The sequence below is a fragment of the Pseudomonas sp. Pseusp3 genome (assembly GCF_047304225.1).
GTDB classification, from domain to species: domain Bacteria; phylum Pseudomonadota; class Gammaproteobacteria; order Pseudomonadales; family Pseudomonadaceae; genus Aquipseudomonas; species Aquipseudomonas fluorescens_CD.
On sequence record NZ_JBGLYV010000039.1, the window covers coordinates 1 to 57,172 of the forward strand.

General features: G+C 60.7%; 46 protein-coding genes. 20 read left to right on the forward strand and 26 right to left on the reverse strand.

Translation table 11 applies throughout. The features are described from left to right. Positions 1 to 108 precede the first annotated feature (108 nt). From ACCD00_RS15185 to ACCD00_RS15255, 15 genes are all read right to left on the reverse strand, one after another. On the reverse strand, positions 109 to 438 hold the full coding sequence (locus ACCD00_RS15185) for a hypothetical protein (RefSeq protein WP_413425703.1): 330 nt from the start codon (positions 436 to 438) through the stop codon (positions 109 to 111). Beyond that, positions 435 to 1,349 carry an alpha/beta hydrolase gene (locus ACCD00_RS15190; RefSeq protein WP_413425705.1) on the reverse strand — a complete coding sequence of 305 codons (915 nt, stop codon included), beginning with the start codon at positions 1,347 to 1,349 and terminating at the stop codon, positions 435 to 437. Before ACCD00_RS15190 ends, ACCD00_RS15185 begins: the two co-directional genes overlap by 4 nt. Positions 1,350 to 1,495: 146 nt before the next feature. Beyond that, positions 1,496 to 2,773 carry a flavohemoglobin expression-modulating QEGLA motif protein gene (locus tag ACCD00_RS15195; RefSeq protein ID WP_008019601.1) on the reverse strand — a complete coding sequence of 426 codons (1,278 nt, stop codon included), beginning with the start codon at positions 2,771 to 2,773 and terminating at the stop codon, positions 1,496 to 1,498. Positions 2,774 to 2,805: 32 nt separating this feature from the next. After that, a complete protein-coding gene (locus tag ACCD00_RS15200; RefSeq protein WP_413425708.1) occupies positions 2,806 to 3,360 on the reverse strand; it encodes a hypothetical protein in 555 nt (184 codons plus the stop codon). A 141-nt stretch (positions 3,361 to 3,501) separates the two neighbouring features. Next, positions 3,502 to 4,206, reverse strand: a complete 705-nt coding sequence (locus tag ACCD00_RS15205) for a TetR/AcrR family transcriptional regulator (protein ID WP_413425779.1) — start codon at positions 4,204 to 4,206, stop codon at positions 3,502 to 3,504. A gap of 111 nt (positions 4,207 to 4,317) precedes the next feature. Continuing rightward, entirely contained in the window at positions 4,318 to 5,820 is a 1,503-nt protein-coding gene (gene lysS / locus ACCD00_RS15210; RefSeq protein WP_008019605.1) for a lysine--tRNA ligase, read from the reverse strand. A gap of 111 nt (positions 5,821 to 5,931) precedes the next feature. Then, positions 5,932 to 7,027, reverse strand: a protein-coding gene (gene prfB, locus ACCD00_RS15215; protein WP_143512432.1) for a peptide chain release factor 2 whose coding sequence is annotated in 2 segments (ribosomal slippage) — positions 5,932 to 6,954 and positions 6,956 to 7,027 — 1,095 coding nt in all. Because the reading frame shifts where the segments join, the coding sequence is not laid out codon by codon here. A 207-nt stretch (positions 7,028 to 7,234) separates the two neighbouring features. Then, positions 7,235 to 8,236, reverse strand: coding sequence for a diguanylate cyclase domain-containing protein (locus ACCD00_RS15220; RefSeq protein WP_413425710.1), 1,002 nt, complete (start codon positions 8,234 to 8,236; stop codon positions 7,235 to 7,237). A 48-nt stretch (positions 8,237 to 8,284) separates the two neighbouring features. Further along, the gene (locus ACCD00_RS15225; protein WP_413425712.1) at positions 8,285 to 9,295 is read right to left on the reverse strand and encodes a chemotaxis response regulator protein-glutamate methylesterase; all 1,011 of its coding nucleotides are present in this window, start codon (positions 9,293 to 9,295) and stop codon (positions 8,285 to 8,287) included. After that, entirely contained in the window at positions 9,292 to 11,562 is a 2,271-nt protein-coding gene (locus ACCD00_RS15230; protein ID WP_413425714.1) for a hybrid sensor histidine kinase/response regulator, read from the reverse strand. Before ACCD00_RS15230 ends, ACCD00_RS15225 begins: the two co-directional genes overlap by 4 nt. Beyond that, the gene (locus ACCD00_RS15235) at positions 11,559 to 12,239 is read right to left on the reverse strand and encodes a chemotaxis protein CheW (protein WP_413425716.1); all 681 of its coding nucleotides are present in this window, start codon (positions 12,237 to 12,239) and stop codon (positions 11,559 to 11,561) included. Before ACCD00_RS15235 ends, ACCD00_RS15230 begins: the two co-directional genes overlap by 4 nt. Next, the gene (locus ACCD00_RS15240) at positions 12,236 to 13,507 is read right to left on the reverse strand and encodes a CheR family methyltransferase (protein ID WP_413425718.1); all 1,272 of its coding nucleotides are present in this window, start codon (positions 13,505 to 13,507) and stop codon (positions 12,236 to 12,238) included. Before ACCD00_RS15240 ends, ACCD00_RS15235 begins: the two co-directional genes overlap by 4 nt. Then, positions 13,504 to 14,040 (reverse strand): chemotaxis protein CheW, encoded by a 537-nt coding sequence (locus tag ACCD00_RS15245; RefSeq protein WP_413425720.1) that lies wholly within the window; start codon positions 14,038 to 14,040, stop codon positions 13,504 to 13,506. Before ACCD00_RS15245 ends, ACCD00_RS15240 begins: the two co-directional genes overlap by 4 nt. Beyond that, positions 14,040 to 15,662: a methyl-accepting chemotaxis protein gene (locus ACCD00_RS15250; protein WP_413425722.1), complete on the reverse strand. Its 1,623-nt coding sequence runs from the start codon at positions 15,660 to 15,662 to the stop codon at positions 14,040 to 14,042. Before ACCD00_RS15250 ends, ACCD00_RS15245 begins: the two co-directional genes overlap by 1 nt. A gap of 235 nt (positions 15,663 to 15,897) precedes the next feature. Continuing rightward, positions 15,898 to 16,590 (reverse strand): tellurite resistance TerB family protein, encoded by a 693-nt coding sequence (locus tag ACCD00_RS15255; RefSeq protein WP_413425724.1) that lies wholly within the window; start codon positions 16,588 to 16,590, stop codon positions 15,898 to 15,900. Positions 16,591 to 16,796: 206 nt separating this feature from the next. On the opposite strand from ACCD00_RS15255, the gene ACCD00_RS15260 reads away from it, so the two are divergent. From ACCD00_RS15260 to ACCD00_RS15295, 8 genes are all read left to right on the forward strand, one after another. Next, positions 16,797 to 17,711 (forward strand): LysR family transcriptional regulator, encoded by a 915-nt coding sequence (locus tag ACCD00_RS15260; RefSeq protein ID WP_007975056.1) that lies wholly within the window; start codon positions 16,797 to 16,799, stop codon positions 17,709 to 17,711. Between the two features lie 147 nt (positions 17,712 to 17,858). Then, on the forward strand, positions 17,859 to 19,316 hold the full coding sequence (locus tag ACCD00_RS15265; protein ID WP_413425726.1) for a gamma-aminobutyraldehyde dehydrogenase: 1,458 nt from the start codon (positions 17,859 to 17,861) through the stop codon (positions 19,314 to 19,316). Positions 19,317 to 19,399: 83 nt separating this feature from the next. After that, entirely contained in the window at positions 19,400 to 20,551 is a 1,152-nt protein-coding gene (gene ydcS / locus ACCD00_RS15270; protein WP_085715741.1) for a putative ABC transporter substrate-binding protein YdcS, read from the forward strand. A gap of 209 nt (positions 20,552 to 20,760) precedes the next feature. Beyond that, on the forward strand, positions 20,761 to 21,798 hold the full coding sequence (locus tag ACCD00_RS15275) for an ABC transporter ATP-binding protein (RefSeq protein WP_413425728.1): 1,038 nt from the start codon (positions 20,761 to 20,763) through the stop codon (positions 21,796 to 21,798). 1 nt (position 21,799) lies between these two features. Then, the gene (locus ACCD00_RS15280) at positions 21,800 to 22,747 is read left to right on the forward strand and encodes an ABC transporter permease (RefSeq protein WP_413425730.1); all 948 of its coding nucleotides are present in this window, start codon (positions 21,800 to 21,802) and stop codon (positions 22,745 to 22,747) included. After that, positions 22,737 to 23,546: an ABC transporter permease gene (locus tag ACCD00_RS15285; RefSeq protein ID WP_057398636.1), complete on the forward strand. Its 810-nt coding sequence runs from the start codon at positions 22,737 to 22,739 to the stop codon at positions 23,544 to 23,546. Before ACCD00_RS15280 ends, ACCD00_RS15285 begins: the two co-directional genes overlap by 11 nt. A 165-nt stretch (positions 23,547 to 23,711) precedes the next feature. Further along, positions 23,712 to 25,136 (forward strand): gamma-aminobutyraldehyde dehydrogenase, encoded by a 1,425-nt coding sequence (locus tag ACCD00_RS15290; RefSeq protein ID WP_413425733.1) that lies wholly within the window; start codon positions 23,712 to 23,714, stop codon positions 25,134 to 25,136. A gap of 260 nt (positions 25,137 to 25,396) precedes the next feature. Next, positions 25,397 to 26,881, forward strand: a complete 1,485-nt coding sequence (locus ACCD00_RS15295) for an APC family permease (protein WP_413425735.1) — start codon at positions 25,397 to 25,399, stop codon at positions 26,879 to 26,881. 230 nt (positions 26,882 to 27,111) lie between these two features. Here the strand turns inward: ACCD00_RS15295 and ACCD00_RS15300 are convergent, their stop codons facing one another. Beyond that, on the reverse strand, positions 27,112 to 27,297 hold the full coding sequence (locus tag ACCD00_RS15300; RefSeq protein ID WP_413425737.1) for a hypothetical protein: 186 nt from the start codon (positions 27,295 to 27,297) through the stop codon (positions 27,112 to 27,114). Positions 27,298 to 27,718: 421 nt separating this feature from the next. Between ACCD00_RS15300 and ACCD00_RS15305 the strand changes: the two genes are divergently transcribed. From ACCD00_RS15305 to ACCD00_RS15335, 7 genes are all read left to right on the forward strand, one after another. Further along, a complete protein-coding gene (locus ACCD00_RS15305; protein ID WP_413425739.1) occupies positions 27,719 to 29,347 on the forward strand; it encodes a glucan biosynthesis protein D in 1,629 nt (542 codons plus the stop codon). Between the two features lie 277 nt (positions 29,348 to 29,624). Then, the gene (locus tag ACCD00_RS15310; RefSeq protein ID WP_413425741.1) at positions 29,625 to 30,539 is read left to right on the forward strand and encodes a glutamate/aspartate ABC transporter substrate-binding protein; all 915 of its coding nucleotides are present in this window, start codon (positions 29,625 to 29,627) and stop codon (positions 30,537 to 30,539) included. A gap of 193 nt (positions 30,540 to 30,732) precedes the next feature. After that, on the forward strand, positions 30,733 to 31,479 hold the full coding sequence (locus ACCD00_RS15315) for an amino acid ABC transporter permease (RefSeq protein WP_111281261.1): 747 nt from the start codon (positions 30,733 to 30,735) through the stop codon (positions 31,477 to 31,479). Next, entirely contained in the window at positions 31,479 to 32,150 is a 672-nt protein-coding gene (locus ACCD00_RS15320; protein ID WP_413425743.1) for an amino acid ABC transporter permease, read from the forward strand. Before ACCD00_RS15315 ends, ACCD00_RS15320 begins: the two co-directional genes overlap by 1 nt. Then, on the forward strand, positions 32,147 to 32,881 hold the full coding sequence (locus ACCD00_RS15325) for an amino acid ABC transporter ATP-binding protein (RefSeq protein WP_413425745.1): 735 nt from the start codon (positions 32,147 to 32,149) through the stop codon (positions 32,879 to 32,881). The genes ACCD00_RS15320 and ACCD00_RS15325 overlap by 4 nt, the downstream gene beginning before the upstream one ends. 157 nt (positions 32,882 to 33,038) lie before the next feature. Then, positions 33,039 to 34,940, forward strand: coding sequence for a sensor histidine kinase (locus tag ACCD00_RS15330; protein ID WP_413425748.1), 1,902 nt, complete (start codon positions 33,039 to 33,041; stop codon positions 34,938 to 34,940). Next, positions 34,937 to 36,265, forward strand: a complete 1,329-nt coding sequence (locus ACCD00_RS15335) for a sigma-54-dependent transcriptional regulator (protein WP_413425750.1) — start codon at positions 34,937 to 34,939, stop codon at positions 36,263 to 36,265. The genes ACCD00_RS15330 and ACCD00_RS15335 overlap by 4 nt, the downstream gene beginning before the upstream one ends. 209 nt (positions 36,266 to 36,474) lie before the next feature. Here the strand turns inward: ACCD00_RS15335 and ACCD00_RS15340 are convergent, their stop codons facing one another. Then, positions 36,475 to 37,509 (reverse strand): alpha/beta fold hydrolase, encoded by a 1,035-nt coding sequence (locus ACCD00_RS15340; RefSeq protein WP_413425752.1) that lies wholly within the window; start codon positions 37,507 to 37,509, stop codon positions 36,475 to 36,477. A gap of 220 nt (positions 37,510 to 37,729) precedes the next feature. Here ACCD00_RS15340 and ACCD00_RS15345 point away from each other — a divergent pair, with 220 nt between their 5' ends. Beyond that, a complete protein-coding gene (locus tag ACCD00_RS15345; RefSeq protein WP_413425754.1) occupies positions 37,730 to 42,958 on the forward strand; it encodes a dermonecrotic toxin domain-containing protein in 5,229 nt (1,742 codons plus the stop codon). Between the two features lie 117 nt (positions 42,959 to 43,075). After that, complete coding sequence (gene metR / locus ACCD00_RS15350; RefSeq protein WP_008021042.1) at positions 43,076 to 43,993, forward strand: transcriptional regulator MetR; 918 nt, start codon at positions 43,076 to 43,078, stop codon at positions 43,991 to 43,993. Between the two features lie 128 nt (positions 43,994 to 44,121). Here metR and ACCD00_RS15355 read toward each other — a convergent pair whose 3' ends face one another. From ACCD00_RS15355 to ACCD00_RS15375, 5 genes are all read right to left on the reverse strand, one after another. Further along, positions 44,122 to 44,619: a GNAT family N-acetyltransferase gene (locus tag ACCD00_RS15355; protein WP_413425756.1), complete on the reverse strand. Its 498-nt coding sequence runs from the start codon at positions 44,617 to 44,619 to the stop codon at positions 44,122 to 44,124. Between the two features lie 2 nt (positions 44,620 to 44,621). Then, a complete protein-coding gene (locus tag ACCD00_RS15360; protein WP_413425758.1) occupies positions 44,622 to 45,260 on the reverse strand; it encodes a LysE family translocator in 639 nt (212 codons plus the stop codon). A gap of 23 nt (positions 45,261 to 45,283) precedes the next feature. Then, entirely contained in the window at positions 45,284 to 45,718 is a 435-nt protein-coding gene (locus ACCD00_RS15365) for an NUDIX hydrolase (RefSeq protein ID WP_413425760.1), read from the reverse strand. 154 nt (positions 45,719 to 45,872) lie between these two features. Continuing rightward, complete coding sequence (locus ACCD00_RS15370) at positions 45,873 to 47,198, reverse strand: APC family permease (RefSeq protein WP_413425762.1); 1,326 nt, start codon at positions 47,196 to 47,198, stop codon at positions 45,873 to 45,875. A gap of 226 nt (positions 47,199 to 47,424) precedes the next feature. Next, positions 47,425 to 48,246 carry a carbon-nitrogen hydrolase family protein gene (locus tag ACCD00_RS15375; RefSeq protein WP_413425764.1) on the reverse strand — a complete coding sequence of 274 codons (822 nt, stop codon included), beginning with the start codon at positions 48,244 to 48,246 and terminating at the stop codon, positions 47,425 to 47,427. A 124-nt stretch (positions 48,247 to 48,370) separates the two neighbouring features. Here ACCD00_RS15375 and ACCD00_RS15380 point away from each other — a divergent pair, with 124 nt between their 5' ends. Continuing rightward, entirely contained in the window at positions 48,371 to 49,171 is an 801-nt protein-coding gene (locus ACCD00_RS15380) for a response regulator transcription factor (protein ID WP_413425766.1), read from the forward strand. Between the two features lie 165 nt (positions 49,172 to 49,336). Beyond that, positions 49,337 to 50,956, forward strand: coding sequence for an FMN-binding glutamate synthase family protein (locus ACCD00_RS15385; RefSeq protein WP_111281241.1), 1,620 nt, complete (start codon positions 49,337 to 49,339; stop codon positions 50,954 to 50,956). 27 nt (positions 50,957 to 50,983) lie between these two features. Here the strand turns inward: ACCD00_RS15385 and ACCD00_RS15390 are convergent, their stop codons facing one another. From ACCD00_RS15390 to ACCD00_RS15400, 3 genes are read right to left on the reverse strand one after another with little or no spacing between them, the layout of a single operon-like run. Further along, entirely contained in the window at positions 50,984 to 52,492 is a 1,509-nt protein-coding gene (locus ACCD00_RS15390) for a glucosyltransferase domain-containing protein (RefSeq protein WP_413425768.1), read from the reverse strand. A 1-nt stretch (position 52,493) separates the two neighbouring features. Continuing rightward, positions 52,494 to 53,435 carry a glycosyltransferase family 2 protein gene (locus tag ACCD00_RS15395; RefSeq protein ID WP_413425770.1) on the reverse strand — a complete coding sequence of 314 codons (942 nt, stop codon included), beginning with the start codon at positions 53,433 to 53,435 and terminating at the stop codon, positions 52,494 to 52,496. Continuing rightward, positions 53,432 to 53,806 (reverse strand): GtrA family protein, encoded by a 375-nt coding sequence (locus tag ACCD00_RS15400; protein ID WP_413425773.1) that lies wholly within the window; start codon positions 53,804 to 53,806, stop codon positions 53,432 to 53,434. Before ACCD00_RS15400 ends, ACCD00_RS15395 begins: the two co-directional genes overlap by 4 nt. A gap of 245 nt (positions 53,807 to 54,051) precedes the next feature. Between ACCD00_RS15400 and ACCD00_RS15405 the strand changes: the two genes are divergently transcribed. Then, positions 54,052 to 55,176: an OpgC family protein gene (locus ACCD00_RS15405; RefSeq protein ID WP_413425775.1), complete on the forward strand. Its 1,125-nt coding sequence runs from the start codon at positions 54,052 to 54,054 to the stop codon at positions 55,174 to 55,176. A gap of 213 nt (positions 55,177 to 55,389) precedes the next feature. On the opposite strand, the gene ACCD00_RS15410 is transcribed toward ACCD00_RS15405, so the two are convergent. Beyond that, positions 55,390 to 56,808 (reverse strand): amino acid permease, encoded by a 1,419-nt coding sequence (locus ACCD00_RS15410; protein WP_413425777.1) that lies wholly within the window; start codon positions 56,806 to 56,808, stop codon positions 55,390 to 55,392. Positions 56,809 to 57,172 lie beyond the last annotated feature (364 nt).

Consider the following 57,172-nt stretch of genomic DNA (forward strand, 5'->3'; position numbering starts at 1 on the left):
GGCTTGCTCGCGAATAAGGTTTAACATTCAACAATAATGTTGACTGATACACCGTTTTCGCGAGCAAGCCCGCTCCCACATTTGATTTGTGTCGCAAGCAAATATTGCTTACTGCTCCAGCTTCCGCGGCGTTTCCTGCCCCATGCAACGCACGGCTTTTTTCTTGCTGTCGACCAGCACACCGGTCAGGCCTTTTTGTTCCATGTCGAACAGCACCAGCACGCCATCGATGCACTGTGCCACCTGGGCCGCCGGTTCCAGGGAGACCTTGTAGTCTTCGCCCGGAATGGTCTTGAGCATGGTGAACTCGTTGAGCAGCAACGCATCCTCAGGCTTGGCGAAGTGCAGGTAGCCGTACCACCACAGGGCACCGACCGTGCCGAGGATGCTGCAGATACCGGTGATGATCAGCGGGATGGCGTTACGTTCTTCACTCATTGCGGACTCTCTGGTGGTTCATCTTCAGAATTCGGGGGTGCCGGGTAATTGGGGATTTCACCCAGGCGGCGCAGGCCGTTGAAATGCTGCGGGTCATCGAGATAGCGCAGCATGACTTTACGCCAGACCGGATTGGCGAACGTCTGCACGTGACCGCCACGGGTCAGCTGCAGCACTCGCGGCGGCGGCGCAGCTTGATACAGTCGGATGCCGTTGGAAAGAGGCACGATCGGATCGTCGATGCTGTGGTAGAGCAGTTTCGGCACATCCTTGAGTTGCGCCATGGAGTTGATCGCGCTGTCGCCGTCCGGCACCAGCCATGACAACGGCACCTGAAACGGCCAGGTCAACCATGAGTTGCTCAGGGCAAACCGGCCCACGCTGCGGTAACTGGCGGGTGCGCCATCGAGGACGATGGCCTTGAGTTGCTTCTGGCGTTGCGGGTGCCGGACCAGGTAATGCACGGCCATCGAGCCACCGAGACTCTGGCCGAGCAGGATCAGCGGCTTGCCTTGAACCTCGGGTGCCTTGTCCAGCCAGGCGAACGCTGCATCGATGTCCTGATAGATTGCCGGCAGGCTCGGCTTGCCTTCGGACAAGCCATAACCGCGATAGTCCACGAGCAACACCTGGTAACCATTTTTCGGCAACCAAAAGCTCCCGCCGAGGTGCATGGGCAGGTTTCCGCCGTTGCCGTGCAGGTGCAGCACCGTGCCCTTGACCTCGACCCCTTGCTTCACCGGCAGCCACCACGCATTCAGCTTGAGGCCATCGGCGGTGTTCAAGGTGACGGTGCGGTATTCGAGCCCGGCCTTTTCCGGGGTGAACAACTGCCCGGGCTCGGGGTAGAACAACAGTGAGCTACAGCCATTCAATGCCAGGAGAAGGCAGACGATGCCGAGGATTCTCATCCGTTGAAACCTCGCTTTGACGATTGAAATACATGCCCCTGTGGGAGCGGGCTTGCTCGCGAAAGCGGTTTGACATTCAACATTTCAGTTGGCTGAAACACTGCCTTCGCGAGCAAGCCCGCTCCCACATTTGGATCTCACCTGCCTTAAAGGATATTGGAGTAATCCGCCTCGATGCGGTCCAGGCTCAGGTGGTTGAGGAAGTTGGAGAAACACATCCACGCCGACAACGCGTTCATGTCACGGAACTGTTCCGGCAAATACTTCGGTGGTACCACCAGGCCTTCATCCACCAACTGGCGCAAGGTGCGCATGTCTTCCAGGGTGGTCTTGCCGCAGAACAGCAGCGGTATCTGCTCCAGCTTGCCTTTACGCACCGCCAGTTGAATGTAGTTGTAAATCATGATGAAGCCCTTGAGGTAGGACAAGTCTTTGGTAAATGGCAGACCTGTCGGCACCGAGCCGCGGAACACGCGGCTGGCGTTGCTGTAGCTCTCGGGCATCTCGAAGCCTTGTTCGCGGAAGAACTCGAACACCTGCAGGAAATCCGCGCCCTCCTCCACCATGTGAATGGCCCGCGTGCGGTTGGTCAGCTTGCGCAGGCGGCTCGGGTAGGAAGCAAAGGTGATGATTTCCATCAGGATCGCCAGGCCTTCCTGGGTCACCGTCGACGAGGGTGGCCCCTTGGACAGAAAGGTGCAGATCGGCTGATTCAGACCATTGAGCGTCGTGCCTACATGCACCAGCCCTTCGTGGACTTCCAGGGCCCGCACGTCACGCTCGTTGAACATCGCGTCGGTGCGGATCTTGATGTAGTCGGCACCGGCCGCCGCATCGGCGACAATCCCGTCGGACTCGAACACCCGAATGGTTTCCTCGGCTTCGCCAAACACCTTGTTCAAGCGATGCTGCAACATGTCGACCGCATCCTTGGCAGTCAGCGTTTTCGGTTCATCTTTCAGATCGCCACGGCCGTCGATGTTGTTCAGGTATTCAGACAGCATCATGCCGAGGTCCGACAGGGTCGGGTCGCCAGCATGGAATGCGTCGGACGCGGCGCCGTACAGCTCCTGGGAAATCAGGCCGAAATCCTCGGTGCCACGTGCTTCGAGCATGCGCACCACCATGCGGTATTCCTTGCACATGCGTCGCATGATCTGCCCGACCGGGTTGAACTGGCCAAGCTGGCGGGTGATGTCGCGCTCGATGTTCTGGAACTCCAGCTTCACTTTGCTGGAATCGAACGCCAATGGCCGGTTGAGGTAGTAGTCGCGGTCCACTGCCGGCATTTCCTTGCCCTTGGCCTTGAGGAAACCCTTGCGAATGTTGTCGTCCCATTTGACCGCATCGAGAACACGGATCGGTGTCTGCGCCAGCACGATGCGATCGGACAAAATGCGTATCGACTGTTGGTAATCGTCCACCCGAAACTCCTGTAGAAACCTGTTGTTGCCGGTTATTTGGCTTTGGCCTGACGCTGGTAGCGCACCGCTTCGACGAACACATCGGAATTGGCCGGGTCGTCGAGGTAGGCGGCGACTTGATCCATGTTGCTGTCGACCAATACGCCATCGCCGTCGCTGGTCTGGAAGCTCTCACCGCTCAGGGCTTTTTGCTGCATGGCCTGGTTGATCTGGTCGAGGTCGAGGTTGTAGACCACCAGCTCATGCTTGTCGGTCAGCTCAAAACCGCCAATGGTGAAATGCCCGCCGAACTGTGCCGGTACCTTCGCCGACAGATACCAGCGGTTGCCATGGCGCGACACCGTGAAGGAATAAGCCTCCCGCTCCCCGGGCCTGGCCCGGTAATAGCTGACGGCCTGATAGCGGTTGTCGCCGACGCGGGTCAGTTCGAGGTTGAGCGGCTCGCCCCAGCCATTGGTGCTGGTCCATTTGCCGAGCAATCCCTTGGGCGCGGGTTCGCTTGTGGGCAGCGGCTCCTTGAAGGTTACCAGACAGCCACTGAGCAGCAGGAACGACAAGGCGATCACAACGACACGCCAGGCTTTCATTCAACACTCCCTTGATCACACGGCTTCACCCTGTGGGAGCGGGCTTGCTCGCGAAGGCGGTTCAATATTCAGCATTTAAGTCGACTGATACACCGCTTTCGCGAGCAAGCCCGCTCCCACAGGGGAAAGCACCAGCCGGGACTACTCCGACGCCAGCACCAGGTGCATGTAGCGCGTCAGGATGCCGAGCATTTCCTCCTCGGCGGCAGGCTCGCCTGCATTGAGCAGCCCCTGATACTCCATCCGGCCGATAATCGCCGTCAACACCTTGGCATCCTGATGCGGTTCGCGCGAGCCCAGCACCTGGAAAAGCTGGCAGGAGCCCTGCAACAGGATTTGCTGATGCGAGCGCACCAGTTCGGCCAGGCGCGGGTTCAGCAACGCTTCCTGGCGGAACGCCTGCTCGGCCATCAAATGTTCACGGCGATTGACCAGTTGCCGGTGAACGTAATCGGTCATCAGCCGTGCAATGTCGTCCGCCAGTTTCGAGCGCGCCTGCGGGCTGCCATCGCCACTGGCGATCATGTCGCGCAACAGCCCCTCGTTGTTCACCCACAGCTTGCCCATGTACGCCGCACTGCGCTCCACGTATTGGGCGAAGGTATCGGTGAGCAAGTCATCGATATCCTTGAAATAGTAGGTGGTCGCGGACAACGGCACTTGCGCCTCGGCGGCCACCGCACGGTGCCGGACGGCACGCACGCCATCGCGCACGACAATGCGCATCGCGGCGTCGAGAATGTCCTGTCGCCGCTGTTCACTGCCCTGTCGGCTGGCCTTGCGACCCTGGTACTGAACGCTTTCAGCGACCGCAGTGGCGATACCCGCTGCACCTTCTTGAGCCATTGCACGAATCACGACAGGTATTTCCTCTCAGATGAAAGTAACAAGTTGATACGTTTGTACCAGACAGGCAATAAAAAACCGCCTGAAAAGGCGGTTTTTTAATTGAAACACTTACGCTTGCGGCCGCATGTGCGGGAACAGGATCACGTCGCGGATCGACGGGGAGTTGGTCAGCAGCATCACCAGGCGGTCGATACCGATGCCTTCACCCGCCGTTGGCGGCATGCCGTACTCCAGCGCACGAACGAAGTCGGCGTCGTAGTGCATGGCTTCGTCATCGCCGGCGTCCTTGTCGGCCACCTGGGCCATGAAGCGCTCGGCCTGGTCTTCCGCGTCGTTCAACTCGGAATAGGCGTTGGCGATTTCACGACCGCCGATGAACAGCTCGAAACGGTCGGTGACGTTCGGGTTCTCGTCGTTACGACGGGCCAGCGGCGACACTTCGAACGGGTACTGGGTAATGAAGTGCGGCTGTTCCAGCTTGTGCTCGACCAGCTCTTCGAAAATCATCACCTGCAGCTTGCCCAGGCCTTCGAAGCCCAGCACCTTGGCGCCGGCCTTCTTCGCGATAGCCCGCGCCTTGTCGATGTCGTTCAGGTCGTCAGCGGTCAGCTCGGGGTTGTACTTGAGGATCGAGTCGAACACCGACAGACGCACGAACGGCTCACCGAAGTGGAACACCTTGTCGCCATACGGCACGTCGGTGCTGCCCAGAACCAGCTGAGCCAGTTCGCGGAACAGTTCTTCGGTCAGGTCCATGTTGTCTTCGTAGTCGGCGTAAGCCTGGTAGAACTCCAACATGGTGAATTCAGGGTTGTGACGAGTCGATACACCTTCGTTACGGAAGTTGCGGTTGATCTCGAACACTTTCTCAAACCCGCCGACAACAAGGCGCTTGAGGTACAGCTCCGGCGCAATGCGCAAGAACATGCCCATGTCCAGCGCATTGTGGTGGGTTTCAAACGGCTTGGCTGCCGCGCCGCCAGGAATGGTCTGCAGCATCGGCGTTTCCACTTCCAGGAAGTCACGCTTCATCAGGAAGCTGCGGATGTGGGCGATGACTTGCGAACGCACGCGGAAAGTCTGGCGCACGTCTTCGTTGACGATCAGGTCAACGTAGCGCTGACGATAGCGCTGTTCGGTGTCGGTCAGGCCGTGGTGCTTGTCCGGCAGCGGGCGCAGGGATTTGGTCAGCAGGCGCACGCTGGTCATTTCAACGTACAGGTCGCCTTTGCCGGAACGGGCCAGGGTGCCCTCGGCGGCGATGATGTCGCCCATGTCCCAGGTTTTCACCGCGGCCAGGGTTTCTTCGGACAGGGTCTTGCGGTTGACGTAGACCTGGATTCGCCCGGTCATGTCCTGGATCACCATGAACGAGCCACGGTTGAGCATGATACGACCGGCAACCTTGACCGGGATCGCAGCCTCTGCCAGCTCTTCCTTGGTCTTGTCCGCGTACTGTTTCTGCAGTTGCTCGCAGTAGTTTTCGCGGCGGAAGTCGTTCGGGAAGGCATTGCCCTTGGCGCGCTCGGCAGCAAGCTTTTCCTTGCGCAGGGCGATCAGGGAGTTTTCTTCCTGTTGCAGGGCTTGCGGATCGAGTTCTAGGTCGCTCATGTCTTTAGATATTCCATCTGGTTCGTTGTCCCCGGCCTGCGGCCGGGGATCGCCAGCAAGCTGGCTCCTACAAGGGATCGGGGGGTGTCAGCCGATCCCGTATTGCATTGCTTACAGCCCGGACTTCAGGCTCGCTTCCAGGTATTCGTCGATATCACCGTCGAGTACCTTGTCGCAGTCACTGCGCTCGATGTTAGTGCGCAGATCCTTGATGCGCGAGGCATCGAGTACATAAGAACGGATCTGATGACCCCAGCCGATATCGGACTTGGTGTCTTCCAGCGCCTGGGACGCCGCGTTGCGCTTCTGCATTTCCTGCTCGTACAACTTGGCCCGCAGCATTTTCATGGCGGTGTCCTTGTTGGCGTGCTGGGAACGTTCGTTCTGGCAGCTGACCACGGTGTTGGTCGGTACGTGGGTGATACGTACGGCCGAGTCGGTGGTGTTTACGTGCTGACCACCGGCACCGGAGGAGCGATAGGTGTCGATCCGCAAGTCTGCCGGGTTGATTTCGATTTCCACCTTGTCATCGATCTCTGGCGAGACGAACACCGCGGAGAACGAGGTGTGGCGACGGTTGCCGGAGTCGAACGGGCTCTTGCGCACCAGACGGTGTACGCCGATCTCGGTCCGCAACCAGCCAAACGCGTATTCGCCCTTGATGTGCACGGTCGCGCCCTTGATCCCGGCGACTTCACCGGCGGACAGTTCCATGATGGTCGCGTCGAAACCGCGTTTGTCGGCCCAGCGCAGGTACATGCGCAGCAGGATGTTGGCCCAGTCCTGGGCTTCGGTGCCGCCGGAACCGGCCTGGATGTCCAGATAGGCGTTGTTCGGGTCCATTTCGTGGCTGAACATGCGGCGGAATTCCAGCTTGGCCAGACTTTCCTCGAGACGGGCCAGCTCGGCGACGACATCGCCCACTGCGCCTTCGTCGTTTTCTTCGACGGCCATGTCCAGCAGGTCGCGGCAATCGGCCAGACCGGTGTTCAGCTCGTCCAGGGTATCGACGATCTGTGCCAGCGCAGAGCGCTCGCGGCCCAACTCCTGGGCATATTCAGGTTTGTTCCAGACGCTCGGATCTTCAAGCTCGCGATTGACTTCGGTCAGACGCTCGTGCTTTTGATCGTAGTCAAAGATACCCCCGAATAGTTTCGGAGCGCTCGGACAGGTCCTTGATGGTGTTCAGGATCGGGTTGATTTCCATGACGGGCAGCACTCGTAGGCGAACTTTTGAAAGCCGACGAGTATAACGGCAAACGGCCGCCAACGGCAGTCCGCCTGGCCGAAAAGCCAAGCCCTTGTAGGAGCGAGCTCGCTCGCGAAAAACGCTCAGGCACCGCGTTTATTCAGATAGCCATCGTCATCGTTAACGACCATCGCGAGCGAGCTCGCTCCTACAAAGGAAGGTTGTTCAGCCGATACCTACCTGGTTGCGCCCATTGTTCTTCGCCAGATACAGCCCCTTGTCCGCCGCCAGGATCAGGTCACGGCAATTGCTGCCGGTTTTCGGGGTGATGGTCGCCAGACCGATGCTGATGGTCAGGCTCGACCCTTCGCTCGGAGAGCTGTGGGGGATCTTCAAGGCCTCCACGGTCATGCGTAGTTTTTCCGCCACCAGGCGCGCACCGCCCTGGGAGGTATTGGGCAGCACCAGGGCGAATTCTTCACCACCATAGCGGGCCGGCAGGTCGGACGGCCGGGCACTGGCGTCGCGGATCGCCGTGGCGACCTTGCGCAAGGCCTCGTCGCCTTCCAGGTGGCCGAAAGTGTCGTTGTAGGTCTTGAAGTAATCCACATCGATCATCAGCAACGACAACTGGCTCTGCTCACGCAGCGAACGGCGCCATTCCAGCTCCATGTATTCATCGAAGTGCCGACGGTTCGACAACCCGGTCAGGCCATCGGAGTTCATCAGGCGTTGCAGCACCAGGTTGGTGTCGAGCAACTGCTGCTGACTGACCCGCAACGCCCGGTACGCCGCGTCCCGCTGCAGCAAGGTCATGTAGGACCGCGAGTGATAGCGGATGCGCGCGACCAGTTCGATGGTATCCGGTAGCTTGACCAGATAATCATTGGCCCCGGCCGCGAAAGCCGCGCTCTTGATCAGCGGGTCTTCCTTGGTCGACAGGACGATGATCGGAATGTCCTTGGTCGCCGGGTGATTGCGGTATTCGCGCACCAGGCTCAGACCGTCAAGGCCGGGCATGACCAGATCCTGCAGGATCACTGTCGGTTTGATGCGGACTGCATGGGCGATGGCCTGGTGTGGATCGGCGCAAAAGTGGAAGTCGATGTTTTCCTCGTTCGACAACCCGCGCCGTACTGCCTCGCCGATCATCGCCTGATCGTCCACCAACAACACCATGGCAGCATTTTCGTCAGTCTTGAAGTCGTCGAGCTGTAATTCATTCATGTGCGTTCACCTGAGAACTGCCTGTGCCAGGATTGCTGCTAATGATAGTCATTTTGGAAAGATCTCCAGCAATCGTGGCGCTATCTTTTCCAGCGGGCGAATCTCTACGGCAGCATCGATAGCCGCGGCCGCCTTAGGCATGCCGTATACCGCGCTGCTGCTTTGGTCTTGTGCGATGGTCAGGTAGCCCTGTTGGCGCATGAGTTTAAGCCCCTGGGCGCCATCACGCCCCATACCGGTGAGCAAAACCCCCACGGCGTCACCGTTCCAGTGACTGGCCACGCTCTCGAAGAACACATCGATGGAGGGCCGGTAGATTTCGTTGACCGGCTCGGCGGTGTAGGCCAGCGTGCCGTTTTTCAGCAAGCGAATATGGTGATTGGTGCCGGCCAGCAATACCGTGCCGCTTTGCGGCGGCTCGCCTTCCTCGGCCAGGCGCACGTCGAGGCCGCTGGCGCTGCCGAGCCACTCGGCCATACCAGCGGCAAACACCTGGTCAACGTGTTGCACCAGCACGATGGCCGCAGAGAAATCACGCGGCAGTCCCTTGAGCAAGACTTCCAGCGCTGCCGGTCCGCCCGCGGAGGAGCCGATGGCAATCAGGCGCTTGCGCGAGGCCGAACCGCGTGGCGGGCCAGGCATTGATCGCGGCTGATTACTTTTGTCACCGATCAGCCAGCCGATGTTCGCGATCTTGCGCAGCAACGGTTCTGCCGCCTCCCGGGCATTGCCGGCACCGAGGGCCGGGGTGTCGACCACATCCAGCGCGCCGTGGCCCATGGCTTCAAACACCCGGTGCACGTTCTGTTGCCGATCCACAGTGACAATGACGATGGCGCAGGGCGTTTCGGCCATGATCCGCCGGGTGGCTTCCACCCCGTCCATCACCGGCATGATCAGGTCCATGAGGATCAGGTCCGGCGTCTGTTCGGCACACTTTTGCACCGCCTCCTTGCCATTGCCCGCGACCCAGACCACTTCGTGCGCCGGCTCGAATGCCAGGGCGCGGCGCAGGGCCTCCACCGCCATGGCCATGTCGTTGACGATTGCGATCCTCATGCACGCGCTCCTCCGATGAGCTCGACCACTGCATCGAGCAAGGCGTCGTCATGAAAACTGGCCTTGGCTAGATAATAGTCGGCCCCGGCATCCAGTCCACGGCGCCGGTCCTCTTCACGATCCTTGTAGGACACCACCATCACCGGCAGCGACTGCAGGCGATTGTCCCGACGCAGCAGCGTGACCAGTTCGATGCCGTCCATGCGCGGCATGTCTATGTCGGTGATCAGCAGATCGAAATCCTCCGAACGCAACGCGTTCCAGCCATCCATGCCGTCCACCGCAACCGCCACGTCGTATCCGCGATTGAGCAACAGCTTGCGCTGCAACTCTCGCACGGTCAGGGAATCATCCACCACCAGAATTCGTTTGCGGGCCGCCTCGACCACCTGATTGCCGTGACGGGCAATGCGCTCCAGACGCCCGGTATTGAGCAGTTTTTCCACCGAACGCAACATGTCTTCGACATCGACGATCAGCACCACCGAACCGTCGTCGAGCAAGGCCCCGGCGGAAATGTCCTGCACCTTGCCCAGACGCTCGTCCAGCGGTAGCACCACCAACGTCCGCTCACCGATAAACCGTTCCACCGCCACGCCGTAGATCGCATCGCGCTCGCGAATCACCACGACTTTCAGGGTTTGCCCGCTGTTCTGGCTGGCCGGGCGTTGCAGCAATTGGCTGGCCGCCACCAGGCCGACATGCCGGCCTTCGTGCCAGAAGTGTTGACGACCTTCGACCTGCACGATATCCGCCGGCTCCAGATCGCACATGCGCTCGATGTGCGCCAGCGGGAAGGCATAGGCTTCGTCGCCGACTTCCACGACCAGGCTGCGCACCACCGACAGGGTCAGTGGCACTTCAAGGTGGAAACGACTGCCCTCGCCCGCCTTTTGCTCCAGCACCACCGCGCCGCGCAACTGCCGCACCATATGCTGCACCGCATCCAGGCCGACGCCGCGACCGGACACCTCGGTGACCGTGTCGCGCAGACTGAAACCGGGCAGGAACAGGAACGTCAGCAACTCCTCTTCGCTCAACTGCGCGGCGGTTTGCGCGGGCGATAAATTTCGCTCAACGATGCTGCGACGAACCTTCTCCAGGTCCACGCCGTTGCCGTCATCGCTCAATTCCAGCACCAGCAGACCGGCCTGATGCGAAGCTCGCAGGCGAATCAGACCTTCAGCCGGCTTACCTGCCAGCAGGCGTTGCTCCGGGGTTTCGATGCCATGGTCTACCGCATTGCGCAACAGGTGAGTCAGTGGCGCTTCAAGCTTTTCCAGTACGTCGCGATCAACCTGAGTCTTCTCGCCTTCAATCACCAACTGCACCTGTTTGCCCAGGTCGCGCCCCAGATCGCGGACCATCCGCACCTGTCCGGTCAGCACGTCGGCAAACGGCCGCATGCGACAGGCCAGCGCCGTGTCGTACAACACCTGCGCCCGCTGGCTGGCATGCCAGGCGAACTCATCGAGTTCGGCGTTCTTTTCCATGAGCAACTGCTGGGATTGCGCGAGCAAACGACGCGCGTCCTCAAGGGTTTCCTGCACTTCCAGGCTCAAGGCGTGATCCTTGAGGTGAACATTGAGACTCTCCAACGCTCGCAGGCTGTTGCTCTGCATGCGCTTGAGTCGCTGCATGGTCGCCAGGTGCGGTTTGAGCCGCTGGGTTTCCACCAGGGATTTGCTCGACAGATCGAGCAGGCTGTTCAGGCGCTCGGCGGTGACACGCAACACTCGCTCGCCATTTTCGGTGGTGCGTGCGCTGCGCGAGGCTGGTGGCGGTTCGGCGGCAGGCGCCACCGGCTCAACCTCGGGCACAGATACTTCGAGCTGAAGTTCGGACATCACCGGCGCAGCAGGCGCACCCGGCGCACCCGCAGAGTTCGGCAACAGCGTCATCAACGCCACATAGGCCTCGATGTCCGCAACCTCCGGGTTGCTGCCCGGCGTGGCGATGCGCATCAGCAAATCGGTGCCATGCAGCAACGCATCGATGTGCTCGGGGCGCAGCGACAGGCGCCCTTCCTGGGCACTGACCAGGCAATCTTCCATCACGTGGGCAACGCTGACCCCGGCATCGACGCCGACGATCCGCGCCGCGCCCTTGAGCGAGTGCGCGGCACGCATGCACGACTCAAGCTGATCGGCCTGGGTCGGGTCACGCTCAAGCGCCAGCAGGCCGGCACTCAAGACCTGGGTCTGGGCTTCGGCCTCCAGGCTGAACAGCTCCAGCAAAGAGGTGTCGCGCATTTGCTCGGGGGTCATGTGAGGCTCCGGGTCACGGCGGACAGCAGCTGTTCTTCATCCAGCCAGCGCAGGCTGCGACCTTTGAATGGCAGCACGCCACGGGTGTATTTGGCGCTGGCCTGAGCACCCGAGCGCGATGCGGTATCGAGGATGCGCTCGTCGATGGCGTGAATCCCGTCGACTTCGTCTACCGGCACCACCACCGGCCCACCATGGGCCGCGATGATCAGCATGCGCGGCATGACCCGCGTACCGGGTGCCACGTTGCTGGTGCCGTCGAGGCCAAGCAGCTCCACCAGTGACAGACAGGCGACCAGCGCGCCGCGCACATTCGCCACGCCGAGCAAGGCGCGGGAACGCTGGTGCGGCAAGGAGTGAATCGCTTGCAGCGGCGCCACCTCGACCAGACTACGCGTAGCCAGGCCCAGCCACTCTTCCCCCAGACGGAACATCAACAGCGAACGGGTTTTTACCTCGTTCTCGACCGCGACGGACACTGGCCCGCGATCTTCCTGCTGCAATGCATAGCGATCGAGCAAGCGTGTGGCGGCCGCCGAATACACCGCACAATTGCGGCAATGAACATGTTCGGCCAGCAACGGGCAGGACTTGTCGCCGTGGATACCGATACGGTTCCAGCAGTCGTCGATGGCCTGGGCATCCCGGGTGACGCTAAAGGTGTCGGAGGCGATCATCGTTTACGCTCACTGTCGGCGGCGCGCGCGCTGCGCACGGCTCGCGCCTGCAATCGTCTGGCCCCCGCCGCGTCGCCCTGGGCCTGCAGCAACGCGGCCAGGTGCATCAACGCGTCGGGATATTGCGGTTCGAGGTACAACGCCTTGCGATAAAAGCCCTGGGCTTCCAGGACGTTCCCGGCGACATCGCTGAGCAGCCCCAGCCAATAGAACACCTGGGCTACCGGTTCATGACTGCGCAAATAGCTTTCACACGCAGCCCTCGCCTCGGCGCTTTTGCCTTCGTTGGCCAGCGCGGCGATGTTCGCCAGCAGCACGGCCGTATCGGTACCAGACGCTTTCGGCGCAGCAGCCAGCGGCACGACACTGGCGAATGGACGACTGCGCACTGGCGCAGGCGGTGGAGTACGCAGCGGTTGCGGCACGGGCAATGGTGCCGGAACGTATGCCGGAAAGGGTTCAGGGTCCGAAGTCCCCTGTCGACTGAACGCAAAGGACTGCGCGATACCGATCGAGCGCATCCCCAGACGCCCCAGCAGACCGCCCTCGGCCGGGCCGATAAACAGCACGCCGTCAACGTGGGTCAGGCTCTTGAGCACTTCGAAGACTTGCTTCTGGGTCGCCTGGTCGAAATAGATCAGCAGGTTGCGACAAAACACGAAGTCGAATGGCGGCTCACCGGCCAGCAACGCCGGATCCAGCAGATTGCCGACCTGCAAGCGCACCTGCTCCTGCACACGCGGGTTCAGACGATAGCCATCGCCCTCGGCCATGAAGTGGCGGTCACGAAACGCAATGTCGTCACCGCGAAAGGAATTCTTGCCGTACAAGGCTCGTCTGGCTTTTTCCACCGACAACGGGCTGACGTCCATGCCGTCGACCTTGAACTGGTGTGGCTGGAGCCCGGCATCGAGCAACGCCATGGCGATCGAGTACGGTTCTTCGCCTGTGGAGCACGGCAAACTGAGAATCCGCAGTGCGCGCAGGTTGTTGATCTCGACCAGGCGCTTGCTCGCCAGTTTCGCCAACGTGGCGAATGATTCCGGATACCGGAAGAACCAGGTTTCCGGAACGATCACCGCTTCGATCAATGCCTGCTGCTCGTCCCGCGAGCCCTGCAAGGTTCGCCAATACTCATCGGCCGAGGGTGCTTGCGAAGCGATGCTGCGCTGGCGCACCGCTCGCTCGATGATCGCCGGCCCCACCGAGGTCACGTCGAGCCCGATACGTTCCTTGAGGAAGTCGAAAAAACGCTGATCGCTGTTCATGGCCGTTCCTCCAGCAGCGCCGGATCCATTGGCGGCGAGGGAAACAACAATGCGCGCACTTGATCCTCCAGCAGATCGCTGACCCGTACCCATTGCAGCAAGCCCTGCTCGTCCTTGCGGACCGGCCCGAGGTAAGGCGTCTGGCGATTGTCCAGGCCGTAGGGCTGAAAATCCGCCGGATCGCAGCGCAAGGTGTCGGTCGCCTGCTCCAGAATCAGCCCGAGCAGCTGTGTCTCGCAGGTTTCATCCGGGCGATAGTTGACCAGCACCAATCGAGTGCTGGTACGGGCCTGTGCAGGCGTACCAAACGCCAGTGCGCTCAAGTCGATCACCGGCACCACGGCACCCCGATAGGCGAACACCCCGGCGACCCAGGCGGGGGCATGGGGAATGGGCTTCAATGGCAGGCGCGGCAGCACCTCGGCCACTTCGATAGCCTTCAAGGCATAGCGTTCGCTGCCGATGCGAAACACCAGAAACAATGCATGCGGCGCCTGCTTCACGACAGAGCGTTTGGCCGTGATTTCGCTCATCAGACTTTGAATCGCGAAACGCCGCTGCGCAGCCCTACGGCGACCTGGCTCAGCTCATCGATGGCGAAACTGGCCTGGCGCAGAGACTCGACCGTCTGGCTGCTGGCATCGCCCAACTGCACCAGTGCATGGTTGATCTGCTCGGCACCGGTAGCCTGGGCCTGCATGCCTTCGTTGACCATCAGCACCCGCGGCGCCAACGCCTGAACCTGATGGATGATCTGCGACAACTGCTCGCCGACCTGCTGTACCTCGGACATCCCGCGACGCACCTCTTCGGAGAACTTGTCCATGCCCATGACCCCGGCCGATACCGCCGACTGGATCTCGCGCACCATTTGCTCGATGTCGTAGGTGGCCACCGCCGTCTGGTCCGCCAGGCGCCGCACTTCGGTGGCGACCACGGCAAAACCGCGTCCGTATTCCCCGGCCTTCTCGGCCTCGATGGCAGCGTTGAGCGACAACAGGTTGGTCTGGTCAGCGACCTTGACGATGGTCACGACCACCTGATTGATGTTGCCGGCCTTCTCGTTGAGGATCGCCAGCTTGGCGTTGACCAGATCGGCCGCGCCCATCACCGAGTGCATGGTTTCCTCCATGCGCGCCAGGCCCTGTTGCCCGGAGCCGGCGGCCACGGAAGCCTGATCGGCGGCGGTGGAGACCTCGGTCATGGTGCGTACCAGGTCCCGGGAAGTGGCGGCGATCTCACGGGAGGTCGCGCCGATTTCCGTGGTGGTGGCGGCGGTTTCCGTGGCGGTGGCCTGTTGCTGCTTGGATGTCGCGGCGATCTCGGTCACCGACGTGGTCACCTGCACCGACGAGCGCTGGGCCTGAGACACCAGAGAAGTGAGCTCGGTCATCATGTCGTTGAAACCGGTCTCCACCGCGCCGAATTCGTCCTTGCGCTCCAGGTTCAGGCGGCTGCTGAGGTCACCGGTGCGCATGATCTCGAGGATTTTCACGATGCGGTTCATCGGCGCCATGATGGCGCGCATCAACAACAGGCCGCAGAGGGCGGCGGCCAGTACCGCAATCGCCAGGGAAATGCCCATGATGACTTTGGCGGTGAGCACCGCATCATCAATGGCCGCGATTTCTGTGTCCGCCACAGTCTTGTTATGACGCAGGATGTCATTGACCTTCATTCGACCCGCTGTCCAGGTCGGGGTCAGTTCACCTTTGAACATGTTAACGGCCTCGGCGTTCTGGTTGCGTTTATACAACTCGATCACCTCGGCCAGAATCCGGTGGTAGTCCTCATGAAGTTTTTCGAAGGCTGCGTAATCGACCCTGTCTTCTTCGTCGGTAATCGTTGTACGGTAGAGGTCCATCTGCTCTTTCAACCGCTCAGCGAAGCCCTTGAAGTTCGCGGCATCCTCGGCAGAGAAGCCCTGCCCTTCCTCCAGGCCGAGCATGGCCTGAATGCGTACATAACTGTCGGACCACGCGCCACGAATCATCGAACTGTAATACAACCCTGGCAGAGCGTCCTCACGCACGCTGGCCTCGCTGTTTTCGATCTTCAACAGTCGGGAATACGAGACGACCACCATCAGCAACATGATGGTGATAATGACCGCAAAACTCGCCAAAATGCGTTGGCGCAACGTCCAGTTCTTCACAGTCAATCCTCGGGTCCGATTCGAAATGCGGGGAGTATAGCCGAGGGCGGTGTTTCAGTTATAAGACGGATGCGTACCACTTCTCATCCCATTGAAAAGTCTGGTCTGCGTCGTACGCAATTCTTGAGTCCGGCGAAGAACCCTGTAGGAGCCGGCTTGCCAGCGAAAGCGTAGTGTCAGACAGCCATTCACTGACTGAATGACCACCATCGCGGGCAAGCCCGCTCCTACAGGTTTACAGGGAAGCCTGGCGAACCTGCTTCTCAAGCTCGACCTTCAACCCCGGTTCCAGATTGAGCTGCCGCGCCAGCTCGTCGAGGTAGGCCTTCTCCATGAAGTTTTCCTCGTCCACCATCATCACACTGGCGATGTACATCTCGGCGGCGATTTCCGGGGAGCGGGCGGCGCGGGCGACATCGCTCGGGTCCAGCGGCTTGTTGAGCTCGGCGTGCAGCCAGTGTTGCAGTTCCTGATCGCTGTCGAGCCGGGTGAATTCACCTTCTATCAAGGCACGCTCGCGCTCATCGACATGCCCATCAGCCTTGGCCGCCGCCACCAACGCCTTGAGAATCGCCTGACTGTGCAACTCGACTTGCGCGGCGGGTACCCGGTCCAGGGTTTGCGGCTCCGCACCGGCTGCACCGCCCTGCTGCGACTGCCAGTTGCCGTAGGCTTTATAGGCCAGCACGCCCAATGCGGCGAGACCGCCGTAGACCGCGACCTTGCCCCCGACCTTACGGGCCTTTTTACTGCCCAGCAGCAAGCCCATGGCGCCTGCCGCCAATGCCCCGCCGCTCGCGCCGGAGAGCAGACTGCCAAGGGCGCCTGTGCCAGCGTTCGCGCCCTTTTGCTGCGAGCCACCGGCCTTGTTCTGCAACAGGTCCTGGCCGGACTTGAGTAGTTGATCGAGCAATCCACGGGTGTTCATTCACCGCCTCCACAAGACGTTTAACCTGAAACCAAGGCCACCAGCCTAGATGGAAAGCCCCCGATGGCTGCTCGCAAGAGTGCTTCGAGATGTTGCTCAAGACTTTCTGCTTGCCGCTTGACGCTTGCCTCCCATAAAGCGGCCTTTCAAAAAAAACGATATACACTCTCGCAAATCGATAAAAACAGCCCACCGGGTGCTTTCCCATGATGACCTTGCGCCAGATCCGTCATTTCATTGCCGTGGCCGAGACCGGCTCGATCTCGGCCGCCGCGCAAACCGCGTTCATTTCCCAGTCGACCCTGACCCTGGCCATCCAGCAACTGGAAGAAGAAATCGGCGTCAGCCTGTTCAGCCGCCACGCCAAGGGCATGACCCTGACCCACCAAGGGCATCAATTCCTGCGTCAGGCGCACTTGATCCTGGCCACCGTGGACAACGCCAAACGCAGCCTGCAACAAAGTACCGACCAGGTCGCCGGGCAGTTGATCGTCGGCGTGACCAGCCTGGTGGCCGGTTATTACCTGGCGGATTTGCTCACGCGCTTCCAGCGCGCCTACCCCAACGTGGAAATCCGCGTGATGGAAGATGAGCGCCCGTACATCGAGCATTTGCTGGTCAGCGGCGAGATCGATGTCGGCGTGCTGATCCTCTCGAACCTCGAAGACCGCCACGCCCTGCAGACTGAAGTGCTGACCCATTCGCCGCACCGGCTCTGGCTGCCGGCCCAACACCCGTTGCTGGAACACGACAGCATCAACCTCGCCGACGTCGCCCGCGAGCCATTGATTCAACTGAACGTCGATGAAATGGACCGCAACGCCCAGCGCATGTGGTCCGCCGCTTCGCTGCAACCGCGCATCACCCTGCGCACGGCCTCGACCGAGGCAGTGCGAAGCCTGGTGGCCGCCGGATTGGGGGTGTCGATCCAGCCCGACATGACTTATCGCCCATGGTCACTGGAGGGCGACATCATCGAAGCCCGGCCGATTGCCGACCTGAGCCAGACCCTCGATGTCGGCCTGGCGTGGCGTCGCGGCACGGCGCGGCCGGCGCTGGTGGACCCGTTCCTCACGGTCGCCCGCGAACAACCCCACGGCGGGCGCAAGCCATCTATTTAATCGAACGCCACGTTCAGTATTTAGTATTTGTTGTCCTCGGGGCCGCGCACTAGTCTTGTTACATCTAATAAAGACAGCCGGCCCCCGGTCACAGGGAGCGCTGCCATGTCTACACAACAAGCCACACAAGCAAAGAGAACCCGAAAAATGGCTGGTGCGCAGACCCCGTTGTTCACCGCATTGTTGATCGATGGTGAATTAGTCGCCGGTCAAGGCTGCGTCGAGCCGATTCTCAACCCGGCCACCGGGGAAGTCCTGACCCGGATCGCCGAAGCCAGCACCGAGCAGGTCGAAGCCGCGATCCTCGCAGCCAATCGTGCCTTTGCCAGCTGGTCACGCACCACACCGCAGCAGCGTTCGAACCTGTTGCTGGACATCGCCAACACCATCGAAAAAAACGCCGACCTGCTGGCCCGCCTCGAATCCATGAACTGCGGCAAGCCGTTGCACCTGGCCCGTCAGGATGACCTGAATGCCACGATCGACGTGTTCCGCTTCTTCGCCGGTGCCGTGCGCTGCCAGACCGGCCAGCTCAGCGGCGAATACCTGCCGGGCTACACCAGCATGGTGCGCCGCGATCCTATCGGGGTGGTGGCGTCGATTGCGCCGTGGAACTACCCGATCATGATGGCCGCGTGGAAAATCGCCCCGGCCCTCGCCGCCGGCAACACGCTGGTGTTCAAGCCGTCGGAACACACCCCGCTGTCGATTCTGGCCCTGGCGCCGGCGCTGGCCGAGATCCTGCCACGGGGTGTGATCAACATCATTTGCGGTGGTGGTGAAGGCGTCGGCAGCCATTTGGTCAGCCATCCGAAGGTCCGCATGGTGTCGCTGACCGGCGATATCGTCACCGGGCAAAAAATCCTCCAGGCCGCCTCGAAAACGCTCAAACGTACCCACCTCGAACTCGGCGGCAAGGCCCCGGTGATCGTGTGCAACGATGCCGACATTCAGGCTGTGGTCGAGGGCGTGCGCACTTACGGCTATTACAACGCCGGCCAGGACTGCACCGCCGCTTGCCGCATCTACGCCCAGGCCGGGATTCACGACCGTTTGGTGGCCGAACTCGGCGCGGCCGTCGGCAGCCTGCGCTTCGCCGGTAAACGCGACGCCGACAACGAAATCGGCCCGCTGATCAGCACCCGCCAGCGTGACCGCGTGGCCAGTTTTGTCGAGCGCGCCCTCGGCCAGCCGCACATCGAACGGGTCACCGGTGCAGCCGTGCATTCCGGCGCCGGGTTCTATTACCAGCCGACCCTGCTGGCCGGTTGCAAGCAAAGTGACGAGATCGTCCAGCGCGAAGTGTTCGGTCCGGTGGTCACCGTGACCCGTTTCGATGAACTGGAACAAGCGGTGGACTGGGCCAACGATTCGGAATACGGCCTGGCCTCGTCGGTCTGGACCCAGAACCTCGACAAGGCCATGCAGGTCGCGGCGCGCCTGCAGTACGGCTGCACCTGGATCAACAGCCATTTCATGCTGGTCAGCGAAATGCCCCATGGTGGCCTGAAGCGTTCGGGCTACGGCAAGGACCTGTCCAGTGATTCGCTTCAGGACTACAGCGTGGTGCGGCACATCATGGCCCGCCACGGCGAGCATCTCTGACTAAGCTAATAACAAGGCACCAAGACCTGCATCACCACGTTCAAGACACTGCCCCGACCATAATTAAAGAAGAGGGAATTCCCATGTTCGTGCACAAGACCGCACTGCTCAGTGCAATCACCACCGCGCTGCTGGCCAGCGCCAGCGTCCAGGCCGCCGAGCCGCTCAAAGCTGTCGGGGCGGGCGAAGGCCAACTGGATATTGTGGCCTGGCCTGGTTATATCGAACGTGGCGAGAGCGACAAGGCCTACGACTGGGTGACCGGTTTCGAGAAGGAAACCGGCTGCAAGGTCAACGTCAAGACCGCGGCCACTTCCGATGAAATGGTCAGCCTGATGGCCAAGGGTGGTTACGATCTGGTGACGGCATCGGGCGACGCCTCCCTGCGCCTGATCGTCGGCAAGCGTGTGCAGCCGATCAACACCGCGTTGATCCCGAACTGGAAAAACCTCGATCCACGCCTCAAGGACGGACCGTGGTACGTGGTCAACAAGCAGACCTACGGCACCCCATATCAGTGGGGCCCGAACGTGTTGATGTACAACACCAATGTATTCAAGACCGCGCCCACCACCTGGGGCGTGCTGTTCAATGCGGAAAACCTGCCGGACGGCAAGCCGAACAAGGGTCGCGTGCAGGCCTATGACGGCCCGATCTACATCGCCGACGCGGCGCTGTACCTGAAGTCCGCCAAGCCGGAACTGGGCATCAAGAACCCCTACGAACTGACCGAAGCCCAGTACAAGGCCGTGCTCGATCTGCTGCGCGCCCAGCAGCCGTTGATTCACCGCTACTGGCACGACACCACGGTACAGATGAGCGACTTCAAGAACGAAGGCGTGGTCGCCTCAGGCGCGTGGCCGTATCAGGTCAACGGCCTGATGAACGAGAAACAGCCAATCGCTTCGACCATCCCGAAAGAAGGCGCCACCGGGTGGGCCGACACCACCATGATGCACGCCGAGGCCAAGCACCCGAACTGCGCCTACAAGTGGATGGACTGGTCGCTGCAACCGAAAGTCCAGGGTGATGTTGCGGCGTGGTTCGGCTCGTTGCCGGCAGTCCCGGCAGCATGCACCGGTAGCGAATTGCTCGGCGCCGAGGGCTGCAAGACCAACGGTTTCGACAATTTCGACAAGATCGCCTTCTGGAAAACCCCGCAGGCCGAAGGCGGCAAGTTCGTGCCGTACAGCCGCTGGACCCAGGACTACATCGCGATCATGGGCGGCAGATAGTTTGTGAACTGACACCGTCCCTGTGGGAGCGGGCTTGCTCGCGAAGAGGCCATCAGATCCAGCATTGATGTTGCCTGACACACCGCATTCGCGAGCAAGCCCGCTCCCACAGGGGCTCTCCACAGCCAGCACAGCGTATTCGATTCAGATTTTTCAGAAGTCCAGGCAGGGCCGCTGCGACGGCCTTCGCCTTTTTGGAGCACCGCGCCATGACACTTGCAGTCCAGTTCACCAACGTTTCCCGTCAGTTCGGCGAAGTGAAAGCCGTCGACCGGGTTTCCATCGACATCCAGGACGGCGAGTTCTTCTCCATGCTGGGGCCTTCCGGTTCGGGCAAAACCACCTGCTTGCGCCTGATCGCCGGTTTTGAACAACCGAGCGCAGGTTCCATCCGTATTCATGGCGCCGAAGCCGCCGGGCTGCCGCCCTACCAGCGTGACGTGAACACCGTGTTCCAGGATTACGCGCTGTTCCCGCACATGAACGTTCGCGACAACGTCGCCTATGGACTGAAAGTCAAAGGCGTCGGCAAAGTCGAACGCCAGAAGCGCGCCGAAGAAGCCCTCGACATGGTCGCCCTCGGCGGCTACGGCGACCGCAAGCCGGTGCAACTGTCCGGCGGCCAGCGCCAGCGTGTGGCCCTGGCCCGCGCCCTGGTGAACCGCCCACGGGTACTGCTGCTCGACGAACCCCTCGGTGCACTCGACCTGAAGTTGCGCGAGCAAATGCAGGGCGAACTGAAAAAGCTGCAACGCCAGCTCGGCATCACCTTCATCTTCGTAACCCACGACCAGACCGAAGCGCTGTCGATGTCCGACCGCGTGGCAGTGTTCAACAAGGGACGCATCGAACAGGTCGATAGCCCGCGCAACCTGTACATGAAACCGGCCACCACCTTCGTGGCGGAATTCGTCGGCACCTCCAACGTGATTCGTGGCGACCTGGCCAGGCAGTTGAGCGGCAACCCGCAGCCGTTCTCGATTCGTCCGGAACACGTGCGATTCGCCGACGGCCCGCTGGCCAACCACGAGATTGAAGTCAGCGGTTTGCTACATGACATCCAGTACCAAGGCAGTGCAACTCGCTATGAGCTGAAACTGGAAAACGGCCAGACCCTGAACATCAGCAAGGCCAACAACCAATGGCTGGACACCAGTACACAGCACCAGACCGGGCAACGCATCAGCGCACGCTGGGCGCGCGAGGCAATGATTCCATTGCACGATACCGTTGCAGGCGGGGTGTGAGATGAACACCGTGGCTATCCCTCAATCTCCGGCCAGCGGCTCGCTGCTGCGCAGGTTTTCCAACCTGCTGTATCGCCGGCCGAATTTTTACCTGTCGCTACTGCTGGTACCGCCGCTGCTGTGGTTCGGCGCGATCTACCTGGGTTCATTGCTGGTTCTGCTGTGGCAAGGTTTCTACACCTTCGATGACTTCACCATGGCGGTCACCCCTGACCTGACCCTGGCGAACTTCACCGCGCTGTTCCAGCCGTCGAACTTCGACATCATCCTGCGCACCCTGGGCATGGCGATTGTCGTGTCCATCGCCAGCGCCATCGTAGCGTTCCCGATTGCCTACTACATGGCGCGCTACACCACGGGCAAGACCAAGGCGTTTTTCTACATCGCGGTGATGATGCCGATGTGGGCCAGCTACATCGTCAAGGCCTACGCCTGGACGCTGCTGCTGGCCAAGGGCGGCGTGGCGCAGTGGTTCGTGCAGCATCTGGGGCTGGAACCACTCCTGCAATTGGTGATGGGCATTCCGGGCTTTGGCGGCAGCACCTTGTCGACCTCGCACCTGGGCCGCTTCATGGTGTTCGTCTACATCTGGCTGCCGTTCATGATCCTGCCGATCCAGGCCTCGCTAGAGCGCCTGCCGCCATCGCTGCTGCAAGCCTCCGCCGACCTCGGTGCCAAGCCGCGCCAGACCTTCATGCAAGTGATTCTGCCGCTGTCGGTGCCGGGCATTGCCGCCGGTTCCATCTTCACCTTCTCGCTGACCCTGGGTGACTTCATCGTGCCGCAACTGGTCGGCCCGCCCGGCTACTTCGTCGGCAGCATGGTGTACGCCCAACAAGGTGCCATCGGCAACATGCCAATGGCCGCCGCCTTCACCCTGGTGCCGATCGTACTGATCGCCATCTACCTGTCCATCGTCAAACGACTGGGGGCCTTCGATGCACTCTGAGAAAGCTTCCATAGGCCTGCGCATCGCAGCCTGGGGCGGGTTGCTGTTCCTGCACTTCCCGATCCTGATCATCTTTCTGTACGCCTTCAACACCGAAGACGCGGCGTTCAGCTTTCCGCCCAAGGGCTTCACCCTGAAGTGGTTCAGCGTGGCGTTCTCGCGGCCGGACGTGCTGGAAGCGATCAAGCTGTCGTTGCAGATCGCCTCGATTGCCACCCTGATCGCCATGGTCCTCGGCACGCTGGCCTCGGCCGCGCTGTACCGCCGGGACTTCTTCGGCAAGCAGGGCATCTCGCTGATGCTGATCCTGCCAATCGCCTTGCCGGGGATCATCACCGGGATCGCGCTGCTGGCAACGTTCAAGACACTGGGAATCGAACCGGGGATGTTCACCATCATCGTCGGTCACGCGACCTTCTGTGTAGTGATCGTCTACAACAACGTCATCGCCCGCTTGCGCCGTACTTCACACAGCCTGATCGAAGCCTCGATGGACCTCGGCGCCGACGGCTGGCAGACGTTCCGCTACATCATCCTGCCGAACCTCGGCTCGGCGTTGCTGGCCGGCGGCATGTTGGCGTTTGCCCTGTCGTTCGACGAAATCATCGTCACCACCTTCACTGCCGGCCATGAACGCACCCTGCCGCTGTGGCTGCTCAACCAGCTCAGCCGCCCACGGGACGTGCCGGTGACCAACGTCGTGGCGATGCTGGTGATGCTGGTGACCATGCTGCCGATCCTCGGCGCCTATTACCTGACCCGTGGCGGTGAAAGCGTTGCGGGGAGTGGCGGTAAGTAACTGACAACCAACATCTCCTGTAGGAGCGAGCTTGCTCGCGAAAAACGTTAACGATGACAGGGGTTGCCTGGATGCACGCGGTGCCCTTGCATCCTTCGCGAGCAAGCTCGCTCCTACAGGTTCGGGTTCCGACAGAACAATAAAAGCACCAAAGAGGACATGAACATGCAAACCAAACTCTTGATCAACGGCCAATTGCTCGACGGCGAAGGCCCCGCCCAACCTGTGTTCAACCCGGCGCTGGGCAGTGTGCTGGTGGAAATCAACGAAGCCAGCGAAGCCCAGGTCGATACCGCCGTGCGCGCCGCCGACGCCGCGTTCGACAGCTGGTCACAGACCACGCCGAAAGAGCGTTCGCTGCTGCTGCTCAAACTCGCCGATGCCATCGAGGCCCATGGCGAGGAGCTGGCCAAACTGGAATCGGACAACTGCGGTAAGCCTTACAGCGCTGCGCTGAACGACGAAATCCCGGCAATTGCCGACGTGTTCCGCTTCTTCGCCGGCGCCAGCCGCTGCATGAGCGGTTCGGCCGGTGGCGAGTACTTGCCGGGGCACACCTCAATGATCCGCCGCGATCCGGTGGGCGTGATCGCCTCCATCGCGCCGTGGAACTACCCATTGATGATGGTCGCCTGGAAAATCGCCCCGGCCCTGGCCGCCGGTAATACCGTGGTGCTCAAACCATCGGAACAGACTCCGCTGACCGCCCTGCGCCTGGCCGAACTGGCGTCGGATATCTTCCCGGCCGGCGTACTCAACCTGGTGTTCGGCCGTGGTCCTACCGTCGGCAGCCCGCTGGTCACTCACCCGAAAGTGCGCATGGTCTCGCTGACCGGTTCGATTGCCACCGGTTCGAACATCATTTCCAGCACCGCCGACACCGTCAAACGCATGCACATGGAGCTGGGCGGCAAAGCCCCGGTGATCATCTTCGACGACGCCGACATCGATGCCGCTGTCGAGGGCATCCGCACCTTCGGTTTCTACAACGCCGGCCAAGACTGCACCGCTGCCTGCCGTATCTATGCCCAGGCAGGCATCTACGAGAAGTTCGTCGAGAAACTCGGCGCCGCCGTCAGCAGCATCAAGTACGGCATGCAGGATGATCCGTCGACCGAACTCGGCCCGCTGATCACCGCGCAACATCGTGACCGTGTCGCCGGTTTCGTCGAACGCGCCGTGGCCCAGCCGCACATCCGCCTGATCACCGGGGGTAAGGCGGTGGAAGGCAATGGCTTCTTCTTCGAACCAACGGTGCTGGCCGATGCGCAGCAGGATGACGAAATCGTCCGTCGCGAAGTGTTCGGGCCGGTGGTATCGGTGACCAAATTCACCGATGAAGCACAAGTGCTGGGCTGGGCCAACGATTCGGACTACGGCCTGGCCTCTTCCATATGGACCGCCGATGTCGGCCGCGCCCATCGTCTGTCAGCCCGTTTGCATTACGGCTGCACCTGGGTCAACACGCACTTCATGCTGGTCAGCGAAATGCCTCACGGCGGTCAGAAGCTGTCTGGTTATGGCAAGGACATGTCCATGTACGGACTGGAGGACTACAGCGTCGTACGGCATGTGATGTTCAAGCACTAGCAGGAGCAAGCTTGCTCGCGATGGACGTCAACGTTGACGCGGGAAACCTGACGCCCCGCGGTGTCCTCAGGTTTTTCGCGAGCAATCTCGCTCCTACAGCGAAGGTCTCACCTCGGTTTCAGGGCAGAAACCGGCAACACGCACCACCAGGCTCCACCCCAAAGAAGACAAAACAATAACCACCGATCCGGGCGGTGCCCTCAAGGCCCCGCCACGGTTTCGGACATCCGAAATCTGCCGATTTTCCGGAGAAAATACACATGAGTGCATCACCCGATCTCTCAGCAGCCGTTGCCGACAGCGATGCCGAGCAGCTACGCAAACTGGGCTATACCTCCAACTTCAATCGCAGCATGAGCCTGTGGGAAAACTTCGCCCTGGGCTTCACTTATCTGTCCCCGGTCGTAGGGGTTTATACCCTGTTCGGCCTGTGCCTCGCTGCTGGCGGGCCACCGATGTTCTGGGCCTATCTGCTGGTCGGTTGTGGCCAGTTGCTGGTGTGCCTGATCTTCGGCGAAGTGGTATCGCAGTTCCCGATTTCCGGCGGCGTGTACCCATGGGCCCGCCGTCTGGTGGGCAAGCGCTGGGCGTGGATGGTCGGCTGGATCTACTCCATCGCCCTGTGCGTCACCATCGCGGCGGTTGCCGTGGGTGCCGGTCCGTACCTCGCCGCCATGATGGGCTTTGAACCGAGCAACAACACGAACATAATTATTGCCCTGTTTCTGACGCTGTTCGCCACTCTGGTCAATCTCAGCGGCACCAAGGCGTTGGCGCGGATCGCCATGTTCGGTTTTCTGTGCGAACTGGTCGGTGCCGTGATCGTGGGTGTTTACCTGCTGATTTTCGAGCGTCATCAATCGATCAGCGTGCTGTTCAACACCTTCGACATCAGCGTCGACGGCTCGTACCTGCCAGCGTTCCTCACCGCTTCGCTGGCGGGGATGTTCCTGTACTACGGCTTCGAGGCCTGCGGCGATGTGGCCGAAGAAACCCCGAACCCGAGCAAGAAAATTCCGGTGGCCATGCGCATGACCATCTACATCGGCGGCATCGCGGCAATGTTCGCCTGCCTGGCGCTGATCCTGGCCGTGCCGGACATGCAAGCGGTGATCGACGGCACCGACAAGGACCCAGTCACCACCATCCTCAACAACGCGTTTGGACCAATCGGTTCGAAAGTGGTGATGGGTGTGGTGATGATTTCCTTCATCTCCTGTGTGATCAGCCTGCAAGCAGCAGCCAGTCGTCTGCTGTATTCCTACGCCCGTGATGAAATGGTCATCGGCAGCCGACTGCTGAAGACGATTTCCCCTACGACTCAGGTTCCAGTTGCCGCGCTGTTCGTGTCCGGCGTCCTGCCGGCACTGATCATCATCCTCGGCTTCTTCCTGCAAGACGCGGTGGCCACCATCGTCAGCTTTGCGGCAATCGGCATCTACCTGGCGTTCCAGATGATTGTGCTCGCGGCCCTGTACGCCCGCATGAAGGGCTGGAAACCGAGCGGCAAATTCACCCTCGGCGCCTGGGGCTGGGCGGTGAACATCGGCGCGCTGGCCTATGGTGTCGGAGCCATCATCAACATGGCCTGGCCACGTACGCCGGATGCCGCGTGGTACATCAACTACGCGATGGTGCTCAGTACCGCCATCGTGATCGGTTTGGGCTTGCTCTACATGTGGATCGCCAAGCCGTATGACCACGGCACGGCGCCTGCAGGGGATGCGTGGAAGGTCAGTCGCTGACGAACATCGCCCCGTGAAAAAACTGTAGGAGCGAGCAAGCTCCGGGCGGCGATCCGACGATGGTCGTTAACGATTACGCGGGTTCACTGGCTATACGCGGTGCTCTTGAATTCATCGCGAGCAAGCTCGCTCCTACATTGCTCAACCAGGCGATCGACTCGGGCATTGCACGCTAATGCAGGGCCTGACCACCGAAAAAGCCAAATGGCTTTCACGGTGATCAGGTCCACTCAGAACCGCGAAACACTCCTCATCGCGTCCACCAGATACCTCATCGCAACCCTGTCGCTCTCCGACAGTTCCCGGTAGCGCTCCACCAGTTTCATTTCCTCGCTATTGAGCCGGCGTCTTCGCCGCCCCATGGCCAGACACGGAAGGATTCCCAACAATTCGGCGATGTTCTGTACTTTCGACATGGACGATGTCCTTCTGAACGTCAAAGAAAACTGCCAAAAAAAAAACCGCATCGCCCTCCTCCTTTTCAGCAGCCGCATCGTGCCGACTGAAGCGCACCGGCCTTTCGGGCATAGACCGGTCATGCACACAGAATAGAAATAATCCGGGCGCTGAAAAGCGGTTTTTAGAGTAATTAGTCGAAAAAGGCAGAAATACCCTTCAAATCAGAAACCACTGTCGGAATTGTTTCTCGACATGTCTTGTTTCATTGCCGGGCCGGCGCAATGCCATCAATCAATTTTGCTCTGCAATCGAACGGTTTAAGCTATCCGGCATCTGTTTCAAAGTCCGTTGCGTTTGGCCGAAGGCATGTCCGAACCGATATTTCTGATCCAGCACGTGCCAGGAACGGCGCGGGATTGTTCACGACAGGTTGTACTTATGCACCGCAGGAACTTGCTCAAAGCCTCCATGGCCATTGCTGCCTACACCGGCTTGTCCGCCACGGGCCTGTTGGCCGCTCAGGCCTGGGCCGCCAACGCCGGTACCGCTGATGGCGAGGCCACCGCGTTCGACTTCGAAGCGCTGAAAACCCAGGCCAGACAGCTCGCCAGCAATCGCTACCAGGACACCAAGCAACAGCTGCCGCCGACCCTGGCGAGCATGACGCCGCAGAACTTCAACGCGATCCGCTACGACGCCAACCACTCTTTGTGGAATGACCTGAACGGTCAGCTGGACGTGCAGTTTTTCCATGTCGGCATGGGCTTCAAGCAACCAGTGCGCATGTACAGCGTCGACCCCAGGACACGCCAGGCGCGTGAAGTGCATTTCCGCCCATCGCTGTTCAACTATGAAAACACCACGGTCGACACCGCACAGCTCAAGGGCGACCTGGGTTTCTCCGGCTTCAAGCTGTTCAAGGCCCCGGAACTGGACAAGCACGATGTCGTGTCGTTTCTAGGCGCCAGTTACTTCCGTGCGGTGGACGCCACCGGCCAGTACGGCTTGTCGGCCCGCGGCCTGGCCATCGATACCTACGCCAAAAAACGTGAAGAGTTCCCCGACTTCACCAAATTCTGGTTCGAGACGCCGGACAAGGACAGCACCCGCTTCGTGGTCTACGCCCTGCTCGACTCGCCGAGCGCCACCGGTGCCTACCGCTTCGATATCGACTGCCAGGCCGAACGCGTGGTGATGGAGGTCGACGCCCACATCAACGCCCGCACCGCCATCGACCAGTTGGGCATTGCGCCGATGACCAGCATGTTCAGTTGCGGCACCCACGAACGCCGGATGTGCGACACCATTCACCCGCAAATCCACGACTCCGATCGCCTGGCCATGTGGCGCGGCAACGGCGAGTGGATCTGCCGCCCGCTGAATAACCCGGCGACCCTGCAATTCAATGCTTTCGCCGACAAGGACCCGAAAGGTTTCGGCCTGGTACAGACCGACCACGAGTTCGCCAGCTATCAGGACACCGTCGACTGGTACAGCCGCCGCCCGAGCCTGTGGGTCGAACCGACCACCGCCTGGGGCGAAGGCTCGGTCGACCTGCTGGAAATCCCCACCACCGGCGAAACCATGGACAACATCGTCGCCTTCTGGACCCCGAAGAAACCGGTGGCTGCCGGCGACTCGCTGAACTACGGCTACAAGCTCTACTGGAGCGCATTGCCACCGGTCGGTACGCCGCTGGCACGGGTAAACGCCACCCGTTCCGGGATGGGCGGCTTCACCGAAGGCTGGGCACCGGGCGAGCATTACCCGCCAGTCTGGGCCCGTCGTTTCGCCGTGGACTTCACCGGTGGCGGCCTGGACCGCTTGCCAGAGGGCGCGGGCATCGAGCCGGTGGTCACTTGCTCGAACGGCGAGGTGAAGGACTTCAGCGTACTCAAGCTGGATGACATCAAGGGCTACCGCATCCTGTTTGACTGGTACCCGACCAACGACAGCACTGACCCTGTCGAGCTGCGGCTGTTCATCCGCACCAACGACCGCACGCTAAGTGAGACCTGGTTGTACCAGTACTTCCCGCCAGCGCCGGACAAGCGCAAATACCCCTGATGGCCGGGTAGCACCCCGCCACCATTCGGTTTTCCGAACGCGACCTGACGGTCAGTTCGGTTAACCGGATCACTTCACTGAAGTTTCAGCGCAAAAAATATTTAATTCCTTTATAAATCAACACTTTGACTAATTCAGACTGGTCTGGCACGAGTCATGCTCTACACTTCTTCGACGAATGTCCTTTGCGCCCACTCATCGTAGCGCTCAGGTGTTTTGCAGCACAAAAGGGCCGATGAACTGGCTCCATAAAAAAAACAATGTCGAGGAAAATTTGATGCGCATCGTTCCCCACATCCTGGGCGCAGCCATTGCTGCCGCTCTGATCAGCACGCCAGTTTTCGCCGCGGAACTGACCGGCACCCTGAAGAAGATCAAAGAGTCCGGTGTCATCACCCTGGGCCATCGCGACGCTTCCATTCCGTTCTCCTACATTGCAGACGCTTCCGGCAAACCGGTCGGCTACTCCCACGACATTCAGCTGAAAGTCGTTGATGCCCTGAAAAAAGACCTCGACATGCCGAATCTCCAGGTCAAATACAACCTGGTGACATCGCAAACCCGCATCCCGCTGGTGCAGAACGGCACCGTGGACCTCGAGTGCGGTTCCACCACCAACAACGTCGAGCGTCAGCAGCAAGTTGACTTCTCCGTCGGTATCTTCGAAATCGGTACTCGCCTGCTGTCCAAGGCTGACTCCAAGTACAAGGATTTCCCGGATCTGGCCGGCAAGAACGTCGTGACCACCGCAGGTACCACGTCCGAGCGCATCCTGAAGTCGATGAATGCCGACAAGCAGATGGGCATGAACGTCATCTCCGCCAAGGACCATGGCGAGTCCTTCCAGATGCTGGAAACCGGCCGTGCCGTCGCGTTCATGATGGATGACGCCCTGTTGGCGGGTGAAGCGGCCAAGGCCAAGAACGCGAAAGACTGGGCTGTAACCGGCACTCCACAGTCCTTCGAAATCTACGGCTGCATGGTGCGCAAAGGCGACGAGCCGTTCAAAAAGGCCGTGGATGATGCCATCAAGGCCACCTACGCTTCGGGCGAGATCAACAAGATCTACGACAAGTGGTTCATGCAGCCAATCCCGCCAAAGGGCCTGAACCTGAACTTCCCGATGAGCGACGAACTCAAGGCCCTGATCGCCAATCCGACCGACAAAGCGGCTGACGACAAGAAATCCTGATTTCTGACTAACCTTATCCCCTGAAAGGGCCGTAGCCCTTTCAGGGGAATGCACTCCCTGCTGGCATTTCTGGAAACACTCGAACCGGTGTCTGTCGAGCCGAGCGCGTGTGCCTGTCCCCCAAGGACAGGCGGGAACGGAGCTTCCCCCAAGCGGGCATTTGTACATCGATCGAATCCGAGGGGAGACCCTAATGAATTACAACTGGGACTGGGGCGTGTTCTTCAAGTCCACCGGCGTGGGCAGCGAGACCTATTTCGACTGGTACGTGTCCGGTCTGGCCTGGACCATCGGCATCGCCATCGCGGCCTGGATCATCGCCCTGACACTGGGCTCGATCCTGGGCGTCATGCGCACCGTGCCGAACCGCATCGTATCGGGCATCGCCACCTGCTACGTCGAACTTTTCCGTAACGTGCCGCTGCTGGTTCAGCTGTTCATCTGGTACTTCCTGGTACCCGATCTGCTGCCTGCCGACCTGCAAGAGTGGTACAAGCAGGACCTGAACCCGACCACTTCGGCCTTCCTCAGCGTCGTCGTGTGCCTGGGCCTGTTCACCACCGCCCGGGTTTGCGAACAGGTGCGCACCGGTATCCAGGCCCTGCCCAAAGGCCAGGAGTCCGCGGCCCGCGCCATGGGTTTCAAGCTGCCGCAGATCTACTGGAACGTGCTGCTGCCCCAGGCCTACCGGATCATCATTCCGCCGCTCACCTCGGAATTCCTGAACGTTTTCAAGAACACCTCCGTGGCCTCGCTGATCGGCTTGATGGAATTGCTCGCGCAGACCAAACAGACTGCCGAGTTCTCCGCCAACCTGTTCGAAGCCTTTACCCTGGCAACGCTGATCTACTTCACCCTGAACATGAGCCTGATGTTGCTGATGCGCCTGGTCGAGAAGAAAGTCGCCGTACCGGGCCTGATCTCCGTAGGGGGTAAATGATGGAATTCGACTTCTCGGGCATCATCCCGTCCCTGCCGGGCCTGTGGAACGGCATGATCATGACCCTCAAGCTGATGATCATGGGCGTGGTCGGCGGGATCATCCTCGGCACGATCCTGGCCCTGATGCGCCTGTCCCACAGCAAACTGCTGTCGAACATCGCCGGCGCCTACGTCAACTATTTCCGTTCGATCCCGTTGCTGCTGGTCATCACCTGGTTCTACCTGGCGGTGCCGTTCGTGCTGCGCTGGATCACCGGCGAAGACACCCCGATCGGCGCGTTCGCCTCGTGCATCGTGGCGTTCATGATGTTCGAAGCGGCGTACTTCTGCGAAATCGTCCGCGCCGGCGTGCAGTCGATTCCCAAGGGCCAGATGGGCGCCGCCCAGGCACTGGGCATGACTTACGGCCAGATGATGCGCCTGATCATCCTGCCGCAGGCGTTTCGCAAGATGACTCCACTGTTGCTGCAACAGAGCATCATCCTGTTTCAGGACACCTCGCTGGTCTACGCCGTCGGCCTGGTGGACTTCCTCAATGCTTCGCGCGCCAGTGGCGACATCATTGGCCGCTCCAATGAGTTCCTGGTCTTCGCGGGTCTCGTGTACTTCATCATCAGCTTTGCCGCCTCGCAGCTGGTCAAGCGTCTGCAAAAAAGGTTCGCCGTATGATCTCTATCAAAAGCATCAACAAGTGGTATGGGGACTTCCAGGTACTGACTGATTGCAGCACCGAGGTCAAAAAAGGCGAAGTGATCGTGGTGTGCGGGCCATCCGGTTCCGGCAAATCGACCCTGATCAAGTGCGTCAACGCACTGGAACCGTTCCAGAAAGGCGACATCGTGGTCGACGGCACCTCCATCGCCGACCCGAAGACCAACCTGCCGAAACTGCGTTCGCGCGTGGGCATGGTGTTCCAGCACTTCGAACTGTTCCCGCACCTGACCATCACCGAAAACCTGACCATCGCGCAGATCAAGGTGCTGGGCCGCAGCAAGGAAGAAGCCACCAGGAAGGGCCTGCAACTGCTCGAGCGTGTCGGTCTCTCGGCCCATGCCCACAAGCATCCTGGCCAACTGTCCGGTGGTCAGCAACAGCGTGTGGCGATTGCCCGTGCGCTGGCGATGGACCCGATCGTCATGCTGTTCGACGAACCGACCTCGGCGCTGGACCCGGAAATGGTCAACGAAGTGCTGGACGTGATGGTGCAACTGGCCCACGAAGGCATGACCATGATGTGCGTGACCCACGAAATGGGCTTCGCCCGTAAAGTGGCCGATCGGGTGATCTTCATGGACGCCGGCAAGATCATCGAAGACTGCCCGAAAGAGGAATTCTTCGGCGACATCAACGCCCGTGCGGAGCGCACACAGCACTTCCTCAACAAGATTCTGCAGCACTAAAGGCTGTACGCCCCTCCCCTGTAGGAGCGAGCTTGCTCGCGATGTACTCAAAGACACCGCGTACATCCAGGATGAACGCGTCATCGTTGACGACCATCGCGAGCATGCTCGCTCCTACAGAGAGGCGGGCAGCGCTGGTTGACCCAAGGCATCTGTGATGAAATGCGACCCCAATCTTTATCGCGCAGCGTCGCCATCACTCGCCGTGAAACCCCGTCTGGTTCGTCATTTGTTTCTGCCGCCGCTGATCATCGCAATGATGATCGGCCTGGGCTATATCGGCTTCTGGATCAGTGAGCACTACGGCATTCGCAGCCTTGGCGAGAACGGCCAGCGTCAGCTGGAACTGCACGCCCGTGCCGTCGAAAGCGAAATCAGCAAATACACCTACCTGCCCAGCCTGCTGGAGCTCGAAACCAGCGTTTCGCAGTTGCTGGCCGACCCGACCCCGGAACACCGGCAAACAGTCAACGCTTACCTCGAAGGCCTGAACCGGCGCAGCCGCAGTCGGGCCATCTATGTGATGGACACCACCGGCCGCGTCATGGCCACCAGCAACTGGCGCGACGTCGACAGTTACCTGGGTGAAGACCTGTCCTTCCGCGCCTATTTCCAGAACGCCGTGCGCGGTCAGCCGGGGCGCTTCTATGGTATCGGCAGTACCAACGGCGAGCCCGGTTACTACCTGGCCCATGGCCTGGAAGAACACGGCAAGATCATTGGCGTCGCGGTGGTCAAAGTCCGCCTGGAAGCCATGGAAGAACGCTGGCAGCGGGCGCGCCTGGAAGCCTTCGTCAGCGACGAGAACGGCATCATCATTCTGTCCAGCGATCCGGCCCGGCGCTTGAAGTCGGTGGTGCCGCTGAGCGAAGAAACCAAGGAAAAACTCGCCCGCAGCCTGCAGTACTACTGGTTCCCGCTCAACGAACTGCAGCCGCTGGCCCGGGAAACCCTGTCCGAAGGCGTGGAAAAACTGACCTTCCCGGCCAACAGCGAACTGGTGTCCGACGAAGAAAACATCAGCTACCTGTCGCAAACCCGGCCGCTCAGCGATACGCCGTGGAATTTCACCTTGCTGACGCCGCTGCAGGACTTGCGCCGCGAAGCGATCAACCAGGGGATTCTGGTGGCCGTGGCGTTTGCCCTCCTGGCGTTCCTGTTGATCGCCTGGAACGAGCGGCGCAAGGTGATCGCCACGCGCCTCGCGGCCCGGGAAGCCTTGCAGGAAGCCAACAGTCAGCTGGAGCGTCGGATTACCGAACGCACCACCGACCTGCGCGCCAGCAACGAACGGCTCAAGGGGCAGATCCGCGAACGCCGGCTCGCCGAAGAGACCTTGCGCCGCGCCCAGGATGAACTGGTACAGGCCGGAAAACTCGCGGCCATCGGCCAGATGTCCACCAGCATCGCCCACGAACTGAACCAGCCGCTGGCGGCGCTGCGCACCTTGTCCGGCAATACCGTGCGCTTCCTCGAACGCGGTCAACTAGACGTGGCCAGCACCAACCTCAAGACCATCAACGAACTGATCGACCGCATGGGCCGGATCACTGCCAGCCTGCGCTCGTTCGCCCGGCGCGGGGACGACAAGGGCCAGGCCTGCCTCGGCAAAGCGGTGGACGCGGCCTTGCAATTGCACGGTGGCCGCGTGGAAAACATTCAGCTGCAATTGCATCGCGACTTCACCGATGTGCAGGTGCAAATCGACCAGACCCGCCTGGAGCAGATTCTGGTCAACCTCATCGGCAACGCCCTGGATGCGATGCAAGCACAGCCGTTGCCGGAGTTGTGGCTCGAAGGCGAAGTTTCCGAAGGCAAGTACCGGCTGCGGGTGCGTGACAACGGCCATGGCATCGACGCCGAAGCGCGCAAGCACCTGTTCGAGCCGTTCTTCACCACCAAACCCGGCGAACAGGGCCTGGGCCTTGGCCTGACCCTTTCCGCCAGCCTGGCCGCCGCCACCGGCGGTCACCTGGGTGTCGAGCACCCGTCCAGCGGTGGCACCGCATTCGTCCTCAGTTTACCGTTGGTAAGCCCCACTCCCGCCGAGCCAATATGAACAACGACCTTAGTGTATTGATCGTCGAAGACGACCCCCATGTGCTGCTCGGCTGCCAACAGGCGCTGACCCTGGAAGACATTCCCTGCATTGGCGTGGGCAGCGCCGAAGAAGCCCTGGAGCGGGTCGGCGAAAACTTCGCCGGCATCGTCGTCAGCGACATTCGCCTGCCGGGCATCGATGGCCTGGAACTGTTGACCCGGCTCAAGGCTCGCGACCGCAGCCTGCCGGTGGTGCTGATCACCGGGCACGGCGACATTTCCATGGCCGTCGGCGCGATGCAGAAAGGCGCCTACGACTTCATGGAAAAGCCGTTCTCCCCCGAGCGCCTGGTGGATGTCGCCCGCCGCGCCCTGGAGCAACGCAGCCTGGCGCGAGAGGTGTCGTCGCTGCGTCGGCAACTGGCCGAGCGCGACTCCCTCGAAGGTCGGATCATCGGACGCTCGCCGGCCATGCAGAACTTGCGAGAACTGATCGCCAACGTCGCCGATACCTCGGCCAACGTGCTGATCGAAGGCGAGACCGGTACCGGCAAGGAATTGGTTGCGCGCTGCCTGCATGATTTCAGTCGGCGGCACACCCGGCAGTTCGTCGCCCTGAACTGCGGCGGCCTGCCGGAGAACCTCTTCGAAAGCGAAATCTTCGGCCACGAGGCCAACGCCTTTACCGGCGCGGGTAAACGGCGGATCGGCAAGATCGAACACGCCGATGGCGGCACGCTGTTCCTCGACGAAGTGGAAAGCATGCCCCTGCCCTTGCAGATCAAGCTGCTGCGGGTGTTGCAGGAACGCACCCTCGAACGACTCGGTTCGAACCAGAGCGTGGCGGTGGATTGCCGCGTCATCGCAGCGACCAAATCCGACCTCGTCGAGTCGAGCAAGGCCGGCGAATTCCGCAGTGACCTGTATTACCGACTCAATGTGGTGACCCTGGAACTGCCGCCGCTGCGCGAGCGCCGCGAGGACATCCTGCAACTGTTCGAACACTTTTTGCAGCAGTCGTCCCTGCGCTTCGATCGCATCGCGCCGGAACTGGACAACCAGACCGTGTCGAATCTGATGAGCCACGACTGGCCGGGTAACGTACGTGAACTGCGCAACGTTGCCGAGCGCTTTGCCCTGGGCTTGCCGGCGTTCAAGAAAACCGGTGCCAGCGGTGGCAATCAGGGCCTGGCCTTTGCCGAAGCGGTGGAAGCGTTCGAGCGCAACCTGCTCAGCGATGCCTTGCAACGCAGCGGCGGCAACCTGACCCAGGCCAGCCAGGAACTGGGCATGGCCAAGACCACGCTGTTCGACAAAGTGAAAAAGTACGGCCTGAGCCATTAAGCGAGCCCCGCCGCCCGAAACTGGCGTGGTTAATGGCGGTCACTGCTTTGGTGACAGCATGGCTACGCTTTCACGGCTGAATGCCTTCCCCTGTGGGAGCGGGCTTGCTCGCGAAGAGGGAGTATCAGTTAGCATTTGAGTTGACTGACACACCGCTTTCGCGAGCAAGTCGGATCGCCGCACCGCCGCTCCCACATTGGATTGGGGGGTTAGAGGAGGTTGCGGTCGGCCACCGGTTCGATCTGCGCCCAGTGCGAAGTGTCTTCACGATGCGCCCGCAAGTACGGCAACACCGCCGCCAGCAGCGGTGCCTTGAACGCCTCCTGAAAGCGATGGGCCAGCCCCGGAATCAGGATCAACTGACTGCCACGCAAATGCGCCGCCAGGTGCACGCCGTGCATCACCGGCAAAAGCGGATCGGCCGTACCGTGCACCACCAGCGCCGGAACCCGCAGCTGGTTGAGCAGCGCCACCCGGCTTGGTTCGGCGAGTATGGCCATGATCTGGCGTTTCACGCCTTCGGGATTGAACGCCCGGTCATAAGACAGCGCCGCCTGATGCAGCAGCGCCTGACGATCATCGGTCACCATCGGGCTACCCAACGCCTCCAGCAGGTCGGCCTGTTGTTCCAGCGCCACTTCGCGATTCGGTGCGCCACGACGGGCAAGCAGTTGCACCAGCGCTGCACTGGGTGCCGGCAAGCCTTCGGCGCCTGAGGAGGTCATGATCAGGGTCAGGCTCTCGACCCGTTGCGGCGCCATCGCCGCCATGCGCTGGGCGATCATTCCCCCCATGCTCGCACCGAGCACATGGAACTGCTCGATGTGCAAGGCATCCATCAACCCCAGGCCATCGTTGGCCATGTCGGTCAGCGAGTACGGTGCCGACACCGGCAAGCCGAGCTTGTAGCGCAGCACTTCGAACGTCAGGTTGGCCTCGCCCGGTGGCTGTCGCCAGCTCGAAAGGCCGACATCGCGATTGTCATAGCGAATCACCCGAAAACCTTGTTGGCACAGGGCAACCACCACTTCGTCGGGCCAGTGGATCAATTGCCCGCCCAGCCCCATCACCAACAGCAAAGCCGGGTCCGACGCACGGCCAATGCTCTGGTACGCCAGGCTTACCTGGGCCAGATCCACCCGTTCGGTCGGAACATTGACGTCACAACGCGAGGCCGCCAGAGACGGCAGGCCGAACACCAGCGCGGCCAAAAATACGATTCGTGAAAAAAATGCAGCACCCATGGAAAAACACCAAAACGCAGAACCCCAGTAGAGCGCGAGTCTGATGAAGTTTGTTCAAGCGCGCTGCCACAGTTCCGTGACAGTTTGATGAAGGGTGCCGAGCGGTCGTCGAGAAGCAAAAGCGCACTGCACGATAACTATGTACCGCCAGTCCCTGATACGACGAACCTTTAATGGGGGCAACGCCGGCACACGCCCGGCCCTTTGGAGAACTATCGTCATGGTCGACGAACCCACCCCCCTACCGGCCGAATTCGGTCTCACGCGCACTTTGCCGTCCAGCCTGGATGAAAGCCTGATACTGAGCGCTTCGGCGCGCTGCAATGAGTACCGCGATCAATGGCTCGAGCTCATGGCGCAGAGCCCGCAGTCGATACTCGAGGGTCATTGGTGGAGCACCCGCGCTCGCGGTACCGACGTTTCACGCAGAGCCCTGGCGATGAGGCTGTATCACCAGCATTTCGAGGCATCGAGCCAACTGGCATTCGCCCAGGGCAGCCTGACTGTCGAGCAGATCAAGTCCCTGCAAACGCTGATTGATCCCGCCAAACCGGCAACGACGCCTGAGGTCCCGGCGATCCAGGTCGAACGATTGACGCTGAAGACCGCCGATGACACACGCATCGAACTTGCCGGGGCCCTGGTCATCACCCGGGATACCGGTCAAGTGGTCGCGCAAATGTTATATCTGCCTTCCCGGCCAGTGGCCTGGGTGAACTTCCAGAACCGCAATGAAATGCAACGCTGGCTGATCGAGCATCAGCAACAACTGATTGACTCGTCCGGACCGGGCGTCGCCAGCATCGATTACACCGTGCTGGCAAATGCCCCGCTGACCGGTAGTGTCGACTTCCTGTTGACGCATTTGTCCACAGCACAGGTCAGTCAGTCGCAGCGCCAGGCAGTTTTTGCCCAGCCCACTGACCTGTCGCCAACGGACCCGAACGAGGTTGATGACCAGTCCCTGTTCGGCCTGTTGAACCCCGACATTCCCCTGAATGGGCGACGTAGCGCCCTGACGCAGCAGCACGCGGCACTGGAAAGCCTGTTCGACACGTCCAATGCTTTCCTCCTGTCCGTGCTGAAACAGCAACTTGATGCACTGACGGCCGCCGAACAGGTCAGCGCCACTGCTGCGTCAACGCTACTCGACACCCGCAACCCGCTCAATCTGCTGGAACTGCGCAACCTGCCAAACCCTCACTACACCGCTCTTTACCAGGCACGTCTCGCCGGCCTGCGTGCCGAGGCCGATGTTCAACTGAGCCTGAACCAGATCAGCGCCGAAGAACATCAATGGATCAAAACCGTCCTGGACGCGCCGGATAAAACGGATCGACAAGCTGACGTGGCGGTGGCCCGCGTTACGCTGGTAGCGGCCGATGTCGAGGGCGCCAGCACGCCTGCCCCCCAGGAACTGGATGGCGTATTGCTTTTCACTCATCCGTCCGCGTTGCTGACCGACGCGCCCCATGCTCTTTTGCTCTACTGGCCGGGTCATTTCGGTGGCCTGCAACGCTTTGACTCCCTGCAGACCCTGCAAAGGACAGTGTTCAAGCTGACCGCCAGCGAAAACACTTTGGCCCTACGCCTATCGGCGCTGTCCCGTGATCCGATTGAATACTCACTGCAAAACCAGCTCTATGCCTGCCAACAACAGGCAGCCCGAATCATTGCCGACAATCCCGTGCCGCAACGTGCCGATCAGCGCAACCAGGCCCTGGAAAAACTGCGCGAGCAAACCCTGGCCAGCCTCACGGTGCCCATCCCGGCTGCGCGGGAACTGGCTTACGCGCAGTTGCTCGAACAACACCAGAGCGGCGTATTGGCGGGCAATTTGCCACAATGGCTTGGCACGCTGCCCGAGGCTCAGCGCTCGCGACTCAAAGGGTTGTTCACTGCCTACATCAAGGCGATGAAGCGCTCCCATGAACTGCTCGAACGCGATCTGCCGCCAAGGGAAGCCTTCGCTGAAAAGGCCATCGACATCAAGCTGAGCCTGGAGTTTGGCCTCACAGAAAAGGTCGAGGTGCTGCTCGACCTGCCCGACTCTACCTACTGGCAAAAAGTCGTCATGGAGGGTGCCGCGCCAGGTACGCCTCAGCAAAACATGCTGTTTGCCAGCCAGCAACGCAGCAAGTTGTCACTCGCCGAGCTGGCACTCAGCAATATCGATGAAGCCATGTGGCTGCGCCTGACGTTCATGCGAGTCGAGATGAGCGGGGCCGATGAGGCACAACGTCAGAAGTTGCAAATCGGCATCACCCAAATGTGGTTGCGCGCGCTGGTTACCGAACTTGACCTGGCCGGACACTATGAAACGCTGATCCGCGAGACCTTCCTCGGCAGCGTGGCTGCGTCGACCTTCAGCAATGAATATCGTCGCGAATGCCTGAGCGAGCCGTGGCGCCTGATGCTCAAACTGCAAGGCGAGTTCGCTTTGCTGCAACGACAGATCACCACCGACGGGCACCGGTTGCTGGAGATCGCCATCGAGGCCAATAGCCGTGAAGCCTATGCGGCCAACGGCAAACACATCGTGCTATTGCCAGCGCACCTGACGGTGGGCGGTGAGGACACCCCGCATCAGGGGCCGAGCCCCCTGGCCGGCGTCACCTTCATCGTGGAACAGATCAGCGGCCTGACCCTGCTTTACCTGCCCGACAGCCCTGACGGTGTCTTTCTACGTCAGTACGACACCCTTGAAGAAGCGCGCAAAGCCCTGTTCAACCTGTGCCTGCAGACACGAATGGTCAACTACCTGGCCGGCCGCGCAATCAATGGCAATTTTGAACACCACGTCAGCCGGATCAACCAGGCGTTGTTGAAAAACTTCGATGCCATGATCGGCACGGGCATGGCCTGGCCGGCCACCACCTCACTGGCGGTCCACCTGGTCAATGTCCACATGGGCCGTTTGCTCGAAGCGCACCGGACGACATCGCGCTCCAACGATGCCTTGTACTTTGAGCGTGCCGCATTGAAGTGCGGCGCTCTGTACAACTACCTGAAAATGGCCTTGGGCATGGTGCCTTTCGTGGGCACGGCCATCGCATTGTATGACGCCTGGAGCAGCGCAAATCTGGCGGTTGGCGCTTTCCTTCGTGGCGATGTAGGTCATGGTCTGGCCGAAGTGGAATCGGTGCTTATGTCATTGATCGACGCCGCGATGGACATCCTTCCCGGTGCCAGTGCCGGTTCCAGCCCGGCGACGGCGGCTCGTTCGCTGACGCGAGTACGACAGCTCGGAAAAACGGGCAATGCCGCCAGGGCGCTACGTCCCTTGAGGGCCATCCGTCATGCCAGGCAAGTTGTCGAGCGATTCGCGGGTTACGAGTACGAAAACCTGATCAGTCTTGCCGGCCTGCAGCCAGGGACTCACGGGATCTATCGCAATGTCTATCGGCATGCAGACGGCGACTTCATCGTTCGACAGGGTCGCATTTTCCAGATCGAGTGGAGCAACGACTCACGGAACTGGCGCTTGACCGGCACTCGAATGAAAACCTACAAGCAGCCGATAGCGGTTGATGAAGCGGGTGACTGGGATACTTACTTCCATGTCCACGGCAAGACATTCGAAGGTGGGGGGCTCGGTGGCGGTGCCGTCCTGGGTCACCTGGCCGACGGACTCGATCCACTCTGGCCAGCGGCGATTCGCGAACGGTTGCCACGCTGGTGGGCCGATCAGCGTTTTCGTCGGCAACACGCATTGACTGAGGCTGCCGACAACCTGGCACCGCAACTCGATGCCCAAGTGTCACGGACCAATACCGTGCTGCAAAATTACAACGGCAGCACCCTCGAGAATCGTGCGGCCCTCAGACAGGCCGCCGAAACGTCCTGCATCACCGACATTGAAATGGCCTCCAGGCATTACCGGACACTGGTTGATCTATTGCCTCTGACCCAAGGCAATAAAAAGCGTGCCCTCGTGGAGATGCAGAGCAATGACGCGCTGATTCTGGCTGACCGACACCAGCAGCGCCTGTACTTTGCCAATCATCGCGCGGTCAACTTGCTGGATCTGAGCGACGCCCTCATCCTCCGCCTGGACCGGATGCCACACGATGACCTCGCCGCGCGCCTGCGCGTTCTCGAGCACATCAGAAAGGTGCGCGTGGACTTCGTCCGCGAACTGGATGCCATCGATGTCATCCATCGCGATTTCAATCTGTGGTACGAGCGCATGACCGTCGCCGCACACAAGAGACAATTGACGCCCACCGTCAGAATGCTCGCAGGACGCCTGAGCGAGGCCAACAAGCTTTACCTGAAAACCGGGCACCTCCTGGAAGTGATCAAGCGTTTCGATACGGCCAGTGATGTCTCGTGGCTCTATCTGCAACAGCAGTCCCGGAACCTGCGGGCCAGGGTGGATCGTGCGCTGTTCACTCAATACAGCCTGTCCGAAGTCTCCGCGACCAAGGCGCAACGTACTCAAATACTGCGCGACTGCCTCGAGGCGTACGGTCAGTTTCGCCGCGACATGAAAATCTGGACCGCCAGTTATCCACAGCACTTTCACCTGGAATGGGTCGCTCCCTTGATGGAGGGCATCGAAAGGATGGCCGAGCGGGCGCGCAAGGGCATTCAGGAACCGACACTGGCCTCCGCTCCGGGGCATGGCAACAAGAAAATCTTCATTACCGATGACGATCAGCTACTGATCGGCGTCGAGCACTGGGAACCGACCACTCAAACGCGGCGATACACCCTGACCGGCCAAGGCGCAACCAACGAAGTCTGGGAGCAGGATATCCATGGCAAATTCCGCCTGGCCAATCCTGTGGAGCAACCAGCTCAAAACATTCAAAGGGACCTGGATTCATTGCTGACCGATGCCCGCCGTCGACTCGATGCGGTGGACACCTACAAGGCCAAGGTCCAGAGCTACGCAACTCAGGACATGTCGCCGGTCGACCTTGAACACATGCTGATCAGCGAAGCCGCGGAGTTGAGGCTTCGAGCCCAGGCCATCGAACAGCTCTCGCCGTCTGCGCCGATGGTCGTGCAATTGCGCAACCGTGCAGATGAATTGACGCGGGCCGCACGCACCCTGCGTATCGATCAAACCCTTAAAAGCGCCACGCCTACCGAGGGCTATCTGGACTATCTGCTGGAGCAGAAGGTGGTGGATATCCGCAAGGAAGGCGGCCTGCGGGACCTGGGCAAACGCGCGGATGGCCGCCGGGATTTCCTGCAGGAGTACGAGGTACGCGACCTGACCGGTGAATCGGCGCGAACGCTATGGTATGCGCACTTTCACTACACTTCGGCGACGTCGCAATTCAGCGACTTCGTCAAAGGCCACCTGAAATTGCCCGCACAGCGCAACCTCGGTTTGAAATGGCAGGAGGCGACGGCCAGCAGCGGTGCCGCGGTCGAGTCGATCTGGCGCGGCGACATCGGTAAACCGCTAGGCAACAAGCACTTTTCCGCACTGTGAAGCAATAACGGCGGAGCACGCAATGTGCTCCGCCGTGCTTATGGTCGACAGCGGCATCAACATGAGACAAACTCAACCTTTTCGGTTTATCGACAAGTTTTCCTCATGGAGCCCCCGGTGCTTGAAATCCGTCACCTGAAGACCCTGCACGCCTTGCGCGAAGCCGACAGCCTGGTGGATGCGGCCGACCGCCTGCACCTGACGCAGTCGGCCCTGTCCCACCAGTTCAAGGAGCTGGAAGAGCGCATGGGCATGCCGTTATTCGTGCGCAAGACCAAACCGGTGCGTTTCACCAGCGCCGGTTTGCGTCTGCTGCAACTGGCTGACGCCACCCTGCCGCTGCTGCGTGCCGCCGAGCGCGACATCAGTCGTCTGGCCGGTGGCACCGCCGGGCGCCTGCATATGGCCATCGAATGCCACAGTTGCTTCCAGTGGCTGATGCCGACCATCGACCAGTTCCGTGATGCCTGGCCGGAAGTCGAACTGGACCTGGCCTCGGGTTTCTCCTTCGCCCCGTTGCCGGCGCTGGCCCGTGGCGACCTGGACCTGGTGGTGACTTCCGACCCGGTGGACCTGGCCGGGATCACCTATGTACCGCTGTTCACCTATGAAGCGATGCTGGCGGTGGCCAACCAGCACCGCCTGGCCGGCAAGGCCTATATCGTCCCCGAAGACCTGCTCCCGGAAACCCTGATCACCTACCCGGTTGAACGGGACCGGCTGGACATCTTCACCCGCTTCCTCGAACCCGCCGACATCGAACCGGCCCAGGTGCGCACCTCGGAACTGACGGTGATGATGATGCAGCTGGTAGCCAGCGGTCGTGGTGTATGTGGCATGCCCCATTGGGCGCTGCACGAGTACAGCTCCCGGGGTTATGTGAAGGCCAAGCGATTGGGCGAAAAGGGCTTGTTTGCGACGCTGTATGCGGCGATCCGCGCCGACATGCTGGATGCACCGTATATGCGCGACTTTTTGCTGACGGCCAAGGACACGTCGTTTTCGACGCTGGATGGGGTTAGCGCCGTTCGCTAGAACAACACATCCATCTGTAGGAGCGAGCTTGCTCGCGATAAACCTGAGAGCAACACGGGGTGTCAGGCTTCCAGCGTTATCTTTGATGACCATCGCGAGCGAGCTCCTACAGGGGATCCATGTGATGGTTAGATCTCGCGCCACATGTGGATCTTGTCGAAGTAATCCTCGCCCACCCGCACAGCCATCGGCTCCAGGCCAAACTGGATGAAGCCGCAGCGCTGGTACAGGTTGAACGCGGCATCGTTGCCGGCGGTGACGGTCAATTTGATCAATCGCAGTTCCTGATGGGACCGCGCTTCGGCCAGAACAGCCTGCACCAAATGAAAACCGAGTCCACGCTGGCGAACGTTGGCGGACACGTACATGCCGAACAACGTCGCCTTGTGCCGGACCTTTTCCCGAGGTTCGAACGCCAGCCCGACAATGCCCGCCAACTTGCCCTCCTCGAACGCACCGAACACCACATCGAGCTTGCCGGTCAGGCGCGACTCCCACCAGCCCAGTGGCATCGCCGCCCGCTCGCGCACACTCGAGGTGAAGGCTTGCGGGTGCAGGTCATAGGCTTCGAGCATCAGTGCCCGATAGTCCAGGGCATGGCTGGCATCCAGTCGCTCGATCCACATGCTCAGGCCATCCGTTTTTGCTCAAGCATCAGCCGCACCGCCAGCCCCGACAATACGAAGCCCATGAAATAGCGTTGCATCGCCAGCCAGGTCGGATTGTTGACGAACCATGAGGCAATGCCCGCGGCAAACATGGCGATCATCAGGTTGACGCAAAAACTGACGCTGATCTGGGTCAGGCCGAGGATGATGCTCTGGCTGAACACCGAGCCGTGCTCCGGCGTGATGAACTGCGGAAACACCGACAGATAGAACACTGCGATCTTCGGGTTCAGGGCACTGGTCAGAAAACCCATGGTGATCAGTTTGCGTGACGAGTCCGGGGGCAACTGCTGTGCCTCGAACGGCGAGCGCGCACCGGGTTTGACCGCCTGCCAGGCCAGCCACAACAGGTACAGCGCACCGGCCCACTTCAACACCTCATAGGCCATCGGCACCGCCAAAAACACTGCCGTCAAACCGGCGGCCGCAGCAAACAGGTGCACGAAGAATCCGGCGGCCACCCCCAGCAACGAAATCACCCCGGCCTTGCGTCCCTGGCAGATCGAGCGAGAAATCAGGTAGATCATGTTCGGCCCCGGCGTCAGCACCATCAGCAACGCGGCAGCAGCAAAAATCAGCAAGTCTTGAAGCGGGATCATGGGCGAAGTCCTTTGCGTAATGATCAGGCGATCGCGGTCAGCGATGCTCGATAAAACGGCAAGATCAGGTCCCGTGTCAATGGCGCCAGGCTGACACCGCCATCGGTGGCCGGGTCGATCCAGAGCACTTCTTCGATCTCCGCCGCCGGAGTGACGTCGCAATGAATATTCAGCTGAAAGAGCTCGGCGTGTACGACAAACCCCGGTTCGTTGGCGGCCGGAGCCGAGAAGTGACCGAGGTAAACAGCCTGCGCCGGGTCGATGTCCAGCCCAAGTTCTTCTTCCAGCTCCCGGGCCAAGGCGTGAACCGGCAGTTCATGGGGCTCGATCTTGCCGCCCGGTTGCATGAAGGCCGTGGTGCCGCGCTTGCGCACCAGCAAGGTGCGGCCATCAGGGCCGATCAACAGGGCGGCGGCGATGTGGATAAGTCCAGCGGGCTGGGCAGAAAACGTCGTCATGAACAAAGGCCTTCAACTCAAAAGCGCCAAGGATCACATGTCCGCCCTGTAGGAGCGAGCTTGCTCGCGATGGTCGTGAACGAAAACGCGTAAAACCAGATGCCCATCGGTGCTCTCAGGTTTTTCGCGAGCAAGCTCGCTCCTACAGTTTCCTCTATGCAGCTTCCTGGAAATCCATTTCCGGCGGCTGGCGACGGAAACCACCGGTCAACACCGCCAGGTACATCACGCCAATCGCCAGCCAGCTCAGGCCCAGGTAAACCGCCAAATGATCGAGGCTGACCATCAGCCACAAATCCGCCGCCAGGCCGATGAACGGGAACAGCAGGAACAGTACGAACTCGCGCAGGCCTTTTTTCTCGCCACCGATCCAGTAATGGAAGATCACCGACAGGTTCACCAGGCTGAATGCCAGGAACGCGCCGAAGTTGATGAAAGAGGTCGAGGTGGTCACGTCCAGTTTCAGCGCCAGCAAGGCCACGACCGCGCACAGCAGGATGCTGTTGATCGGCGTGCCGAAACGTTCGTGCAAGGTTCCGAAGAACGATTTCGGCAGCACACCGTCACGGCCCATGGCGTATAGCAGGCGCGAGCCGCTGGCCTGCGCCGACAGCCCCGACGCGAACTGGCCGACGATCAGGCCGATCAGGAAGATCGAGACGAACAGGTCGCCACCGACGTTGCGGGCAATTTCATAGGCCGCCGAGTCGACGTTATCGAACTGGAAGGACGGATGAGCGATCTGCACGAAATACGACACGCCGACGAAAATCAGGCCACCGATCAGTGTGATCAGCATGATCGCCCGGGGAATGGTGCGGCGTGGATCGCGGGTTTCTTCGGTCAGGGTGCTGACCGCGTCGAAACCGAGGAACGAATAACAGGCAATGGCCGCGCCGCTCATGATCAAGGGCATCTGCATATCGCCGTTGAAGAACGGTTTGATCGACCACAACGGCGTGCTGGCGTCACCGCCGACGTAGTGCACGCACAGCGCGACAAAGGCGATCAGCACCAGGAACTGCACCAGCATCAGCAAGGCATTGATGCCGTTGGCCAGTTTCAGGCCGATGATGTTGATCGCGCTGGTGATGCCGATGAACGCCAACACCCAGATCCACTGCGGCACCGCCGGGAAGGCGGAGTTGAGGTAGGCCGCGCCGATCAGCCAGATCGCCATGGGCAAAAACAGGTAGTCGAGCAGCACCGCCCAACCGGCGATGAAGCCGAGCTTGGGGCTGATGGCCTTGCGCACATAGCTGTAGGCCGAGCCGGCCACCGGGAACGCCGAGGCCATGCGGCCGTAACTCATGGCGGTGAAGAACATGGCCACCAACGCCGCCAGGTAAGCGGCCGGCACCATGCCGGCGGTGGATTGAGCGAGGATGCCAAAGGTGCCGAGCACAATGATCGGCGTCATGTAGGCGATGCCAAACAGCACCACCGACCCCAGTGACAGGGTGCGTTGCAAACGAGCCATGAGCGACTACTCCGGATTTTATTGGATTTATGGCAGAGCCGAGTTCGGCGCAGGATATTCGGGTGTTGCGTTATTGTTCTTGGGTCAAGGGTCGAGCATGCGTGTTGTTTGTGCCGGCCTCTTCGCGAGCAAGCCCGCTCCCACAGGGGATCTCGGGCGTTCACAAGACCAATGTGGGAGCGGGCTTGCTCGCGAAGGCGTCAGCCCGGTCAACACAAAATCCGGATCAACGCACAGGAATCAGCAGCTCGCGCAACCCACAAGCATGCTCAACCCTCTCCCCCGGCAACTTCAGCCGCTGGTCATCCAGGTAGCGATAATCCTGGCGCGCCGCCGTCAACAGGTTCAGGTCCAGCTCGACCGCGAACTGCCCTTCCTCGCGTCCGGCTTCAAACAACAAAGTGCCCAACGGATCGACCAGCGCACTGCCACCGGCAAAGAGCAAGCCACCATCACCCTCTTCCACCCGGTTGACCATCAGCGCAAACGCCTGGTTTTCCTGGGCGCGGGCCATGATCGCGGTGCGGTGGGTGGGGCCGTAGGGGTCCATGTTGCCGTTGGTGACGATCAGCAACTCGGCGCCGAGTTGCGCCAAGGCACGGGCGCTTTCCGGGAACTCGATGTCGTAGCAAATCAGCAGGCCCACGCGCACACCGTTCCACAGGCAGGTGGCGTAGCGATCACCCGCCTCATAGACGCCGCGATCCGAGGCCCACAGGTGAGTCTTGCGGTATTTCAGGGAGATGCCTTCGGGGGTGATCAGCAGCGTGGTGTTGTAGAAACGGCCGTTGTCGTTTTCGGCCATGCCGATGGCCACGGCGATATTGTGCTGGCGAGCGGCGGCGATCACTGCACTGACGGAGGGTCCGTCCAGCGGCTCGGCCACCTCGGCCACGGACTCGGCCGAAGGGAAGCCCATCAAGTGGCCCTCAGGGAACATGATCAGCTGCGTGTCGGCGCCGCATGCGGCAATGGCCGCCAGGGTGCGTTCGAGGTTGTAAGCCGTGTCGTTGTCACGACCTGCCAATTGGGCGAGTTCGACCTTCATGGATATTCCTTGTCATGGGCCGGGCGGCAGAAAGATTGCCCGGTCGGTGTCTGTGCGCCAGTATGCGCAGCAAGCAACCGGGCGGGGAATCACGCCGCTGGGGTAACACGATAGGGGTAGATGCATGACACTCTCGTTGGACGACATCGCCTGGCACCGTTCGGTGGGGCAACTGATCGACGCCCTGGACAAGCCCAATTTCTGGACCCAGCTTGTGCGTTTGCTGGATCAATACGTGACTTTCGACAGTTGGGTGGCCCTGCTTTTCAGCGCCGACCAGCGTCCGCAGGTGTTCGCCGAGTGCCCGGGCGAAGATGGCAGCCCCGACCAGTTGTTCCAGGATTACCTGCGCGGCCTGTACCTGCTCGACCCGTTCTACATCGCCTGCCGCGAGCAATCGCGCACCGGGCTGTATCGTCTGTCGGAAGTGGCCCCGGAGCATTTCGAGCTGACCGAGTATTACCAGCGCTACTTTCGTCTGAATGTGGTGGCCGACGAAATCCAGTTCAATTGCCAGCTCGAAGGCGACCGCACGCTGTGCCTGTCACTGGGCAGCACGCAGCGCTTCAGCAGCCAGCAGATCGCCTTGCTGTCGCTGATCCAGCCGTGGGTACTCGGGTTGTTACGCCAGCGTCTACCTTATGAAATCAATGAAGTCGTGGCCCTGGCCCCCGCGCCGCCGCAAGCCGACTGGCGGGTGCAACTGGAAGCGTCGGTGCAGCAACTCAAAGGCGCGCAGTTGACGGCCCGGGAGCTGGATGTCGGGCGTTTGATGCTCAGCGGTTGCTCCAGTAAAGAAATCGCTCGTAAGCTGGAAATCTCCGTCGAAACCGTGAAAGTCCATAAGAAACACATGTACAGCAAGCTGGGAATCAAATCCCAGTCCGAGCTGTTTTCGATTTTTCTCCAGGCACAAAATGCCTGACTAGCCTGTGGAACGCCCTGCTTTTCTGTGGGAGCGGGCTTGCTCGCGAAGGCGGTATTTCATACAGCATTTATGTTGGCTGACACACCGCTTTCGCGAGCAAGCCCGCTCCCACATTGATCTGTGCATAGCCAAATTCATTGAGTCCGAACCCAAGGAAACCGTATGAGCCTGTCACTCCTGAGCCGCTACGCCTTCTTTGCCGTCTGCGTGATCTTCACCCTCGCCAGCCTGCCCTTCCTTGAATACGACTGGCTCTGGCCAATTACCGCTGTCACCGCCGTCCTCAGTCTGATCGGCCTGTTCGATCTTCTGCAAAGTCCGCATGCTGTGCGGCGTAATTACCCGATCCTCGGCAATATCCGTTATCTGGTCGAAGGCATCCGCCCGGAAATCCGCCAGTACCTGCTCGAATCCGACAGCGACGCCCTGCCCTTCTCCCGGGCCCAGCGTTCGCTGGTCTATTCCCGGGCCAAGAACGAAACCGCCGACAAACCGTTCGGCACGCTGATTGACGTGTACCAGTCGGGTTTCGAATTCATCGGCCATTCGATGCGCCCGGCGCCATTGAGCGACCCGAGCAGTTTCCGCGTCACCGTCGGCGGTCCGCAGTGCACCCAGCCGTATTCGGCGTCGGTGTTCAACATCTCGGCCATGAGCTTCGGCTCCCTCAGCGCCAATGCGATCCGCGCGTTGAACCAGGGCGCCAAGCTCGGCAACTTCGCCCATGACACCGGCGAAGGCAGCATCAGCCCCTATCACCGCGAGCACGGCGGTGACCTGACCTGGGAACTGGGCAGCGGCTATTTCGGCTGCCGCACCAGCGACGGTCGCTTCGACCCGGAACGCTTCGCGGCGCAAGCCCGGACGCCGCAAGTGCGGATGATCGAAATCAAGATGAGCCAGGGCGCCAAACCCGGCCATGGCGGCATCCTGCCCAAGCACAAGGTCACCCGGGAAATCGCCGAAACCCGCGGCATCCTGATGGGCGAGGACTGCGTGTCACCGTCGCGCCACACGGCGTTTTCCACGCCGATCGAAATGATGCATTTCATCGCCCAACTGCGTGAGTTGTCCGGTGGCAAACCGGTGGGCTTCAAGTTCTGTCTCGGCCATCCGTGGGAGTTCATGGGCATCGCCAAGGCCATGCTGGAGACGGGCATCCTGCCGGACTTCATCGTCGTCGATGGCAAGGAAGGCGGCACTGGCGCAGCGCCTGTGGAGTTCACCGACCACATCGGCGTGCCGATGCGCGAGGGCCTGCTATTCGTCCACAACACCCTGGTGGGCCTGAACCTGCGGGACAAGATCAAACTCGGCGCCAGCGGCAAGATCGTCAGCGCCTTCGACATCGCCAGCGTGTTGGCCATCGGCGCCGACTGGGCCAACTCGGCGCGCGGCTTCATGTTCGCCATCGGCTGCATCCAGTCGCAGAGCTGCCATACCAATAAATGCCCGACCGGCGTCGCCACTCAGGACACCCTGCGCCAGCGTGCGCTGGTGGTACCGGACAAAGCCCAGCGCGTATTCAATTTCCACCGCAACACCCTCAAGGCCCTGGCGGAAATGCTTGCCGCGGCCGGCCTCGAACATCCGTCGCAACTGTCGGCCAAGCACCTGGTACGGCGCATGTCGGCGACCGAGATCAAGCTGTTCTCGCAGTTGCACGTGTTCCTCAAGCCCGGCGAGTTGCTGACCGGTGAAGTGAACGGTGAGTTCTACTCACGGATGTGGCAGATGGCCCGGGCCGACAGTTTCGAGCCCCATGAAATAGCGGCAGCATGACCTCGCCGTCCCGGTCAGAATCGCGCATCACCAGCGCAGCGTTTTGGTCGGGGTCGGCTCCTTCATCACGATAAAACCGTAATCGCCGATCAGGTATATCCGGTAGAACTGGCTTTCGACCAACGCCGGATAACCCTGATAGCCGACCCGCGTCGCATTGCGCCGCTCCTGTTCCGCCACCACGTTGGTGATGCCGGCTTTCGGCAGATTCTCGGCCAGCATGTAAAAGTCGGTATTGAGCAGGTAATGCAGCACCGGCATCTGCTTGAACGAGCCGGCTGCCGCCGTTAACCAGTAGTCGGAGTAAGTCACCGACAGGTAAATACGTTTTGCCTCGCGCAGCGCCTGACGACTGGCGATGTCGTACTCAAGGCTGGTCAACGCCATGGACGCGAAGGTTTTCTGCATTGTCAGCACCCGGCCATAGGCGAACGACAACGACAGCATCGCCAGCAGCGGAATGATCAACAACAGTGGCAATCGCTCATGGATCGACGCCAGCGCCAGATGACTCAAATAGAGCAACATCACCAATAGCACAGCGAAGCCCATCAAGGTACGGGCGCCTTCGTTGAAGTCGCGGAAAAACAACGTCACACCGGACACCAGCAGTGTCACCACCGGTAATGTCAGCAAACACACCAGGCCGATCAACAGCTTCTTCGGTCCGCTGTCCTGGCGCACCGCTACGTTCAGCCCCAACCGCACCGCCCCGGCTAGCGCAAACAATGACAACCCGCCGAACACCCAAAGCCATCCGCCATGGAACAGCAGCACGACTTTTTCCAGGACCCGGGCAATGTTGATCTGGATCTGCATCAAGGGATGGGCCGTCCAATTGAGCAGCGATGTGCGATTGGAGCCCATGAACGGATAAGCACTGATGCTGTAGATCAATCCACCGAGCAAGAGCTGGGCGGTTTTCCAGCCCAGCAGGTCGCGCCAGGGCACCGGGGTTGTTTGATCGTTGGAGGCCCTGAGCAATTCCAGGCAACACAGGCCCAGGAACACATTCAGGCTGACTTGATACAGTCCCAGCGCCAAGGCAATCAGGAACGACGGCACCAGCCATTGCACGCCGCGCCAGGGGTGGCGAAAAGTGATCGCGTAGATCACCGCCACCAGGCTCAGGGTCGTGGCGGGACCGTCGTATTGATAAGACAGGTTTTGCAGGAAAAACGGGTTGTACCAGAGCGGCAACAGCACCAGGCAGCAAGCAACGCTGGGTTGGCGGAAATAATGGAACGTCAGGCTGGTCAGCGCCGACGCCATGGCCAGCGTGGCGATCAACAAGGGCAAGGGAAAAATGTTCGGCGCGGCATGGGTGAAGGTCAGCACGTTGTAGAACAGCTGGGTGAACAGTCGCCCCTGCTCGGACCAGGCCATGCCCGCCGACAGCGAGCGCCAGTTGTCATCGATGTAGGGAAAATCGGCGACGATCAACGGCAGGACATACAAGAAGGTCGCGAACAGAAAAAACCGCCAGACCTGATGCCGGCTGAGCTCGCGAACGAAGAAGTCGCTGAACCGGCCCATACTAGCGCCCGCCCCGGGCTTTACCGCCGACGATGTCCTTGATCACGTAGCGCGGCCGGTGCTTGGCCTCGATATAGATGCGACCTATGTACTCGCCGAGGATGCCGATGCCGATCAATTGCACGCCGCCGAGAAACAGGATGGCAGTCATCAGCGACGGATAGCCGGGGACGCTGTTGCCGAAGAAAATCTTGTCCAGCACCATGTACACGGCGTACAGCACCGCGAAAATCGAAATACTGCCACCGACATAAGTCCACAAGCGCAGCGGCACGGTGCTGAACGAGGTCACGCCTTCCAGTGCCAGGTTCCACAGCTTCCAGCCATTGAACTTGCTGCTCCCCGCCACGCGCCCGGCCCGCTCGAACTCCACCACCACGGTGTTGAACCCGGCCCACGACAACACGCCTTTCATGAACAACTGGTGCTCGGGCAGGGACCGGATCACGTCGACCACCTTGCGATCCATCAGCCGGAAGTCGCCAACGTTTTCCTCGATGCGGGTGTAGGCGATGCGATTGAGCACGTGGTAGAAAATCGACGCGCTGTGACGCCTGAGGTAGCCGTCGACGTCCCGGTTGCGGCGCTTGGCGAGTACCACATCGGCGCCCTTCTGCCATTGTTCGACCAGTAACGGGACGACACTGATCGGGTCCTGCAGGTCGACATCCATGGGGATCACGGCATCGCCGCTGGCGTGCTCCAGGCCGGCAAACAGTGCCGGTTCCTTACCGAAGTTACGCGAGAAATTGATCAGCATGACCTGATCATCCGCCTGCGCCAGTGCCGTAGCCTGCTCGGCCGTGCGGTCGGAGCTGCCGTCGTTGATGAACACGATTTCGACCTCGGCGCCCCCCAGCAGCAGCTCGCGGCGCACGGCCTGGTAAAACAGGTTGATCGATTGTTCTTCGTTGAACACCGGGACAATGAGCGAGATTTTCATTGATCACGCTCGCGAAACACCACGTATTTGGAATAAAGGAAACCGAACACCAGGCTCAACGCCGAAAACACGACCACGGTGAGCAAACCGTGCAATTGCCAGACATCGCCCAGATGGCCGATCCCCAGGCTCAATGCCCCCATGCCGAGGAGAAACAGCAGATACCCCGCGACCGTGGCACTGGCGGCGAAAGTGAATTGCGCATTCATGTAGAAGGAAAACGACGCCGCCACGCAGAAGGCGGTCAGGTTGCTGATCGCCTGGCTGAGGCCGGCCGCCACGCTCAACAGGAAAAAGATCTGCCAGTGAATCAGGGTGTTGGCGACCCCGATCACCGTGTAACTGGACAGCCCTTTCCACAACAGTCTCATGCGAGGCTCCCGCTTTAAGAACGTTGCACCCATAAGTATTTGAGTCCGTCTGCTGTCAGAAATCGCAGATTGACGGGCCTTTCAGACCAGCGGCTGAGTCTTGGAGCAACACTCGAGACATCCGGTAATATCCCGGTTTTGCAATTGCCCGCGAATCAGTCCACCCTGCGCGCCGCCGGTTGGACCTGCGGCCTTTTGCACCCGCGGCCAATCCCGTTTTCACTCGCTGTTACGAGCCTGCCGTCATGACGTTAGCACGCGATCACCGGATCGACTTTTTTCGTGGTCTGGCACTGATCTTCATCTTTTGGGATCACGTGCCCCACAACCCTTTGGGGCAAATCACCCTGCGTAATTTCGGTTTCAGCGATGCGGCCGAGGTTTTCGTGTTTCTGGCAGGTTTCGCGGCTGTGCTGGCCTACGGCAAAGTCCTGGCCCGAGACGGTTTCCTGATCGCCTGCGTGAAAATCCTGCGCCGCGCGTGGGTGCTCTATGTGGTGCATATCTTCCTTCTGGCGATGCTGATGGGCATTGTGTTTTTCGCCAACAGTCACGTGGAAACACGGGATCTGGTGGAGGAAATGGGCATGCATCATTTCATCAGCAACCCTCAGCAGGCCCTGATCGATGAACTGCTGTTGCGCTTCAAGCCGAACCTGATGGACCCGTTGCCGCTGTACATCGTGCTGTTGGCGGGCTTGCCGCTGGTGCTGCCGATGTTGGTGCGCAAGGCCTGGGTGGTGGTCACGATGTCCCTGGCACTGTATTTGATGGTGCCACTGGCTGGCTGGAACCTGGCGGCCATCAAGGACGGAGTGTGGTATTTCAATCCTGTCGCCTGGCAGTTGCTGTTCGTGCTCGGCGGTGCCGCCGCGATTCACAGCCAGCGCCCGCGACCGCCCGAAACCCGCCCATTGCTGCGCCAGCCGTTGTTTGTGAGTGCGGCGCTGTATGTCGTGGTCGCCGGTGCGTTGACCGTCCTGTGGCGTTGGCCGGACATACACGATGCCGTGGTGCCGGCGAGCCTGCAAAACGCCCTGTACCCCATCAGCAAGACCAACCTGTCCCCCGTGCGCCTGTTGCATTTTCTCGCACTGGCCTACGTCACGGCGAAACTGATACCCGACAGCGGATGGACACAAAACTGGTTCGCTCAGCAAAGTTGCCGCATGGGCCGTTTCTCGCTGGAGATTTTCTGCCTGGGCGTGCTGCTGGCGCCATTGGCGGACATGGTCAACGCCTTGACCGATGACGCCTTCGCCATGCAGGTCTTTACCGCGCTGGTGGGTGCAGGGTTGATGGCGTTGCTGGGGGCATGGCTGGAGTTAAACAAGCGCTTGAATCGATCACTGCAAACTGCGCCCGCCTGATATGTAGGAGCGAGCTCGCGATGGACCCAAGAGCGCCGCGTTCAGCCAGAAAACACGCGTCATCGTTAACGACCATCGCGAGCAAGCTCGCTCCTACAATGGGTCGGCGTTTTTTGTAGGAGCGAGCTCGCGATGGACTCAAGAGCGCCGCGTTTAGCCAGAAAACACGCGTTATCGTTATCGACCATCGCGAGCAAGCTCGCTCCTACAAGTTTACGAAGCCGAACGCACCGCGCCTTGCGCAACATTGGTCGGTTGCAGCTTGAACACGTAGAACAGCACCGTCAGCAGCACCAGGAACGCCGGGCCCACATACAGCGCCACGCGGGTGTCCGGGAAGTACGCCATCAGGCCGACCACCAGCACCAGGAATGCCAGCGCCAGGTACGAGCTGACCGGGTACAGCCACATGCGGTACTTCAAGCCCGCTCGCTCGCTGGCGCTCAAGCCTTTGCGGAACTTGAGCTGGGCCAGCAGGATCATCACCCAGGTCCAGATCGCGCCGAAGGTGGCAATCGCCGTTACCCAGACGAAGACCTTCTCCGGCACCAGATAGTTGAGCAATACGCCCAGCAGCAAGGCACCGATCGACAGCAGCAAGGCGCGACGCGGCACACCGTTCGAGGTCTTGGCAAAACCGGCCGGGGCCTGGCCGTTCTGCGCCAGGCTGTAGAGCATGCGCCCGGTGCTGAAGATGCCGCCGTTGCAGGACGACAACGCAGCGGTGATCACCACGAAGTTGATGATGCCCGCGGCAGTCTTGATGCCCAGGCGCTCGAAGGTCATTACGAACGGACTGCCCTGGGTGCCGATTTCATTCCATGGGTAGATCGACAGGATCACGAACAAGGCTCCGACGTAGAACAGCAGAATCCGCCAGAACACCGAGCCGATGGCGTCAGGGATGGTCTTCTGCGGGTTCTTCGCTTCACCGGCGGTCAGGCCGATCATCTCCACGCCCAGGTAGGCGAACATCACCATCTGCAGGGACATCAGCACGCCTTGCACGCCGTTGGGCATGAAGCCGCCGTGGGTCCACAGATTGGCAATCCCAAGGGCAATGCCGTCGTTGCCGAAACCCAACGCAATGACGCCGATACCTCCCAGCACCATGGCAATGATGGTGACGATCTTGATCAGGGCAAACCAGAATTCGAATTCGCCAAAGGCCTTGACTGCGATCAGGTTGATCGAGCCCATGCTGACCAACGCAGCGAGTGCCCAGATCCAGCGCGGCACTTCGGGGAACCAGACCCCCATGTACACCGCGACGGCAGTGATTTCCGCAACACAGGTCACCAGCCACAGGAACCAGTAGTTCCAGCCGGTCAGGAAGCCCGCCAGCGGGCCGAGGTAGTCTTGGGCGTAACGGCTGAACGAGCCTGCAACCGGGTTGTGCACGGCCATCTCGCCGAGGGCGCGCATGATCACCAGGATCGCCAGACCGCCGATGATGTAGGACAGCATGATGGCCGGACCGGCCATTTCAATGGCCTTGGCCGAACCCAGAAACAGACCGACGCCAATACAGGCACCGAGTGCCATCAGGCGAATATGCCGCTCGCCGAGTTCACGTTTGAGCGGACCGCCCTGAGCGGTTTCGCCGTGGGGCAGGTGATTGCCTACAGGCATGGGGGGACATCCTCGTCTTGTTATTGGATATGACCACCGAGTGGCGAAGCGCTGACCGGTAAGCCCTCGCTTCCCGAACCGGGCCTGCTTCGTGGGCAGACCTGTCTTGTGGGAAAAACCCGCAAAATCAGTGGGAAAAGCGGCGCCGAGTATTGCACAACAATGGTGCATCGTCATGCCCCTGCCAAAGTCGTATCTCCCCCTGCTAACGCTCTACCCCGGGCATTACAGACCACCCCCCTCTCAAACCATACGACACCTGTGGCGAGGGGGCTTTCCCCCCGTTTGCCCGCCCCCGCGACGGCGAAGCACTAGCACCGGGGCCAGCCCCCCACGCCACAACAGCATAAAAAAACCCAAATAA

Coding starts and splice junctions, on each gene's coding strand:
- ACCD00_RS15185 (WP_413425703.1), bottom strand. CDS start 438: ATGAGTGAAGAACGTAACGCCATCCCGCTGATCATCACCGGTATCTGC.
- ACCD00_RS15190 (WP_413425705.1), bottom strand. CDS start 1,349: ATGAGAATCCTCGGCATCGTCTGCCTTCTCCTGGCATTGAATGGCTGT.
- ACCD00_RS15200 (WP_413425708.1), bottom strand. CDS start 3,360: ATGAAAGCCTGGCGTGTCGTTGTGATCGCCTTGTCGTTCCTGCTGCTC.
- ACCD00_RS15205 (WP_413425779.1), bottom strand. CDS start 4,206: ATGGCTCAAGAAGGTGCAGCGGGTATCGCCACTGCGGTCGCTGAAAGC.
- lysS (WP_008019605.1), bottom strand. CDS start 5,820: ATGAGCGACCTAGAACTCGATCCGCAAGCCCTGCAACAGGAAGAAAAC.
- ACCD00_RS15220 (WP_413425710.1), bottom strand. CDS start 8,236: ATGAATGAATTACAGCTCGACGACTTCAAGACTGACGAAAATGCTGCC.
- ACCD00_RS15225 (WP_413425712.1), bottom strand. CDS start 9,295: ATGAGGATCGCAATCGTCAACGACATGGCCATGGCGGTGGAGGCCCTG.
- ACCD00_RS15230 (WP_413425714.1), bottom strand. CDS start 11,562: ATGACCCCCGAGCAAATGCGCGACACCTCTTTGCTGGAGCTGTTCAGC.
- ACCD00_RS15235 (WP_413425716.1), bottom strand. CDS start 12,239: ATGATCGCCTCCGACACCTTTAGCGTCACCCGGGATGCCCAGGCCATC.
- ACCD00_RS15240 (WP_413425718.1), bottom strand. CDS start 13,507: ATGAACAGCGATCAGCGTTTTTTCGACTTCCTCAAGGAACGTATCGGG.
- ACCD00_RS15245 (WP_413425720.1), bottom strand. CDS start 14,040: ATGAGCGAAATCACGGCCAAACGCTCTGTCGTGAAGCAGGCGCCGCAT.
- ACCD00_RS15255 (WP_413425724.1), bottom strand. CDS start 16,590: ATGAACACCCGTGGATTGCTCGATCAACTACTCAAGTCCGGCCAGGAC.
- ACCD00_RS15260 (WP_007975056.1), top strand. CDS start 16,797: ATGATGACCTTGCGCCAGATCCGTCATTTCATTGCCGTGGCCGAGACC.
- ACCD00_RS15265 (WP_413425726.1), top strand. CDS start 17,859: ATGGCTGGTGCGCAGACCCCGTTGTTCACCGCATTGTTGATCGATGGT.
- ydcS (WP_085715741.1), top strand. CDS start 19,400: ATGTTCGTGCACAAGACCGCACTGCTCAGTGCAATCACCACCGCGCTG.
- ACCD00_RS15275 (WP_413425728.1), top strand. CDS start 20,761: ATGACACTTGCAGTCCAGTTCACCAACGTTTCCCGTCAGTTCGGCGAA.
- ACCD00_RS15280 (WP_413425730.1), top strand. CDS start 21,800: ATGAACACCGTGGCTATCCCTCAATCTCCGGCCAGCGGCTCGCTGCTG.
- ACCD00_RS15285 (WP_057398636.1), top strand. CDS start 22,737: ATGCACTCTGAGAAAGCTTCCATAGGCCTGCGCATCGCAGCCTGGGGC.
- ACCD00_RS15290 (WP_413425733.1), top strand. CDS start 23,712: ATGCAAACCAAACTCTTGATCAACGGCCAATTGCTCGACGGCGAAGGC.
- ACCD00_RS15295 (WP_413425735.1), top strand. CDS start 25,397: ATGAGTGCATCACCCGATCTCTCAGCAGCCGTTGCCGACAGCGATGCC.
- ACCD00_RS15300 (WP_413425737.1), bottom strand. CDS start 27,297: ATGTCGAAAGTACAGAACATCGCCGAATTGTTGGGAATCCTTCCGTGT.
- ACCD00_RS15305 (WP_413425739.1), top strand. CDS start 27,719: ATGCACCGCAGGAACTTGCTCAAAGCCTCCATGGCCATTGCTGCCTAC.
- ACCD00_RS15310 (WP_413425741.1), top strand. CDS start 29,625: ATGCGCATCGTTCCCCACATCCTGGGCGCAGCCATTGCTGCCGCTCTG.
- ACCD00_RS15315 (WP_111281261.1), top strand. CDS start 30,733: ATGAATTACAACTGGGACTGGGGCGTGTTCTTCAAGTCCACCGGCGTG.
- ACCD00_RS15320 (WP_413425743.1), top strand. CDS start 31,479: ATGGAATTCGACTTCTCGGGCATCATCCCGTCCCTGCCGGGCCTGTGG.
- ACCD00_RS15325 (WP_413425745.1), top strand. CDS start 32,147: ATGATCTCTATCAAAAGCATCAACAAGTGGTATGGGGACTTCCAGGTA.
- ACCD00_RS15330 (WP_413425748.1), top strand. CDS start 33,039: ATGAAATGCGACCCCAATCTTTATCGCGCAGCGTCGCCATCACTCGCC.
- ACCD00_RS15335 (WP_413425750.1), top strand. CDS start 34,937: ATGAACAACGACCTTAGTGTATTGATCGTCGAAGACGACCCCCATGTG.
- ACCD00_RS15340 (WP_413425752.1), bottom strand. CDS start 37,509: ATGGGTGCTGCATTTTTTTCACGAATCGTATTTTTGGCCGCGCTGGTG.
- ACCD00_RS15345 (WP_413425754.1), top strand. CDS start 37,730: ATGGTCGACGAACCCACCCCCCTACCGGCCGAATTCGGTCTCACGCGC.
- ACCD00_RS15355 (WP_413425756.1), bottom strand. CDS start 44,619: ATGTGGATCGAGCGACTGGATGCCAGCCATGCCCTGGACTATCGGGCA.
- ACCD00_RS15360 (WP_413425758.1), bottom strand. CDS start 45,260: ATGATCCCGCTTCAAGACTTGCTGATTTTTGCTGCTGCCGCGTTGCTG.
- ACCD00_RS15365 (WP_413425760.1), bottom strand. CDS start 45,718: ATGACGACGTTTTCTGCCCAGCCCGCTGGACTTATCCACATCGCCGCC.
- ACCD00_RS15370 (WP_413425762.1), bottom strand. CDS start 47,198: ATGGCTCGTTTGCAACGCACCCTGTCACTGGGGTCGGTGGTGCTGTTT.
- ACCD00_RS15375 (WP_413425764.1), bottom strand. CDS start 48,246: ATGAAGGTCGAACTCGCCCAATTGGCAGGTCGTGACAACGACACGGCT.
- ACCD00_RS15380 (WP_413425766.1), top strand. CDS start 48,371: ATGACACTCTCGTTGGACGACATCGCCTGGCACCGTTCGGTGGGGCAA.
- ACCD00_RS15385 (WP_111281241.1), top strand. CDS start 49,337: ATGAGCCTGTCACTCCTGAGCCGCTACGCCTTCTTTGCCGTCTGCGTG.
- ACCD00_RS15390 (WP_413425768.1), bottom strand. CDS start 52,492: ATGGGCCGGTTCAGCGACTTCTTCGTTCGCGAGCTCAGCCGGCATCAG.
- ACCD00_RS15395 (WP_413425770.1), bottom strand. CDS start 53,435: ATGAAAATCTCGCTCATTGTCCCGGTGTTCAACGAAGAACAATCGATC.
- ACCD00_RS15400 (WP_413425773.1), bottom strand. CDS start 53,806: ATGAGACTGTTGTGGAAAGGGCTGTCCAGTTACACGGTGATCGGGGTC.
- ACCD00_RS15405 (WP_413425775.1), top strand. CDS start 54,052: ATGACGTTAGCACGCGATCACCGGATCGACTTTTTTCGTGGTCTGGCA.
- ACCD00_RS15410 (WP_413425777.1), bottom strand. CDS start 56,808: ATGCCTGTAGGCAATCACCTGCCCCACGGCGAAACCGCTCAGGGCGGT.